The 57,671-nt window shown below is 46.4% G+C and carries 45 protein-coding genes (1 of these 45 running past the window's edge); 16 read left to right on the top strand and 29 right to left on the bottom strand.

The window, feature by feature from the left end:
* A protein-coding gene (locus tag H8K36_RS17195) for a sensor histidine kinase (RefSeq protein WP_186917757.1) crosses the window boundary here: on the top strand, positions 1-2,031 show its 3' portion. Its footprint begins 1,923 nt before the window's first position; the window shows 2,031 of its 3,954 coding nt (coding positions 1,924-3,954); its start codon lies beyond the left edge, outside the window; it ends in the stop codon at positions 2,029-2,031.
* Between the two features lie 51 nt (positions 2,032-2,082).
* On the opposite strand, the gene H8K36_RS17190 is transcribed toward H8K36_RS17195, so the two are convergent.
* From H8K36_RS17190 to H8K36_RS17160, 7 genes are all read right to left on the bottom strand, one after another.
* Positions 2,083-3,960, bottom strand: a complete 1,878-nt coding sequence (locus tag H8K36_RS17190; protein ID WP_186917756.1) for a M56 family metallopeptidase — start codon at positions 3,958-3,960, stop codon at positions 2,083-2,085.
* The gene (locus tag H8K36_RS17185) at positions 3,957-4,355 is read right to left on the bottom strand and encodes a BlaI/MecI/CopY family transcriptional regulator (protein ID WP_186917755.1); all 399 of its coding nucleotides are present in this window, start codon (positions 4,353-4,355) and stop codon (positions 3,957-3,959) included. The genes H8K36_RS17190 and H8K36_RS17185 overlap by 4 nt, the downstream gene beginning before the upstream one ends.
* Before the next feature lie 127 nt (positions 4,356-4,482).
* Positions 4,483-4,791 carry a helix-hairpin-helix domain-containing protein gene (locus H8K36_RS17180; RefSeq protein WP_186917754.1) on the bottom strand — a complete coding sequence of 103 codons (309 nt, stop codon included), beginning with the start codon at positions 4,789-4,791 and terminating at the stop codon, positions 4,483-4,485.
* Positions 4,792-4,862: 71 nt separating this feature from the next.
* A complete protein-coding gene (locus H8K36_RS17175) occupies positions 4,863-6,557 on the bottom strand; it encodes a M28 family peptidase (RefSeq protein ID WP_186917753.1) in 1,695 nt (564 codons plus the stop codon).
* A gap of 137 nt (positions 6,558-6,694) precedes the next feature.
* Positions 6,695-10,057, bottom strand: coding sequence for a ligand-binding sensor domain-containing diguanylate cyclase (locus H8K36_RS17170; protein WP_186917752.1), 3,363 nt, complete (start codon positions 10,055-10,057; stop codon positions 6,695-6,697).
* 24 nt (positions 10,058-10,081) lie between these two features.
* Positions 10,082-11,590, bottom strand: coding sequence for a bifunctional serine/threonine-protein kinase/universal stress protein (locus tag H8K36_RS17165; RefSeq protein ID WP_186917751.1), 1,509 nt, complete (start codon positions 11,588-11,590; stop codon positions 10,082-10,084).
* Between the two features lie 5 nt (positions 11,591-11,595).
* Positions 11,596-12,339: a metallophosphoesterase family protein gene (locus H8K36_RS17160; RefSeq protein WP_186917750.1), complete on the bottom strand. Its 744-nt coding sequence runs from the start codon at positions 12,337-12,339 to the stop codon at positions 11,596-11,598.
* Between the two features lie 212 nt (positions 12,340-12,551).
* Here H8K36_RS17160 and H8K36_RS17155 point away from each other — a divergent pair, with 212 nt between their 5' ends.
* From H8K36_RS17155 to H8K36_RS17140, 4 genes are all read left to right on the top strand, one after another.
* Positions 12,552-13,310, top strand: coding sequence for a substrate-binding periplasmic protein (locus tag H8K36_RS17155; protein WP_186917749.1), 759 nt, complete (start codon positions 12,552-12,554; stop codon positions 13,308-13,310).
* Positions 13,311-13,483: 173 nt separating this feature from the next.
* Positions 13,484-14,770 (top strand): HD-GYP domain-containing protein, encoded by a 1,287-nt coding sequence (locus tag H8K36_RS17150; RefSeq protein WP_186917748.1) that lies wholly within the window; start codon positions 13,484-13,486, stop codon positions 14,768-14,770.
* Complete coding sequence (locus H8K36_RS17145) at positions 14,770-17,196, top strand: sensor domain-containing protein (RefSeq protein WP_186917747.1); 2,427 nt, start codon at positions 14,770-14,772, stop codon at positions 17,194-17,196. Before H8K36_RS17150 ends, H8K36_RS17145 begins: the two co-directional genes overlap by 1 nt.
* A gap of 170 nt (positions 17,197-17,366) precedes the next feature.
* A complete protein-coding gene (locus H8K36_RS17140; protein ID WP_186917746.1) occupies positions 17,367-18,875 on the top strand; it encodes a YdgA family protein in 1,509 nt (502 codons plus the stop codon).
* A 131-nt stretch (positions 18,876-19,006) separates the two neighbouring features.
* Here the strand turns inward: H8K36_RS17140 and H8K36_RS17135 are convergent, their stop codons facing one another.
* The 5 genes from H8K36_RS17135 to H8K36_RS17115 all read right to left on the bottom strand — a co-directional run bounded on the left by H8K36_RS17135 (position 19,007) and on the right by H8K36_RS17115 (position 26,128).
* Positions 19,007-20,515 carry a peptide MFS transporter gene (locus tag H8K36_RS17135; RefSeq protein WP_186917745.1) on the bottom strand — a complete coding sequence of 503 codons (1,509 nt, stop codon included), beginning with the start codon at positions 20,513-20,515 and terminating at the stop codon, positions 19,007-19,009.
* A 290-nt stretch (positions 20,516-20,805) separates the two neighbouring features.
* Positions 20,806-21,561: a LytR/AlgR family response regulator transcription factor gene (locus H8K36_RS17130; protein WP_222611259.1), complete on the bottom strand. Its 756-nt coding sequence runs from the start codon at positions 21,559-21,561 to the stop codon at positions 20,806-20,808.
* A gap of 35 nt (positions 21,562-21,596) precedes the next feature.
* On the bottom strand, positions 21,597-22,940 hold the full coding sequence (locus H8K36_RS17125; RefSeq protein ID WP_186917744.1) for a sensor histidine kinase: 1,344 nt from the start codon (positions 22,938-22,940) through the stop codon (positions 21,597-21,599).
* A 119-nt stretch (positions 22,941-23,059) separates the two neighbouring features.
* A complete protein-coding gene (locus tag H8K36_RS17120; RefSeq protein WP_230404777.1) occupies positions 23,060-23,590 on the bottom strand; it encodes a response regulator in 531 nt (176 codons plus the stop codon).
* Between the two features lie 105 nt (positions 23,591-23,695).
* Entirely contained in the window at positions 23,696-26,128 is a 2,433-nt protein-coding gene (locus tag H8K36_RS17115) for an alpha/beta hydrolase family protein (RefSeq protein ID WP_186917743.1), read from the bottom strand.
* 317 nt (positions 26,129-26,445) lie between these two features.
* Between H8K36_RS17115 and H8K36_RS17110 the strand changes: the two genes are divergently transcribed.
* From H8K36_RS17110 to H8K36_RS17095, 4 genes are read left to right on the top strand one after another with little or no spacing between them, the layout of a single operon-like run.
* On the top strand, positions 26,446-28,068 hold the full coding sequence (locus H8K36_RS17110; protein ID WP_186917742.1) for an HD family phosphohydrolase: 1,623 nt from the start codon (positions 26,446-26,448) through the stop codon (positions 28,066-28,068).
* 15 nt (positions 28,069-28,083) lie between these two features.
* Positions 28,084-29,925 carry a CHASE2 domain-containing protein gene (locus H8K36_RS17105; protein ID WP_186917741.1) on the top strand — a complete coding sequence of 614 codons (1,842 nt, stop codon included), beginning with the start codon at positions 28,084-28,086 and terminating at the stop codon, positions 29,923-29,925.
* Positions 29,922-30,434 carry an SH3 domain-containing protein gene (locus tag H8K36_RS17100; RefSeq protein ID WP_186917740.1) on the top strand — a complete coding sequence of 171 codons (513 nt, stop codon included), beginning with the start codon at positions 29,922-29,924 and terminating at the stop codon, positions 30,432-30,434. The genes H8K36_RS17105 and H8K36_RS17100 overlap by 4 nt, the downstream gene beginning before the upstream one ends.
* Positions 30,434-31,315, top strand: a complete 882-nt coding sequence (locus H8K36_RS17095; RefSeq protein WP_186917739.1) for a M48 family metalloprotease — start codon at positions 30,434-30,436, stop codon at positions 31,313-31,315. The genes H8K36_RS17100 and H8K36_RS17095 overlap by 1 nt, the downstream gene beginning before the upstream one ends.
* 62 nt (positions 31,316-31,377) lie before the next feature.
* Here the strand turns inward: H8K36_RS17095 and H8K36_RS17090 are convergent, their stop codons facing one another.
* From H8K36_RS17090 to H8K36_RS17075, 4 genes are all read right to left on the bottom strand, one after another.
* Positions 31,378-32,556: an acetyl-CoA C-acetyltransferase gene (locus H8K36_RS17090; RefSeq protein ID WP_186917738.1), complete on the bottom strand. Its 1,179-nt coding sequence runs from the start codon at positions 32,554-32,556 to the stop codon at positions 31,378-31,380.
* 196 nt (positions 32,557-32,752) lie between these two features.
* Positions 32,753-33,313 carry a phasin family protein gene (locus tag H8K36_RS17085; protein ID WP_186917737.1) on the bottom strand — a complete coding sequence of 187 codons (561 nt, stop codon included), beginning with the start codon at positions 33,311-33,313 and terminating at the stop codon, positions 32,753-32,755.
* A 210-nt stretch (positions 33,314-33,523) separates the two neighbouring features.
* Positions 33,524-34,018, bottom strand: a complete 495-nt coding sequence (locus tag H8K36_RS17080; RefSeq protein WP_186917736.1) for a methylated-DNA--[protein]-cysteine S-methyltransferase — start codon at positions 34,016-34,018, stop codon at positions 33,524-33,526.
* A 27-nt stretch (positions 34,019-34,045) separates the two neighbouring features.
* A complete protein-coding gene (locus H8K36_RS17075; RefSeq protein ID WP_186917735.1) occupies positions 34,046-35,497 on the bottom strand; it encodes a DNA-3-methyladenine glycosylase 2 in 1,452 nt (483 codons plus the stop codon).
* A 178-nt stretch (positions 35,498-35,675) separates the two neighbouring features.
* On the opposite strand from H8K36_RS17075, the gene H8K36_RS17070 reads away from it, so the two are divergent.
* Complete coding sequence (locus H8K36_RS17070) at positions 35,676-38,567, top strand: ATP-binding protein (RefSeq protein ID WP_186917734.1); 2,892 nt, start codon at positions 35,676-35,678, stop codon at positions 38,565-38,567.
* A 118-nt stretch (positions 38,568-38,685) separates the two neighbouring features.
* Here the strand turns inward: H8K36_RS17070 and H8K36_RS17065 are convergent, their stop codons facing one another.
* The 3 genes from H8K36_RS17065 to H8K36_RS17055 are packed head-to-tail and all read right to left on the bottom strand — an operon-like array spanning position 38,686 to position 41,406.
* Positions 38,686-40,257, bottom strand: coding sequence for an ammonium transporter (locus tag H8K36_RS17065; protein ID WP_186917809.1), 1,572 nt, complete (start codon positions 40,255-40,257; stop codon positions 38,686-38,688).
* Between the two features lie 22 nt (positions 40,258-40,279).
* On the bottom strand, positions 40,280-40,618 hold the full coding sequence (locus H8K36_RS17060; protein WP_186917733.1) for a P-II family nitrogen regulator: 339 nt from the start codon (positions 40,616-40,618) through the stop codon (positions 40,280-40,282).
* A 26-nt stretch (positions 40,619-40,644) separates the two neighbouring features.
* Positions 40,645-41,406 (bottom strand): TorF family putative porin, encoded by a 762-nt coding sequence (locus H8K36_RS17055; protein WP_186917732.1) that lies wholly within the window; start codon positions 41,404-41,406, stop codon positions 40,645-40,647.
* A 396-nt stretch (positions 41,407-41,802) separates the two neighbouring features.
* Between H8K36_RS17055 and H8K36_RS17050 the strand changes: the two genes are divergently transcribed.
* From H8K36_RS17050 to H8K36_RS19650, 3 genes are all read left to right on the top strand, one after another.
* Positions 41,803-42,045, top strand: a complete 243-nt coding sequence (locus tag H8K36_RS17050; protein ID WP_186917731.1) for an accessory factor UbiK family protein — start codon at positions 41,803-41,805, stop codon at positions 42,043-42,045.
* A complete protein-coding gene (locus H8K36_RS17045; RefSeq protein WP_186917730.1) occupies positions 42,045-43,583 on the top strand; it encodes a YifB family Mg chelatase-like AAA ATPase in 1,539 nt (512 codons plus the stop codon). The genes H8K36_RS17050 and H8K36_RS17045 overlap by 1 nt, the downstream gene beginning before the upstream one ends.
* Positions 43,584-43,808: 225 nt before the next feature.
* Positions 43,809-45,461 carry a methyl-accepting chemotaxis protein gene (locus tag H8K36_RS19650; protein ID WP_186917729.1) on the top strand — a complete coding sequence of 551 codons (1,653 nt, stop codon included), beginning with the start codon at positions 43,809-43,811 and terminating at the stop codon, positions 45,459-45,461.
* Positions 45,462-45,605: 144 nt separating this feature from the next.
* Here the strand turns inward: H8K36_RS19650 and H8K36_RS17035 are convergent, their stop codons facing one another.
* The 10 genes from H8K36_RS17035 to H8K36_RS16995 form a co-directional block, all read right to left on the bottom strand.
* Positions 45,606-46,796, bottom strand: a complete 1,191-nt coding sequence (locus H8K36_RS17035) for a M20 aminoacylase family protein (RefSeq protein ID WP_186917728.1) — start codon at positions 46,794-46,796, stop codon at positions 45,606-45,608.
* A gap of 561 nt (positions 46,797-47,357) precedes the next feature.
* Entirely contained in the window at positions 47,358-47,615 is a 258-nt protein-coding gene (locus H8K36_RS17030; RefSeq protein WP_186917727.1) for a BTH_I0359 family protein, read from the bottom strand.
* Between the two features lie 207 nt (positions 47,616-47,822).
* Positions 47,823-48,209: a GTPase gene (locus H8K36_RS19170; RefSeq protein WP_186917726.1), complete on the bottom strand. Its 387-nt coding sequence runs from the start codon at positions 48,207-48,209 to the stop codon at positions 47,823-47,825.
* Positions 48,190-48,912, bottom strand: a complete 723-nt coding sequence (locus H8K36_RS17025; protein WP_186917725.1) for a response regulator — start codon at positions 48,910-48,912, stop codon at positions 48,190-48,192. Before H8K36_RS17025 ends, H8K36_RS19170 begins: the two co-directional genes overlap by 20 nt.
* Before the next feature lie 87 nt (positions 48,913-48,999).
* Complete coding sequence (locus H8K36_RS17020) at positions 49,000-51,354, bottom strand: sensor histidine kinase (RefSeq protein WP_186917724.1); 2,355 nt, start codon at positions 51,352-51,354, stop codon at positions 49,000-49,002.
* Complete coding sequence (locus H8K36_RS17015) at positions 51,351-51,974, bottom strand: DUF4390 domain-containing protein (protein WP_186917723.1); 624 nt, start codon at positions 51,972-51,974, stop codon at positions 51,351-51,353. Before H8K36_RS17015 ends, H8K36_RS17020 begins: the two co-directional genes overlap by 4 nt.
* A gap of 60 nt (positions 51,975-52,034) precedes the next feature.
* Positions 52,035-53,486: a 16S rRNA (cytosine(967)-C(5))-methyltransferase RsmB gene (gene rsmB / locus H8K36_RS17010; protein WP_186917722.1), complete on the bottom strand. Its 1,452-nt coding sequence runs from the start codon at positions 53,484-53,486 to the stop codon at positions 52,035-52,037.
* A 9-nt stretch (positions 53,487-53,495) separates the two neighbouring features.
* Positions 53,496-54,368 (bottom strand): alpha/beta hydrolase, encoded by an 873-nt coding sequence (locus H8K36_RS17005; RefSeq protein ID WP_186917721.1) that lies wholly within the window; start codon positions 54,366-54,368, stop codon positions 53,496-53,498.
* 3 nt (positions 54,369-54,371) lie between these two features.
* Entirely contained in the window at positions 54,372-54,701 is a 330-nt protein-coding gene (locus H8K36_RS17000) for a DUF1840 domain-containing protein (RefSeq protein WP_186917720.1), read from the bottom strand.
* Positions 54,702-54,752: 51 nt separating this feature from the next.
* Positions 54,753-55,289 (bottom strand): hypothetical protein, encoded by a 537-nt coding sequence (locus tag H8K36_RS16995; RefSeq protein ID WP_186917719.1) that lies wholly within the window; start codon positions 55,287-55,289, stop codon positions 54,753-54,755.
* A gap of 220 nt (positions 55,290-55,509) precedes the next feature.
* Between H8K36_RS16995 and H8K36_RS16990 the strand changes: the two genes are divergently transcribed.
* The 3 genes from H8K36_RS16990 to H8K36_RS16980 form a co-directional block, all read left to right on the top strand.
* Positions 55,510-55,953 (top strand): hypothetical protein, encoded by a 444-nt coding sequence (locus H8K36_RS16990; RefSeq protein WP_186917718.1) that lies wholly within the window; start codon positions 55,510-55,512, stop codon positions 55,951-55,953.
* Entirely contained in the window at positions 55,889-56,827 is a 939-nt protein-coding gene (locus H8K36_RS16985; protein WP_230404775.1) for a sensor histidine kinase, read from the top strand. The genes H8K36_RS16990 and H8K36_RS16985 overlap by 65 nt, the downstream gene beginning before the upstream one ends.
* 40 nt (positions 56,828-56,867) lie before the next feature.
* Positions 56,868-57,671 (top strand): LytR/AlgR family response regulator transcription factor (locus H8K36_RS16980; protein WP_255423144.1); only part of this gene is annotated, 804 nt, incomplete at its 3' end.

Here is a 57,671-nt window from a genome sequence, read left to right as displayed (position 1 = left end):
TACACCTCGCGCGATGGGATGATTGAGGGCTCATATCTGATCGGTGCTACCTTGATGAGTGACAATGGTGTAATGAATTTCGGCGGATGGAATGGTTTAACCAGCTTCCGACCTGAAGAAATTCGCGATAATCCTATCCCTCCACCAGTGGTCATTACTGATTTCTTAATATCAAACCGTAGTATTACTCAGCTACACAATGATAAGCAGACTGGAAAAGGCATCGCAATCAGCGAGCTCAAAGAGCTAACACTCGATCATACAGAGTCGATATTTTCTATCGAATTCGCAGCACTTCACTATGCTGATCCGAGCGCTAATCGTTACAGCTATAAGCTCGAAGGATTCGATGATAAATGGGTCGAAACAAGCGCTGATAAACGCTTTGCCACCTTCACTAACTTAGATCCTGGCACCTACACTTTCCGCGTAAAAGCCAGCAACAAAAACGGTGTATGGAACGAATCACCGACTACGCTCAAAATTATCATCACGCCACCGTATTGGAAGACATGGTGGTTCAGGTTAAGTATGTTCTTGTTGTTAGCGGGTCTCACCTATAGTTTCTTTTTGTACCGAGTACGCCAACTCTTGCAACAACGTATGCAACTCGCGAATCAAGTCAAAGCCCGAACTTTGGAGCTCGAAGAACAAAAAGCCTCAATTCAGCAACAGAAAGAAATCCTTGAACACGCGCACAAAAACATCTCTCTGTTAAGTGAGATCGGCAAAGAGATCACCGCGACACTCGATACCGAAGCGATTATCGAACTACTGTATCGCAACGTAAATATGCTGATGGATGCCACTGTGTTTGGAGTCGGCTTCTATGATCGACAAAAACAATTGATCGATTTCCCATTTGTGACCGAGGCAGGAAAGCGCTACGAACACTACACACGCGATTTTCGCGAAAAAAATCAATTGCCTGTTTGGTGTATCGAACATCAGAAAGAAATTTTCATCAACGATCTCGAGCACGAATATAGCCAGTACATCGCCAGTTTGGCGCTGACGGAGAATCCAGAGGAATGGGGCGCAGTACTCAAAGATGGTTCGAGTTCAGTTACGCCGCAATCGGTGCTATATGTTCCGATTTTCGTCAAAGCTGAAATCCGCGGTGTGGTCGGTGTACAAAGCTTTAAGAAATTTGCTTATGCGACTACCGACCTCGACATTCTGCGTACGCTTGCCTCGTATGTAGGTATTGCTATCGACAATGCGGATGCCTATGAACAATTGAAAGAGACTCAAAATCAGTTGGTTGAAAGAGAAAAGCTTGCGGCCTTAGGTTCTTTGGTTGCGGGCGTCTCACACGAGCTTAATACCCCTTTGGGCAATAGCCTTTTGATCGCCAGTTCAATTGAAGACAACATCAACCGGATTAGTGAAGTGATTGAGTCTGGCCCCGTAAAACGTTCGGACTTTAAACAGTTTGCCGAACGCTGCAAAGAAGCCTGCGTGTTGTTGTTGCGTAGCCTTCGTACGAGTGCGAACTTAGTGAGTAGCTTCAAACAAGTTGCGGTTGATCAGGCAAGCGCTCAGGCTCGCGTCTTTAATCTGCAGCAGACTGCGAACGAAGTCGTGGCAACGATGATGAATCAAGTACGCCAAGCGGGCCATACTTTGCAGATTGAAATTCCTTCCGGCATACAACTCAATAGCTATCCCGGCCCCTTCGGTCAAGTCTTGATTAATCTACTTCAGAACGCCATGCTGCACGCGTTTGAGGGTCGACAAAACGGTTTAATGCGGTTGACCGCAAGTATGGTCGGTGAGGATCATGTCCGTGTTTGTTTCGAGGACGACGGAGTGGGTATTCCAGAAGAAAATTTAGGTCGCATCTTTGAACCGTTCTTCACCACTAAATTAGGTCATGGTGGTTCAGGTCTCGGTATGCATATCACCTACAACATTGTCACATCTATTCTCGAAGGCACGATCAAAGTCGAATCAGTGCATGGCCATGGAACCTTGATCACCATGGAATTTCCAACACATCTCGTCATCACACCGGCAGCAAGGACGTAAAAAATGGCTCTCTAGTTTAAGGAGAGCCAATTCTTCTTAAAGGCTTAGAACTTAGCCTTTCGTTGCCGGTGCGACCAGTCCCTCTTTCTTTGCTGACTGAATAATTTCCTTCACTTTTTTCTGCGCTTGCGCTGTTGCGAGCTCCATTTCCGTGCCTAACGCCTCCATTTTCTTACCCAATGCTTCCATTGGTTTTCCTGCTTCTTCCATCTTGGCACTCAGAGCTTGTAATGGTTCTAAAGCCTTAGCTAAAGCCTCACCGTCAACCTTGATTTTTTCCGATTTGACTTGTATCTGTTTAGCAGCGACTTCCATCGAGGCTTGTACTTCGTTCAGATGTTTCTGTGCTTTATCGCGCTCTGCTTTGTCTTTCGCTCTAACCATTTTTTCGGCAGCGGCCTCCATTTTTTTCTCAAAGACTTCCATCTTCTTTTCCAAGGCTTGCATCTGCACTTCAACAGCACGATCAATTTTAGCCTCATCGATATGGATGGCTTCCATTTCTTTGCCGATCGCTTCCATCACTTCACCCTGTGCCTCCATTTTCTTGCCCTGTTCTTCCATCTCAGCACTTAGCTGATTCACGGGCTTGAAGGCTTCATGTACTTGTTGCAAAGTCTTACTATCTTGGATTACGTAAGACTTACCCTCTTCTTTAAACCATAAAAATTCACCTGCTCGTTCTTGCTTGAGTCGCTCGATTTCTTTATGGTCTTTTGAGCTACCGCTCATGTAATAGTGACCGTCCTTATTTCCACTCACTAAGGCCATCGGCATTTCAACGGCCGCTTCACGTAGCTGCTTGCGTGCCGCCTTGTCTGGTGCTGGAGCGCTAAAGGCAACGGGTATAGCAGCGGGTGCTGCAAGGCTGACTGCTGCCGGTGTACTTGGAGTGACATTTATTGCGGTCGCTTGCGCAACCAAAACTGCGCAAGCACTTGAGATCCCTAATAAAGGTAAGGTGAGTTTCCAAGAAAAAGCTTTCGCGGGAAGCTCAGGACGAACTAATCGTTTGATGCGTGACATAAGATTTCCTCCATGTGCCGAAAGGGCCGGTTGGGGGTGGGAGAACTGGAATTGTTCCAGCTCGGACAATGCAAGCGCCAGGCGCCGCGGTTCGCCTAACAATCCTGCGGCTAAATCATCTGCAATTTGTTCGCGCTCCATGCGTATCTGTTTAGATATCCACCAGACAGCAGGGTGATAGAAGAGAGCGATCTCAATTGCGCTTTGAAACAAGTTCACTACGTAATCCATACGTTTGACGTGCGCCACTTCATGAGCCAGTAAAGCTTCTATGAGTTCGGCTGGCATCCCAGTCAATAATGAGCTCGGCAAAATCACGATAGGCTTCCACCAACCGGCCGTCATCGGCGATTCGAGTTGGTACGAAAGGCCAAGGCGCAAGTTTTCTTGCATACCGAGACGTCTTGCAAAATCGTTGACCTTGGCCTGCCACATCGGATGAACATGCTGTTCAGCATGCGCGATTTGTTGACGCACCCACAGCATGCCCAGAGCCATGCGTAGAGCCAAAACCAAGACTCCTATGGCCCAAATAATTACAAGTAAAGGCATCTGCTGTTTCAGAAAACTTTCGGTTGTACTGCTAATCTGCGACCACAAACTAAGGTCGCTAGATAAGTTCGCGGTGGGTACAGGAGCAAGCTCAGCCACTTCAACGGTGGTCGCGCTGGCACTTAGATCGGTAATTACAACAGAATCGCTGTGTTGAATAACATAGGAGATTGGAAAAGCGGCACATAAGATCAAAGCGCTACATGCCAAAAGATATCGCCACTGAGCAGACTTTCTGCGTAAAGCAAACAGGCCTAATGCCGTGATTGAAGCGAGTAGAGCCCCCTGCCAGACGAAGTGTAAAAGCGCCCAACCCAAGGTGCTCAAGCTATTGGCGAAGTCGAGATTCATTTTTTATCTCCATGCAGAAATTCTTGAATTTCTTGACGATCTTTATCACTCACATGCTCTTTGAGAGCGGCCATAATCAACTCCTTACCGGAGCCCGAAAAAGCTTTCTGAATAAAATCTTTGAGCAGATTGGTTTGTAGTTTTTCTTGCGGCTGTGCGGCCGCGTAAACGTGAGAGCGCGCACTTTCGTCGCGTGTCAATAATCCATCGCTGTGCATGATCTGCAATTGGCGGAGGACGGTGGCTTGATTAATTTCAGGGCGCTCGAGCTGCACCAATTCAAACACGCGCTTAGCTGTTGCTGGCCCGTGCTGCCAAAGGGCACGTAACAGGGCGAGCTCAGCTTGAGTTGGCTTACGAATTTGACTTGGTTTTACGTTGGATGTGGATGTCATTGCTCAATACTCCGTTGATATGGAATACAGCATATAACATCTAGAACAAAATTTCTAGAACTTTTTTTCTATATTTATTTTGTGTCTGCGGGAACTTTTATTTGGCTCACGCAACGTGCCTGCAACTTTATGTATTGGCTTCTTTGACGACAACTGCGTAACGCTGCTTACGCTCTTCCGTATAGTCCCACCAAACCGCTGGAGCTTCACCCGCCATAAAACGCGTGACCGACATGAAGACGTCAATCATACAAGGGTCATGGCGCACACCGGTGCGTACGCAGAGCTCTTGATACATTTGAAAAGGATCGGCACCAACCAAGTCTTGTGGTGTTTGATAGCCCAAGAGCATGAGATCGCCAGCAGATGCTTTGCCGATATTGGGGAGATCGGTCAATTTTTGTAATTTGTCGCGCGATACTTTGGTCGGGTGCATGTTGAATCTCCATAAAAAAAGCGAAGCCAATTTTTCTCGACTTCGCTTTTTTGAATGCTAATCACATCACATTATTTTGCACTCGCACGTGCCTTGCCAAACGCATCGCCCGCCTTCCAAGCCGGCATTTTCGCCGCATTCGCTACAGCCTGACCCAAGTTCAGTGTGAATTGTGCTTGTTGCACCATGCCAGATAAATCCCAGCTTGGATCAAATTCATCCGTCACTTGGTGATAACGTGCCCCATAGGCTTTGGCTTTTTCTGTCGATGCCGCTTGGTCTTTCAAGAACTCACGACCACCTTCGATCGAGAATGCAGGTACACCATTTTTTGCGAAATTGAAATGATCGCTACGGAAGTAGCCACCAGCCAAATCTGGTTCGGCTTTTGCGATTTCCATACTCATCGACTTCGCCACTTTCGCCGCAATCGCACCTAACTCGGTACGCTCACTTCCTTGAGTGCCAATGTCACGTGTTGGACCAACAAAGTTCAAACTATCGAGGTTCAAGTTAGCCGCCGTTTTATTCAAGGGCCATAAAGGCTGCGCGCCATACAAAGCACTACCGAGCAAACCTTGCTCTTCGGCCGCTACCCACAAGAACATTTGACTACGCTTTGCTGGATGCGCTACGGCTTCCTTCGCCATCGCTAACAAAGCAGCAGTGCCAGAACCATTGTCAACCGCACCGTTATAGATCGTGTCTGCACCCGTACCTTGCTTACCTAAGTGATCCCAATGCGCACTGTAAATAACGATCTCATCTTTCAGCTTAGGATCGGTTCCAGGAACAATGCCTGCGACGTTAAATTGCTCAACGCGACGAATCGCTGCCTTGGTTTCACCAACCAATTTCGCTGACAAAGCGACGGCTTGGAAGTCTTTCTTCTCAGCTGCTGCGCGCAATTTGTCTAAGTCTTGACCTGCACTGGCGAACAATTGACGCGCCGTGTCTTCTGTCATCCACCCTTGCAAACCCGTACCTGGTGCCGCACCATCCAACTGGAAGCGTTCATTCAACCAGCTGTTTTGCACTACAGACCAGCCATAGCTCGCACTTGGTGTCGTGTGGATCAATAACACCCCAGCCGCACCTTGGCGTTTAGCTTCTTCAAACTTGTAAGTCCAACGACCGTAATAGGTGAGAGCTTTGCCTGCAAAGCGATTTGCTTCTTCTGCCGTCGGCTGTGGATCATTCACCATCATGATGACGATCTTATTTTTGACATCGACGTTTTTGAAGTCATTCCATTTTTCTTCTGGCGCGGTAATACCGTAACCAACGAAAACCAAGTCATGATCAAACTTGTGCTCGGCCACCGCATCGCCGGGTGCCCACACCCAGTCTTTACCAAAACTAATGTCGAGCGCTTTGCCGCCAGCGATCAATTGCGCAGAGCTTTGCTCTGGCAAAGATTTGACGCCAGCGATTTTGACCAATTGACGATAAGAGTTACCGTTTGCAGGTTTCAAACCGACGACTTGAGATTGGCTTTCCAAGTACTGTACAGTTAAGTCACCACCGCGCTGGCCCGTACCACGACCTTCAAAGAGATCGGAGGAGAGCAAAGCTAAATGCGCGCGTAAAGCCGATTCTTGAACCACTCCGCCCCAATAATTGGCTGGTCGCAGATCGCTGCAGGCAGTCACTGCCTTGGTTTCTTTTTTTGATTTCGCGACGACGTCGTTGCAAGCGGCATGTGCATTAGAAAATGCAGCCACCAAGCTCAACGCCAAAGCTGACCGTAATAATCCTTGTTTCATAGTGCTCCTGATTTTTATTGTAGAAAGTAAATGTGCCCACCGAGGGAGATGGGTGTGATTTTCAATTCGCGATGATTATAAAGCTCTTACTCAGTTTGCCAAGAGAAAACCTCAGTGCCGACTCGACTTTTCTGAGTTCACTTCTCCCAGCCTTGGATCCAGCTTAATTCACTGGTATCGGCCAATGAACTGCGGACTTTGACCGCACCGTGTTCAATAAGTTGCTCAATCTCGAGTGCAAGATCGCCGCTCGGTGCTTGAACAACAGCATTGTCTAACAGATAGAGTCCAACCCAGGCATTGCGCCCTGCACGTTTAGCGGCGTATAAGCATTTATCGGCAATACCAACTACCTGCTCCCAACTATAAGCTTCGATTGCTTTCGGCATGAAGGGATAGGTCGCTAAACCAATCGAACAACTACGTTGTAGGGTCTTGCCATCAGAGAGTCTAAAATGATGCTCAGCGATGCGGCTGCGAATACGTTCAGCAAGTAACTCTGCTTCAGCAAAATGCGTGTGACGAACAACGATTAAAAATTCCTCGCCACCCCAGCGAATGATAGTGTCGCTATCTCGTACAGACTCACGCAATATACTGGTCGTTTGATTGAGGACTTGATCGCCCGCCGCATGTCCGTATTGATCATTGACCGATTTGAAGTGATCGATATCGACCATCATAAAAATCAGATTACGATTCGCCTCGCCTTTATTTTCGGCTTGCAGGCTATAGCTGCGCTGGACTTCTGCAATATCATCTGCAATACACAGATTGAGATAGCGGCGATTACGCAAACCCGTTAAGGGATCGGTCAAACTCTGTTGTTCCAAGGCGCGACGTGAAACCTCAAGCTCACGGGTGCGTTCTTGTATTAGTAGTTCCAAATTACGGTTCTTATTTCGCAAAGCCCACAGGCGCCAGCGTAACAATGAGTAAACCAAAGCACTAAACAGCGCCAAATACAGCAGGTAAGCCCACCAAGTTTGGAACCATGCCGGCATAACTCTGACATTGAGCATCAAATCAGGCTCGCTCCACACTCCATTACGATTCGTTCCACGTAAATGCAAACGGTAATCTCCTGGTGGCAAGTTGGTATAAGCAGCAAGCCGACGTGTGTAATCGGTTTCTATCCAATTCTTGTCATAACCTTCTAAGCGATAGGCGTAACGATTATGCTCCGCAGCGGAATAATCCAGAGCGGCAAATTCGACGACCATGCTGTTGGCATCGGCTTGAATGACGAGTTTCTCCGCGTTATCACCAACGAATCTTGCATGATTAACCGCCAAAGTTTTACCGCCGAGTTGAATACTCGTGACGACCAGCGGAGGGCGATATTCATAGGGTTTAAGTAAGGATGGACGCACCACAGTCATGCCACCCACGCCACCGAAAATCAGATTACCGTCGCGCGTCTTGGCGCCTGAAGTCGACCAGTAGCCCATGATCGCTACACCGTCGGGTTCAGCCAAAGGCTGCACCTCAAGCGTTTTCGGATCGATTTTTGCTAAGCCTTCATCGGTACTAACCCAAATCTGACCAGTATGGTCTTCCAGTACTTTATTCACTAAGTCGTTGGGCAACTTTTCGGCTTTACCTATGTGCTGAAAGTCAAACTGCCCCGCCTGTTTTCCTGGTCGCAGAATATCCAATCCGCCGCCTTGCATACCAACCCACAACCAACCACGACTATCGAATAACATCGACGACACGTTGCGATGCGTAAGACTGCTTTTACTTTTTGGGTCAGGTTTGATATTTGAGAGCTGTTGGCTAATCGGATCATAACGATACAGGCCGTCTTGTAAGGTTGCTACCCAAATTGCACCATCTGGGGCACGCTTTAATTCCGTAATGAACTTGGTTCCCAGCGATTTAGCCCAATCCGTCTGCATGACAGTATCTTGATTCGGCTTGCTTAGATCTTTTTCCCAGAGTCCTTCTGGGCCACCAATATACAAGCGCTGCTCGACATGCAACAAAGCAGCCACTCGCAGCACCGGATTACGTGGTGTGAGATTCAGACGACGCACACTGTTTCCACGCCTATCGGTCAGATACAAACCCTTATCGGTGCCAACATAAACATCATTCGCACCAACGGGATAAATCGTGAAAACCGCACTTTGAGGCAATGCGGATTGTGGGTTCGCATCGTCACCTTTTAGCGCACGAAATGTTTGGCTATTGGGGTCAAGAATGCTAATTCCTTGATGCTGAGATCCGACCCAAACACTGCCATCGTCAAAACCATGGGCTGCAAAAAAATCGATCCCTTGTAAGCCATTAGCGCGATTATCGCCACCAAACAAACTCAAGATCGCTTTTGAAGAAGGGTCATGAATACTGATACCGCGTTGGCTGCCAACCCAGATCAAACCTGAACGATCACGGATAATCGACCACACTGAATTATCCGCCAAACTACTCGGCCGATTCGTCTCATGCACCAAGCGTTTGGTTTCTAGAGTTTTGGTATTGACCACCAGAATCCCGCGGCCATAGGTACCCAGCCACACCTCATCGTCTGCGGTCTTTTGAATGAAGTACACATTTTCGTTGATGGTTTCAGCTACTTTGCTGTTCGGTTTTTGCACCAACAACCGTTTAGGCTCAGGGTCATCGGGTGTAATGTAAAACGCCCCTGAATCAAAGGTGCCTATCCACACTTTGCCATCAGAACTGGCGCATACGGCCACGACACGCTGGGCTTTTCCTGCGGCAATCGGCAAAGGTACTCGCTTTAATTGCTCGGTGCGTGCATCAAATTTAGCTAAACCTTCACTGGTACCGACCCAAATATTGCCTTGTCCGTCACGAGCGACGGTACGAACGAGATCTGAAGGCAAGCCGTCATCACTGACATGGAACTGGCGAACTTTTCCTGTTTGCGGATCATAGAAATTCAAGCCGGCTCGGGTTGCCAACCACAAATTACCTTTCTCGTCACTGGTGATTGAACTCACCGTGACATGACTAATCCCACCTGGGCCAGTCGGCACTCGCACAAAGCGATCGAGCGACTTGTCGTACATGGCTAAACCGCCGCCATTTGTACCTACCCATAGCCGTCCTTTGCTGTCTTGATGTAATGACATGACATAGTTGTCGGGCAAACTATGTGGGTCATTTGCTTGTGGCAGATAATTACGAAAGCGATAACCATCCCAACGCGCTAAACCACCTTGCGTGCCAACCCAAATGAAGCCGTCGCTATCTTGCGCCAAAGAAGTCGCACTATATTGCGGCAAACCCTGCTGCATCGAAAGGTGACGAAATACGGTATCAGCCAGCTTGTCCCAAGCTTCTGGGTTTGCTTGCGTCGCGCTAGTCGTTACATGAGATGGATTTGCGAATGCTGAGGAAAGACTCACACATGCAAAAGCGATTCCCAGCAGGCCGGCGTTGATTGTCAGGCGAGAGGTTTGTGCGAAATTGGAAGACAGGTCGTGCTTAATTGCTCGCAGTCGTACGCCAACCAATGTCAGGTTCATGCCTTCGCTTCCTATGAGGTGGATTTATTCACGCCTTTGTTTCACCACCGTCACTGTACATTCTGCTTCTGCCACAACTTGCGAAGAGACACTGCCTAGGTAGCGACGTAAGGTCGAGCTACCACGAGAACCAATGATGATCTGATCAACGTTGTTATTATGCGCGTACTCGATGATGGCTGCCGCTGTATCGTGCGCTTCAAGCACGTGAAAGGTGATCTTGTCGTTGCGCACCTGCAACGATCGTGCCCAGTGTTTTAATTCTACTAACTGTTTAACGTGCATATTCTGCCCGTCTTGAACCATGCCGTCGTCAAGACCAATGCGGCTGGTCTTTCGTATTGTCACACATGCCAAGCGCGCACCTGGTTCGGTTTGCAGCATACGACGTGTGATCATCCTGATTTCATCGGTCAGATCGGTATTGCTCTCGCTCAAATGCAAGGCAACCATAATGATAGGCGATTGAGATAGATGATCCGACATACTATGGCGCGCAAACGGCTCAACACCAGCCGCTTGGAAACGCCTTTTGAGCACAGACATCAAACCATCTTGGCCTTGTTTTTCTGCTCTTGCTGTCAGCGGAATTTCTTGCGGATTCTGCAGCATAAAGGCGAGCTGGCCCGCGGTATCAAAACGTGCTTTCGGGTCTACTTCCAGACAACGCAAGATCACTTCCTGCAGCCAGTTTGGAATCGCAGGATTATGCGTACGCGGTGGGATAGGATCACGATATAAACGCTTTTTCAAGCCCGATACCGAGGTTGGATGCCCATATGGGCGTTCACCTGTCGCCAAGTGATAGAGCAAGACACCCAATGAAAATTGATCACTACGCGGTTCGTTGCGTATCCCCAAAACCTGTTCTGGTGCGATATAAGGTCCCGTCCCCATAGGCAAACGAAACTCCTCCCCCAGCAAGTCCGGTAGCTTGTCGTGACGTGACAAACCATAATCGATTAAGACTGCATCACCCTCGGGACGGAACATAATATTCGAGGGTTTCAAATCTAGGTGGATCACGCTTTGACGATGTAGATCTTGCAAAGCCGTCGCTACCCGAATGCCAACATTGACCACCTCATCAATGGGCAAGGGAGAATCATCGAAGCGGCTACGCAAAGAAGTGCCACTAATATGCTCCATCACGATGAAGGGCTGGGTGTCGAAATCACCGGACCCAAAATAACGCGGAACATGTTTGCCCTTGAGCTTAGGCATAATCATTTGTTCGACTTCAAAGGCCACGATAGCAGTCGGATCATCGATGGAATACATCAACGGCACTTTCATGATCAAGGCTGGATCATGCCCTTCAGTGGAACGATAGCGCCCTAAAGTATCGGTAATGCGCCAAAGTGCCGCCATCCCGCCAACATGCATCTTTTCTTCCAACTGAAAGCCATCAACCACCATACCGACCTGCAAACGACGGGGGGTTTTGATTTTAACTTCAACAGGAATCGCTGGCGTGGCGGTGTTTGAGTCCGCATCAGGTGGGACCGGTGAAACTGAAAGCGGATCTGACATAGTCGCTAACCTCCATGAAGTAGTCGCTGAGCCAAACTTGGCGGCAAACCGGCAGCCAACACCTTCTGTGAAGCGGCCTCAGCATCATAGGGTATGCGATAAAAAGTGAGCTCTTGTTGAAGCGAATCAAAGATTGCGTAACAAGCGGCAGGATTGCCATCACGAGGTTGTCCCACAGATCCGGGCTGGACCAACCAGCGGCGTAGCTTACTCAGCGGAACACTGACATCGGGAACAGGGGTAAATTCGCCGACCTTGCCCGCTTGATTCATGTGGTAAAGACTCGGTGTGTGGACATGTCCACAAAATGTAATCGGCGCGGTTGTGGCATTCATACTACGTGCCGCTTCCATCACGCCGTCAACATATTCCCATTTTTCCGGCGCCCAAGCGTTCGCATGAACAAATAGGCATCCTTCTAATTGAAAGCTCATCGGCAAATCACGAATGAAATCACGATGGAAGTCACTTAAGTTGTTGCGAGTCCACTCCACAACATAGCGCGCCGTCGTATTCATTTCTTTGCGATCTTCTTGTAAGACGCCGATGTCATGATTTCCCATGAGCACATGGGCCCCCTTAGCAACATAAGAAATAATTGTATCGAGTACCCAAGCCGGATCTGCACCATACCCAATCAAGTCACCCAGAAATGCATACTGTTCCGCGCCATTTTCTTTAGCGTGAGCCAAGCAAGCTTCTAGTGCTTCTCGATTTGCATGCACATCAGTGAGTACGGCCAGTCGCATAGGGTAGAGCCTTTAATGATAAAACCCGAAATTTTGATTGTAAGTGAAAGCATGAGCCAACAGAAGAATTTCAGGTTCAAAGATGTCGCAATTTGTCTCCTTGTTCATGGGAGTTACTGCAGTTTGAGCGTTTTAAGCCGATAAGCAGAGTATTCTTGTCGGGCTAGCCTTGCTCACGGTTAGAATGAAGTCCTTTTAAGCCACAAAATTTAATGCGCCAGCGTTTTTTAGCCTTCATCCTTTTGATCTTGCTTTCGACCTCATGCATGGCCGCTGACGGCTTACGCGCCTGCGGTGGGGATAGTAGTTGGCCCCCGATGTCCTACGTCAGTAGTAAAGACAACTCCGTTCAGGGCTTATCGGTCGAGGTCTTAAAGGCGGCCTTGAGTCCGCAGCCCATCGTTCGCTTGCGACCTTGGGCCCGATGCTTGGCAGAAGCGGAAAATGTGCAAGGAAGCGATATCGTCATGTCGAGCTTTAAAACCGCGGAACGTGAACAAAAATTCTACTTTTCTCGCCCTTATTTCAGCCTCACGCCATCCTATTTTTTTGCAAAGAAAACCTTCGCGACGGCGCCGATCAGCGAGCTAAAAGATCTCAGCCGCTATAAAGTCTGCTCACTGCATGGCGCATCAACCGCTTACACAGGGCTTCGCAATACGGAGATCGAAAGTGGCGCCACCAATTACGTCAGCTTGATACGAAAGATCGATCGTGGTCATTGCGATATCGTGGTGGATATGGAAGAAGTGTTTTACGGCTTTGCACATTTGGGCCTCGTTCCCTTTTCCGCTAATGAATACCAAATTTTGCCTCTCCCTGGAACAGAGCGTTATCCCTTGCACTTTGCTGTCAGCAAAACTCACCCACAAGCCAAGCAAATCATTGATCAAATTGACAAGGGCATCATCCAACTGCAGAAAAATGGAAAACTCAAGCAATTGCACGAACACTTCCAAACCCAGCGCTAAGTTTTCCTGTGGGCATACGCTAAGTTCATGAATATTCGTATTTTTTCTGCAAAAAATCTAAAGTTTTTCTAAAAAGAAAGACCGTTTCTTATCAATGTGGCTTATACTAAAAGAATTGACAGGAAGAAACATTTTCTGGGCGTAGTGACCACCTCTCCTCAATTGCCAGCGCTATGACGGAAGCACAAACGCACTATCTTGAACCATCGCAACTGCGAATTGGCTTGTACATCTATCTCGATATGGGATGGATGGATCACCCTTTTCCCGTCAGCAGTTTCGAAATCCGCACGGAAGAGCAGCTGTATAAACTTCGCTCACTCGGCTTAAGCAAAATTCGCTATTCACCCGAAAAGAGTCAGGCCGAAAGCAAGCCCGTCGCGCCACCCAAACCGGTGGTGGTGGAGATTACAGAATCATCCGAAGCCAGGGCCGCGAAACAACGCAAGGCACTTTTAGCGAATCAGCAAGCGAGCCTGATGGTATGCGAACGCCAATTCGGTCAAGCCACGCAAGACTTTAAACATCTCAGCGAAATAGTTCATGCACAACCCAAGGTCGCGCAAGAAACAGCGGTCAAGTTGGTACAAGGCATGCTCGATGGCATTTTGCAAGAGGAAGAAACTGCCATACGTTTGCTCGCTGAAAAAGCTGGTGAAAAAACGGCACTACATTCAGTGAACGTCACGATCATTTCTTTATTGCTCGGCAAGGCCTTAGACCTTCCCAAAGACGACATGCTAGAGCTTGGCATCGGTGCACTATTGCACGACGTCGGCAAGATGGAATTACCAGATCGCTTACGTTGGCTCGATGACCTAAGCAATATGGCAGAGCGCCAGTTATACCAAAGCCATGTAGCGCATGGTGTCAATATGGCGCGCAAAATGCAGCTCTCGCCAAGCGCTACTTTATTGATCGCACAACACCATGAGTTTGCCGACGGTAGTGGCTATCCTAGCCAAATCTCCGGTGACAAAATGACGTCGCTCAGTCGCATTATTTCTTTGGTCAATCGGTTCGACAACCTGTGTAACCCCAGCAATGTATCGATGGCTGTCACACCGCATGAAGCCTTATCGCAACTATTCACGAAAAACAAATCGCAATCCGACACCCACACGCTGACCGCATTCATAAAGATGATGGGCATTTACCCACCAGGATCGGTGGTGCAATTAAGTGATGAGCGCTATGCGATGGTGGTATCCGTCAACTCCGCTCGTCCTATCAAGCCACGTGTGATTATTCACGATCCTCATGTGCCGATTGACGAAGCCTTAATCATTAATCTTGAGCATGAATCAGAAATTGGCATTCGCCGTAGCTTGAAACCTATACAGTTACCGAAAGCCGTTTATGACTATTTGTCTCCTCGTAAGCGTCTATGCTATTTCTTTGAGCGCGCAAGCGATATGCATGGTATCGACTCCAACCCTCAAATGGCGGCGGTACGATAATGACGCAACCTTGGGAAGCCTTGATCGAAGGCATGCTAGAAGCGGTTTTATTAGTTGAACCTGTTCAACTAACTGTGGTTGCAGCAAACCGTGCAGCACATAAATTATTAGGCGTTCCCTCACACACACTTCCTGGTCGCTCGGTCATTGATTTAGCGGCAGCACCTGAAGATATGTTCTTCTGGGAAGACGTCGCAGCAGGGCTATCCAATAATATTTATTCCGAGACTTTATTACGACGAGCAGACGGGCAAGCGATTCACGTTATGCGCAGAGTGACCTTGGCACGACTCGATGTTTCGACATCGATGTATGTTGTCGCGATTCGCGATCATACCGATCAACGTCAAGTTGAAACCGAACTCGAAAAGCTCATTTCAGAATTGCGTGCGACTCTCGAATCAACAGCAGACGGCATCTTAGTGACCGATCTTGATGGCAGCATTCGTAGTTACAACCACCTTTTCGCCAAACTCTGGGGTTTGCCGGAAGAGCTCCTCACCAGTCGCAATGATGTTGGCGTCTATGCGTGGATGGATAATTGCATGGTCGATGCTAGTCATTACAACGAAAGACTCGCAGCTATTCGTCGTTCACCCCTGATGGAAGCAAGTGATGTCTTAGTTCTGCATTCAGGAAAAGTGTTGGAACGTGTGACTCTTCCCCAATATGCGCGCGGACGACCGATAGGTCGGGTATATTCATTTCGCGATATTTCTCAAAAATTGCTCGATCAAGCACGCTTACAATTAGCGTCCAAGGTCTTTGAAGCGAGCACCGATGCGATATTTATTACCGACGAAGAACAACGCATCATCACCACTAACCCTAGCTTTGAGCGCCTTACACAATTTTCCGAAATTGATATGTTGGGCATGAGCATCAGCGACTTTTTCCTCGATCACAGCAATGCCGATATTCTCAAACGCATGCTCGATGAGCTAGCACTCGATGGTTTTTGGGAAGGTGAATTATGGAACCGTCGTAAGGATGGACATGCCTACCTTTGCATGATCTCTTTAGTGCGCGTGCAAAACGAAGAAGGACAGACGATACATACTATCGGCTTCTTTAAAGACCGTACGGAAAACTATAACGCCAAGCAAAAAATTGAAGAACTCGCTTTCACCGATGCATTGACGGGCTTACCGAATCGCATGCTGTTGGAAGAGCGGATCTCACAGTCCATCACCCACGCCAGTCGAGACCATGGGCAATTCGCCTTACTGTTTCTTGATCTCGACAATTTCAAACAGATCAATGATTCGCTTGGGCATCCATTTGGCGACCGCGTCTTAGTTGAAGTCACAGATCGCTTGAAAAAATGCTTAAGACAAGTCGACACTGCAGCACGTCTTGGTGGCGATGAGTTTGTTTTACTTTTACATCAAGCGGATGCGGGTGGCGCAGAGATTTGCGCACGGCGTGTGTTGGCAGATTTGAGCGCACCGTTCAACCTCGATGGCATCGAGTTCACCGTCACCTGCAGCATAGGTATTGCCCTGTACCCAGATGATGGTACGCAAATGCAAGATCTCATTAAAAATGCTGATAGCGCGATGTACTACGTCAAAGAACGCGGGCGCTCCGACTTCCGCTTTTATCAGCGAAAAATGAACATCGGTCTTCTCTCGCGGATGAAGATTGATCACGCCATGCGTCAAGCCTTGGAGCATCAAGAATTCCGCTTGCATTTCCAACCGCTATACTGCCTTGGTTCCCATCAGATTTTTGGCGCCGAAGCCTTGATTCGTTGGCACGACAAAGAGCTAGGAGAAATCAGCCCAGCAAAGTTTATCCCCATTGCAGAAGAAACCGGCTTAATTATTGCAATCGGAAATTGGGTCATGCAGACTGCCATTGCACAAGCAGCCGCATGGAACAAAAACGGCCGACGTATTCTGATTTCGATTAACGTCTCTGCGCTGCAATTCCAACAAGCAAATTTTGTCGAATCCTTGTCGAACGCCTTATGTGATGCGCATCTTGACCCAAGTTGCATCGAACTCGAGTTGACTGAATCGATCCTGATACGAGACGCACAAGAGACACTTAAAAAGCTAGATGCAATCGCCCGCCTTGGAGTAAAGATGGCGATTGATGACTTCGGAACGGGTTATTCAAGCTTAAGTTACTTAAAACGCTTCCCCATCAATAAACTCAAGATAGACCATTCTTTTGTGATGAATTTGCCAAAGGATGAAAGTGATGTGGCCATTGTCACCGCTATTATCAGTCTGGCGCACGCCCTAAAACTGCAGGTGATTGCAGAAGGGGTCGAAACACAAGAGCAAAAAGATTTGTTGAATTCACTAGATTGCGATCAAATTCAAGGTTACTTAATTGCGAAGGCAATGGATCCTCATGAATTTGAAGCGAGCTTTCTGAGCGGCAATGAAGAGCGCGCTCAATCGCTGGCCAGCTGAATTAGCGTCCTACCAATCGCTAGGCACTCGTCCTCGCAATTCGACCGTTGATCACATGTCTGTGGATTTCATTCCGAAATTTCGCTGCGATGCAGCACAAATGAAGCAAATCCCGTTACACTTCTGGCTACCATTTTTTACTTTTTCAAACTATTCAAAGGATCATTCCCATGAAAAAGAGTTCGATCGCTATCGCCGTCGTTGCCGCACTTGCTGTGGGCTATCCTGCATCTGCCTGGTTCACTGGGCAACGCCTTGAAGCCAAACTAAATAAAGCAGAAAAGAAAGATCCTTTGTTGTCGAACTTCAAAGTCGTCAAACAAACTTATACCCGTGGCATCTTCTCCTCAACACAAGAGCAAACCTATGAGTTGAATTTGGCGGGCGCGATGCCTGGCGTACCTTTGCCTGGCATGGCTGGCTCATTCCAAGAAGGTGCTGAAGCAGAGGCGGAGACGCCTGTCATGACACCTGAGCAGATGAATGAACTCAACAAATTGAGTAAGCCAATTCAAATTCGTGTAATCAATCACATCAAACACGGCCCAGTACCAGGCATTTTCGGTATCGCAGCTGGTAAGGTCGACACAGAATTGGTATTAGATCCGGAAGTGTTGGCAGAAATCAAAAAAGTTTTCGGCGAGAAAAAATTCCTCGAGATCACAACAATTTTGAATTACGGCGGCGGCGGCACTTTGAAATTAAGCAGTCCAGCTTTCACCACGACCACAACTGGCATGTCTCAAACCAAGATTGATTGGAAGGGTGTCAAGATGGAAGTAGGCTTCGACGAAGACTACAACAAACTCAGTGTTGAAATGACTGCACCAGGCTTAGACGGCGCAGACACCAATGGCGCAGCTAACTTCAAAATGGGTGAAATCAAGTTAAAAGGTGATGCGCAACGCGTTATTCCTGGCGGCATGATTTTTGTTGGCAAAACCAAGGCCAATATCGCGGCAATTGATTTCTCTACGAAAGCGGGCGAAGGTTTCAACGTTAAGGATGTCACGCTCGAATCTGACAGCACACACAAAAATGATCTCCTCGAAATGGGCTTGAAATTTGGCGTTGCTAATATCAAGGTCAAGGATGTGGAGTTAAATAACTTCCACTACGACTACTCTGTGAAGAATATCCATGCACCAACTTTGAATAAGTTGGCAATTGAATTTTCTGCGGTTTCTAAATCTGGCGATCCAAGCGCACAACTGATGGCTTTCCAAGGCATTTGGCAGAAATACGCGATGGAATTCTTAAAATATGATCCTAGCATCGCTCTCGATCGTTTGAGTATCAGTGGTAAAGGCGGCGAATTTAAGACTTCTGCCAAGGTAAAATTGCCAGGCGTAACCGAAGCAGACTTCGGCAACATGAACATCTTGATGAACAAAGTGGAAGCCGACATGGATGTCAGCTTGGCAGACCCATTGATCGAAGAAGTGATCAACCTGACACAAAAAGATCCAAACGCACGCAGCATGATGTTGAGTGGCGCAAAAGCGTCAATCGGTGCAATGGAAGGTCAAGGTTATATTCTGCGTAAAGACAAAACATTAAGCTCACAGATCGTTTGGAAGAACGGCAAGTTGACGATCAATGGCAAGCCTTACCCAGCCATGCCGGCCGCAGCTCCTGTGATGCCTGCAGATGAAGTACCACCACCGGTACCAGAATAAGCCTTCTTTGATTAAAGCAAAAAGGATTCTGCTGCCGTCAACGCAGCAGACAATAAAAAAGCGGCCTAGGCCGCTTTTTTATTGCTTGGGCCTACCGACTCGACGTCAGGCAAACCCAATCTAATACCAAATTACTTCACGCCATGCATCAATTTTTGCATCAATGGTGCGATCAAGAATAACACCACACCAGCGCCTAACAAGGAATAGAAGCCAAAGGTGTAACCATTGATTGCAGATGTTACGGTCATCCCTGTTGAGCCGCTTACGTGGCCTGCGAAGATACCGGAAAGGTTATTTCCAATCCCAGTGGAAAGGAACCAACCGCCCATCCCAAAACCAACCAATCGAACTGGTGCTAACTTTGTTACCATCGATAAGCCAATTGGAGATAAACACAGTTCACCTAAAGACTGAATAACATAAACTAGGATCAAAGGCCAAAAAGGGATCATAGACTTATCATCTTGCATGGTCTTCAAAGCAAATACTAAGAAACCGAAAGCAACAGCATTTCCGATCAAACCAAGACCGAATTTTCTTGGGATAGATGGATTCAATTTTCGACGTTCCAGCAAAACCCAGATTGCTGCGATCACAGGGGCGAAAAGAATAATTGCGAGTGAATTCACGCTTTGATACCACGCAATCGGCACCTCGAAACCAAACGCATCGCGGTTCACGATTTTTTCAGTCAAGAATGTGAAAGAGCTTCCTGCTTGCTCAAAGAACATCCAGAACAAAATATTAAATACAAAGATCAGCATCATCGCGATCACTTTGTCTCGCGCTATGTTGCCATTTTTCAATCCTTCTATGAACAAAATAACAGAAAGACCTATAAACAAAACACCAAGAACCCACGCCAAAATCGTACTGCTCATGGACAAGAAAAAGTACATGAGAGGCACTGCACACAGTCCTCCAATAACAACGTAAATGACTCTTGTTGGTCCCTCAGCACCTTCAATCGGAGCGCCAATTCCTTTTAGCATTTTGCGGCCAATGGCAAACCATATTAGACTCAACAGCATACCTATGCCTGCAGCGATAAATACAATCTTGTAAGCGGGAACATTGCCAACGTTAAAAACTTTACGGGCCAAATACTCTGTCAGCATCGGCGCAACCATACCACCGATATTGATCCCCATGTAAAAGATGGTAAAACCAGAGTCACGACGTGAATCTGCAGCACTATAAAGCTTTCCAACCATTGTTGAAATATTTGGTTTAAACAAACCATTGCCGACGATAATGGTCGCTAATCCAAAGTTAAACACATCATGGTTTGGAATAGAGATCATAAAGAGACCTGCCGCCATAAACACGGCGCCTACTAGAATCGAGCGTTGGTACCCGATAACTTTATCAGCAACATAGCCACCAAATAATGCTGCCGCATAAACTAAGGCCAAATAAGAGCCATAAGTAGCACTAGCATCCGCTTGACCAGAAGCATCACCACCGTAAAACTGACTGACGATATACAACACCAATGCCCAACGAATGCCGTAGAACGCAAAGCGTTCCCAGAACTCAGACATAAATAACATCCATAATGGAGCAGGATGCCCCATGATTTGCTTAAACTCTGGAATTGGGGCCTCTTGACCCGGTGTGATTGCAGCACCACTCATGCAATTTCTCCTCTTGTTAATATTTTGATTTGGCTAATACCGGTTTAAATCGCTGAAAATCGAGTTTCCCTGCACCTTAAAAACCTTGATTTTCAGGTAGGGAATTTCAATGACGGTGCATTCTAAACCAGAAAAGCAGGAGATGAGACCAATTTGTGGGTGGAAAACCTGTAGATCGATTGCGCGTTGCGGAAAAGAGGAAAATAGCCCGCCGGCATGTAGGGGAAATTTGTACTTTCTTGAAATCAACACCACCTAGTACCTTAGTCCTAAATGGTGTTGATGCATATTTACATTGGTTTAAAGCGCCAAGCGTAAGCTTGGCTCACCTTTAGAGTCTCTTTGATGCCGCGCAACTCGACACTGACCTTACCTAATTCATCGCGATGCGCCTTTGCAATGGCGTCGGCACGAACTATCGTACCGCGATGGATCTGCCAGAATAGTTCTGGGTCTAGTCCATCAATAATTTCTTTCAGCGGCTTGCGCACATGGGCCTCGTCTTCCGCTGTAACGACCCGTGTGTACTTTTCATCGGAGGTAAAGAACAGCACTTTTTCAATCGGAAACATCTTGATGGTGTCGCCGACACTAGCGCTAATCCAACGAATACGCTCCGCTACAGGAGCCCGCAAGCGCTTATCGAGCTCTTGCATTAACTGACTCAAATCTGTGGGTGCGGCCTTCGTGTTCATACGCTCTTTCAACCGCGCGATGGCATCGTTTAGACGATCTTGCACGATAGGTTTGAGCAAGTAATCGATGGCGCCAGCAGCGAAAGCTTCCAAGGCATGGTTGTCATACGCTGTCGTAAATACGACTTGGCAACGGCCCCTAGTGGCATTCGCCACATCTAAACCTGTCATACCTGGCATGCGAATATCGAGGAAGGCGAAATCTGGTTGATGTTGCTGAATCGCTTCTAAGGCATCCGCACCATGTTCGGCCTCCGCCACAATTTGTAGCTCGGGCCATGCTTGCTCCAACATACGACGCAAGTCTTTACGCGGCAAATCTTCATCATCGGCAATAATCGCTGTCAACATAGTGATTTTTTCTCGTTGAAATAGTTGATATTATCTTAGGTCATTAAGGGTAAAACGATAATCGCAGCAACACCACCCTCGGGTCTAGCTTTCAAAGTCAGACTAGCGCGAGCACCATACATTGATTCTAAACGTTCTCGAATATTAGCTAAACCTATGCCAGAACCCGAAGTCGTGCCACCAAAACCAACACCGTCATCCGCCACACAAACTTCCAATTTTTCTTCGTCATCAGCATCAAAATAACGCGCTGTAATGGTGATCTTTGCAGGTCCGATTTTTGGTTCTATGCCGTGCTTGATTGCATTCTCTACCAGTGAAATCAACATCAGTGGAGGGAACACAGCGTCTTTTACTTCAGATTCAATACTAAAACTCAAACGTGGAATACGAGCCTGCATCAAACTCAAATAGGCACGTGCTGTTTCCAACTGCTTCGCTAAGTGCCCTTGTTCAGTACCACCGTCTCCACGCATTTGCGGGATAGTCGAACGTAAGTAGTCCACTAAATGATCGACGATCGCTGTCGCACGCAGTGGTTCGGTCAATATCGCTGATCGTACACCAGCTAAGGTGTTGAAAAGAAAGTGTGGTTCAACTTGCGCCACCAATACCGACAGTTTCAACTCCGCTTCGCGACGAGCGTTTTGAGCGCGTTCTAATTCTTGCTTACGGAGAGCCTCAGCGAGGCGTTTGCGCTGTCTAAAATAGACCAAGAGATCAAAGAAACTACCCCAATAAAATCCAGCGATCGTCATTGGAAACCAAGCAAGAATCGTAACCACCATATTAAATACAGGCCCGCGTGCTTTATCGCGCTCGGCTCTTGCCGCTTTCAGAATCTTCTCATTCTCTTGAAGAATGCGCTTACGTTCTTCCTCTTTCAAGCTGACAGCATCTTTAGCAACACTACCGTCAGCATTTGCTTTTTCGGAAACCTGAGTAGTTGGGTCACTACGAATGAATTCGGTGGCAAGACCATGGGCACCAACACCGATTGCCATACTCAACAACAAGCCCGCGACCAACGAAGACGTGATCAACATTCCTTCTTTGCGTTCACCATAATTTTTTTGGCGCACCCATACTGCCATACCCTGACCTATCGTGAATAAGCCCGTGCCGAATAAAAAGAAAGGAATCGTCCAACGGAAGAACTCGGCGATGCTATCTTGCGTCATGAAAGTAACGATAGCGATCAATACCAATAGGGCGCCGAGGGTCCCACCAAAAGCAATGGTGCGATGGCGATACCACGTCCGTGAAAACACTGGAAAATTGCGATAACGATTGAGCCAAGTATCGCTTTGGATTGAAACTTCCGACGGCAAAGCCTGTTCAGAAATCGTGGATTCGATTGGGTGAGTGTGAGAACTCATGGCAACTCCTTCATAACATGACGACACTGTACCAAGAACCATGTCAATGATGGAAGCATGCGACCAAATTCAGGGATTGCTGACGAAACAGGGAAAACGGGGGATAAAAACGCAGTGACTTACTCAGAAGGACTTGGGTTCGCGTCTGGTACAGCGTCTTCTGAGATAGTGGGGCTAGCTAGACTGTCAGCTTCGTTAGGTTCGACGGCTTTTTGCTTAGCGCGACTTTGGGTGGCGATACGGAGAATGGTATTGCGAATCGACATCAGCACAGCAACAGCGTTGAATGGTTTAACGATAAAACCAACCACACCACGACTTTGCGCTGCTTGTATAGTCTCGGCATCAATCTTTGCTGACACCAGAAAAATCAATGCTTTCGGTAACTGCGTGCGCAAGCTTTCTAGCAAAGCCAAACCCGCTTGGTCAGGTTCGCCAATATCGACACAGACAATCTGCGGCTGTAACTTAACCATCCTTGCAATATTGGTCGCACTATTATTTCCATCCCCAACAACCTCATGGCCGCCATTAGTCAATACGGTTGCCAATAAATTACGAGCGACCGCTTGATTATCCAGAATATAGGCTCTGAGCATGAGAATGAAGGTAAGTTGGATCAAAACAGCACAATGCTGTCTGACCATCATAAAGTAAAAATATTGTCTTGTGCCAACATAATCAGCGTATTTAACATCGGTTTTGCTTGGCTTGGTCGCTTCTACAACACTTTATAGAGAAATTTGAGACACCCTTTATTTACCCGATACGGGTTTAGCGTTCTTCACATAACGACTCATCCATTGATCTTGTTCCCACAGCATGTGCAAAATCGATTCGCGTGCTCGATAGATATGACTTTCGTTCGGCAGCATCACCAAACGCGTGGGTGTTCCCAAACCCGCTAGGGCTTGATACATGCGTTCGCTTTGCAAAGGGAAAGTCCCTGGATTATTGTCATCTTCCCCATGGATTAGGAGTAAAGGCTCATCAATTTCATCGGCAAAATGAAACGGTGACATATCCAAGTAAGTTTCTTTAGCGCGCCAGTAGGTACGGTCTTCCGATTGAAAGCCAAACGGCGTTAAGGTTCTGTTATAGGCGCCAGAACGAGCAATCCCTGCACGGAACAAATTCGTGTGGGCCAACAAATTTGCGGCCATAAAAGCGCCGTAGCTATGACCACCGATGGCAATTCGCGAACGGTCAGCCACGCCAAGCTTCACCACTTCATCCACTGCAGCCTCGGCATCCATCTTTAGCTGTTCAATAAAGGTATCATTGGGCTCGCGTCGTCCTTCGCCGATAATCGGCATGGTGGGGCCGTCTAAGACGGTGTAGCCACGCGCCAGCATCACCATCGGACCTTGGACATTGATACGATTAAATCGATAAGGTGAACCGCTGACCTGACTCGCCGCTTCGGCAGATTTAAACTCTCGAGGGTAAGCCCATATCAACATCGGACGCGGACCATCACGCTTAGGATCGTAGCCTGGTGGTAAATACAATGTCGCACTCAATTCAACACCATCATCGCGTTGATAACGCAAAGTCCTCTTCTGAACGCCTCGCATTTGCGGTGTGGGATGAGGAAACGCGGTCAACGCGGTAGCTTGCACTGAAGCGGCGGCCGTCAAGTTCCGGATAAACAGGTTGGGGCGCTCTTCCAAAGACTCACGGCTCGTAATAATTTGCGTGCCATTGTCATCAAGAATACCTAAAACTTCTTCATAGTATGGTGCTTTCGAACGCCACAGGCGTGTACTTTTTTCAGTCGCAAGATGGAATTTGTCGAGGAAAGGGCGATCACCTTCAGGGCTGGCGCCTGTTCCCGTCAAAAACATGAACTGGCCATCGGGAGTCGTGCGAATGACGGAGCGCCCAAATTGATTCAAACTCATTACCGGTACGCCTGGATTCGTATATTGGTCTTCGGTTTTACGAATGAAGAACAACTCCGGTTTAATCAATGGTGCACCCGGATGAATACGCCATGTTCGAGTATCACGCGTCTTTGCCCAGGTTTCTGTGACCAACGCCAAGTTGTCATTACCCCATTGCACCGAGCTGAAACGCCAAGGCAATTCAATCAATTTCTGTGGAGCGACATTAAATGGCGAGGCTTGCTGCATCATGACATCGTGCACTTTCGAATGCACTTCAGGATCGCCCCCCTCTTGCGCTTCCAACCAAAACAAAGTGGCGGGTTCGTCATTACGCCAAGCGAAACCGCGTGGGCCCGCTTGCACGGCGTCGACACCATTTGGAATTCGTTCTCGTAATGCTTGCTCTGCGATGGTTTTAACTTTTTTACCTTGCGTAGTCCACACTTCAATCGACTGTGCGAAACGCTCGATCGGCACTTGATACGAATACGGACGGCGTAATTGTGTGGTAAGCACTAATTTGCCGTCAGGTGAGGCGAGGGCGCGGCTTAACACCATGTGAGGACCGAAACGACGTACGCTGCCATTGACATTGACCACCGCTAGCTGCGTTTGTAATTGCCAATCAAACATGTCAGCGTCGCGCGATGTTTTCAACAAATCTTGATAGGTACGGTTTTGACTTAATTTCCCGCCACGTGATTCTTGTGTGGCAGGGCCATCGGGTACACTCAAATTGAATGGCATCGCCTTTTGTGAACGCGGCAAGAGTCGCACTAACAATTCTTCCGAACCGTTAAGCCAAGAAAATCCCGCACCGGTTGTCGCATTGAGGCGCTCGGCGATCAAACGTCTAGCCTGTGCCTCTTCGACATCCAACAACCACAACTCAACACCGTTTCTACCCCATACAGAGAAGGCAACCCAATCTTCATCCTCTGACCAAACGGTATCGGCAATTTTAACTTTCGGTGGCAGCCCCTGCACCTTACGCATTTTGCCAGTGCTTAAGTCTAATAAGCTCAAGCCGTCGCTAAAGTTAACACGACTGGCAGCGCGCATCTTTGGGTTTAAACGCAAACCCGCTAAACGCAGTTCAGGTTGCGAAACTTCGGCGATACTCGGTAGATTCGGCAGGCTTATCAGTAAGGCGGTCTTGTTTTGTGGGCCCAACTTAAATTCGGGTCCCCGCGGTGCATCGACTAAAGCCTGCAACTCAGGAGGCGGAAGTTGATATTTACCTTCGATTGCTTGAACTGATGCACTGAATAAACAAGTGACAGCAACTACTGCTGTCATTGCTATCTTTACGCACACTGAGATTTGCCTATTAGCTGATGTTTGACACATTGTATGATCACTCGCCGGACAAGGACTTCTTATTGGTCAAACCCGACCGCAAAGATCCCGTCATATGAGATAGAAAGACGCGATTGTACGCCAAGGCAATGCCGACAGCACGTGATCTCGCTCAAACCGCTTTTGGTTGCCAAAACAACACGATCAGTCATCGATACTGTGATTTTGTCGTATCTGCGACAGCTGCAAGGCTTTGCAGGAAGGTATATCAGTTAGACTTACATTAATTTTGTCCTAGCTATACACCCCACACTACTATGTCTGAACTAAATCACGAGCAAATCGCCCAACGTCTGCAGCATCTGACCGAGCTCAGTGTGGAACTCAATGGCATCAAGGACATCAACGCCCTGTTAGAGCGTATTTTGCAAACGGCAAAGAGTTTGACTGGTGCCGACGGTGGCACGCTGTATCGACTGAGCGAAGATAAGAAGCATCTAAAGTTTGATATGGCGATTAACGATACGCTGAAAATGCATTTTGGTGGATCGCATCCGCAAGCCAATAATATGCATTCGATTCCCTTGTTCGATGAACATGGCAATCAAAACCTCAATGCTGTCGTTGCTTTTGCCGCGAACCTAAAACAATCCGTCAATATTGAGCACGTATATCAAACGCCTTTGTTTAACTTTTCTGGTATGCGTAAGTTCGATGAAGAAAATAACTATCATTGCCAGTCGCTATTAACGGTTCCTATGCTGGACCATGAGTCTGAGCTCATCGGCGTTCTGCAACTGATCAATAAAATTTCTCCTGATACCAAAGCGATTGAACCGTTCTCCCCGACCGATCAAGGTTTTATCGAGGCACTCGCCTCGCAAGCCGCCATCGCACTCAGCACGCAAGAACTGATCTTCCAATTGGAGCACCTGTTTGAATCCTTGGTGAACTTAATCAATATCGGTATCGACGAAAAGTCGCCAAACACCGGACGCCATTGTCAGCATGTGCCTGAATTAACCATGATGCTGGCAGAAGCAGCGCATCGCCATCAAGATGGTGAACTAAAAACTTTCAGAATGACTGATCGCGATCGCCGTGAACTTTGGCTTGCTGGTCTACTGCACGACTGCGGCAAAATCACGACGCCGGTTCATGTCATCGAGAAGTCGACCAAGCTCGAAACGATTTTTGACCGTATCCATTTGATCGACGCACGCTTTGAAATTTTGCGGCGCGATCTCGAAATCGCCTATTTGAAAGAGGGCGACTTTAGCGCAGAGCGCAAAACGCGCTACGAACAAGATGTTGCTCAACTCGACAGTGAACGCGCCTTTTTGCGTCATTCGAATGTCGGCGGTGAACGCATGAGTGATGATGATCAAGAGCGCGTACGCCGCATTGCGCAACGTACTTGGATCGATAGTCGTGGCAGCGCTCACCATTTACTCAATGCCGAAGAAACCGAAAATCTGACCATCAAAGCGGGAACGCTCACTGGGGAAGAACGCAAGATCATCAATAACCATATTTCGGTCACTATCCGCATGTTAGAAGCCCTGCCTTGGCCTAAACATCTACGTAATGTGCCTGAATACGCAGGCGGTCACCATGAACGTATGGACGGCAAAGGCTATCCACGTGGTTTAACTAAAGAACAAATGTCGGTGCAAGCTCGCATCATGGCGATCGCTGATATTTTCGAAGCTTTATCTGCAAAAGATAGGCCTTACAAAACAGGTAAATCACTGACCGAGTCCTTAAATATCCTCGGTAATTTTAGTTTGAACGGGCATATTGATCCTGAACTTTTCCATGTGTTCGTGAAAGAAAAAGTGTATTTGGAGTATGCAAAAAAATTCATGGACGAGTCGCAAATTGATGCTGTCGATGAAAGTAAGATCCCTGGCTATGTGCAGACCTCAGCAGCGACATAGACACCGATACTAGCGATGAAATCATCACTACGTTTTATTCACGTTTTTACTTTACTCATCGCCCTCGTCGCTGGCTTTGAAATTCTGTGGCCTCGCCATCTACTCAATCTTGATGGCAAATTTTCAGACTGGTTGGTCAAACTTCATGCGGAAAAACAGCTGGTAGACAAAGATATTGTGATTCTCAATATCGATGACCGTAGCTTGATTCAAATGGAGGAAAAAGTAGGGCGTTGGCCTTGGCCACGTTCGGTGTATGGTGAGGTAGTCGAGTCTATCCTGCGTCAACAACCGAAAGCTATCGTATTCGACTTAACTTTCAACGAGCGAGATAAAGACAGGCCGGAAAGCGACCAAGTTTTCAATGATGCAATCAGGGACAAGAAGAATATTTTTTTTCCTTTTGTCATGCGAAAAATCGATCAAGCGGCGCATGTTGGGAAACTGAGTGATCTACAAAGCCGCTTAGCTTTGATCAAGACACCCGCTGCCAACGATTTTGCGCAGGGCGCATTCCTCATACCGATGGCGATTGAACCGGAACAATGGCGCGTCGGCACCGTCAATTTTCTCGAAGACGCTGACGGCGTTGGCCGCCGCTACTCTCTGTATACCAACATCGATGGTTGGTTGGTTCCATCACTCCCCGCACGAGTCGCACAAGACTTAGGCTATCAAGTGCCGCAACAAGCGGACTTGGTATTGAACTGGCGCGGGACGAGAAATCCTTACACGATAGTGTCGTTCGTTGATGTTTATGAAGATTTAGATCGGGAAAAGCCGATACGTTCCTCCCAGGAATTCAAAAATAAAATTATCTTGATTGGTGCTGACGCGTCCTCGCTTCATGATTTACGTGTGACACCTATCGATAGCCAATATTGGGGCTCTAATATGTTGGCAATGGCGATTGATAACCTCAAGAATCAACAGTTTTTATATACCCCACCAGCGTGGCCAATAATGTTAGCGACATTGGCCGCAATTACCGCTATTTATGCTTGTTTCTTATCACGAGTAAATGCGCTTTACCCCGCACTGGCACTGACGATTGCGACGCCTGTCGTGATCACAGCAAGCTACCTCGCACTTCCTTACGGTGTCTTGGTTCACGTCTTGATCCCCATCATTTTTGCGTGGGTTTACTATTTCTCTTTAGCCTTAAGGGAATATTGGATTGTGCACCGCTCCTATCAAGCGACCATCAAGGAATTTGGTCGCTATGTGAATCCGCACGTGGTCAAAGAATGGGTGGCACGTGAAGGTTCGGAGCACGTGGGCGAGAAAGCAGAAAGCCGAGAAATCACCGTGCTTTTTTCGGATATTCGTGGCTTTACTACCTTGTCTGAAAGTCGTACACCTGAGCAAATTGTTGATCTACTTAACCGCTATTTCACCTTGCAGGTGGAGGTTATTTTTCGCTACAACGGTACCATCGACAAATTCATCGGCGATTGCATTATGGCTTTCTGGGGCGCGCCGCTCGATAATCCACAACACGCACTCGATGCTGTGAAAGCAGCGGTAGAAATGTCTGAAGTCTTGGAGAAATTTAAGCAAGAACTAGGCGATCTTTCTGCCGATTTCGATGTCGGGATTGGCCTACACTCTGGACCTGCCGTTGTAGGATCAATCGGCTCATCCGAACGAAAAGAGTTCACAGCTATAGGCGATACCGTCAATTTGGCCAGCCGTATCGAAGGCATGACCAAAGGTGTATCGCGCATCCTAGTATCGAAGGAAACGATGTTGTTATGCGGCGACGCGCTTGACTTTGAAGCCTTTGGCTCCTATAAGGTGAAAGGTCGTGAACAAGAAGTTGAATTATTTGCCCCTAGTCCAAGGAAGCCAACATGAAGTACTTCATAACCCCCATTCTTATCGCTGGCAGTCTGTTGACGTTACAGAATGCAGCAGCGCAAAGCCAAGCAACCGTAGTCCGCAGCACCGAGCTCAAAGCTAAGCCATTTAGCGACTCAGAGACTCTTAAGGCACTGAAAGAAAGCGACAAGCTGAGTGTGTTGTCGCGTAAAGCGAGTTGGACTGAGGTGAAGGCACAGGATGTCTCTGGCTGGGTAAAGATGCTGAGCTTGCGTTTTGACGATCAAGGCACCAAATCCTTCAATGTTGCGGAAACATTAGGTTCAGGAATCAATTTACAAAAGGGTACGAACAGCGGAAGTACGACGACCACTGCAGTCAAAGGTTGGGATAAAAATGACTTTAAGAACCTCAGCCCGAATTCAGAAAGATTACAAAAAATGCAGGCGCTCAGTGTCAGCAAAGCGGATGCGAAAGCTTTCGCAAATCAAGGAAATTTAAACGATCAAGAACAAGCCTATGTCAAGGCTGAGGGAGATAGATAATGAAACCCTTCATTCGATCCGCGTTGGCGCTGTCATTTTCTTTTTCGGTAAGTATAGCGGCCGCGGCGCCTAGCCCTCAGTTCAAACTCGATTTCACTAAAGCAATCAAGACTGCCTCAGATGCAGTTAAGGTTACAAAGGAGTTTTCTGAGGCTGATGAAATCGCGCTGGGACAAGAGGTCGCTTCCAACCTTTTGAGCCTTGGCCCTGTGCTTGAGAATCAAGAAGTACAGAATTACGTGAATAAAGTTGGCCGTTGGGTTAGCAGTCATAGCGAACGCCCAGATCTTCCTTGGACTTTTGTCGTTCTCGACTCTTTAAATACCAATGCTTTTGCTGCTCCAGGCGGTTATATCGTGATCACTCGCGGCCTACTACAAAGCCTCAATAGCGAAGCAGAATTAGCCGGGTTACTTGGGCATGAGATTTCTCACGTGATTCGCAAGCACCATTTGAGTGCTATCAAAAAAGCCGACGCTACATCGTTTACGAAAGGACTCGGCAGTCAACTTCTCGAAAATTCAGGGAAAGCCAATAACACAACAAGATTTGCTGTTGAACTGATCAGTGGGGTCGTGGCTCTGTATGGGAAGGGCTTGGAAAAGGACGATGAATTTGAAGCTGATCGTATGGGCGTCGTATTGGCAACTAGAGCTGGCTATGACCCATTCGGTTTACCTGCAGCCTTACAAACCATACAAAGTACCTCGATGAACAGCAACTACTTGCAGCTATTCTTGGAGACTCACCCAAAACCAGTAGATCGACTAAATCAGCTCGACCGAGTAATGGGATCGAAATTTGATCGCTATGATGGATTACCAAGCTTGGAAGATCGCTTCTTGAAAATCAAGGAGTCTTTGATATCAAGGAAGAAATAGGCAAAAAAAGGCCCGCATACTGTCAGAGGTATGCGGGCCTTTTCAATACTTTTTACGCAAACTTAATCACGTTCAACGGCCAGCGCCACACCCATACCGCCACCAATACACAAACTCGCCAAACCTTTTTTCGCATCACGACGAATCATTTCGTGAATCAAGCTGACCAGGATACGGCAACCTGAGGCGCCAATAGGATGGCCGATCGCAATTGCGCCGCCATTGACGTTGATCTTGTTCGTGTCCCAACCCATTTCACGATTCACACCAATTGCTTGCGCAGCAAAGGCTTCGTTGATTTCCATCAGGTCGACTTCTTCGTGCGTCCAACCTGCTTTTTTCAAGCACAATTGCGATGCTGGAACAGGGCCTAAACCCATGATGGTTGGATCGATACCGGCAGATGCATAGGCTTTAATGCGCGCCAATACCGGCAGACCCAGCTCGGCTGCTTTTTTAGCTGACATCATGATGACCGCTGCAGCACCATCGTTCAAACCAGAGGCATTACCCGCAGTGACCGTACCTGCTTTATCGAAAGCTGGGCGCAGAGCTGCCAAGGATTCCAGTGTTGTGCCATGTTTGATAAATTCATCAGTATCGAACACAGTCGTACCTTTTTTGGTGACGATTTCGTAAGGGATAATTTCGTCAACAAACTTACCTGCTTTTTGCGCGGCTTCTGCTTTATTTTGTGATTCAACAGCGAATTGATCTTGTTCTTCACGCGTAATGCCATGCTTCTTCGCGACGTTTTCCGCAGTAATGCCCATGTGGTAGTTGTTATAGGCATCCCATAAACCATCAACGATCATGGTATCAACCAACTTCGCATCGCCCATACGGAAACCATCACGGGAACCGTTCAAAACATGGGGTGAAGCACTCATGTTTTCTTGGCCACCAGCGATGACGATTTCGGCGTCGCCAGCCATAATCGCTTGAGCAGCCAAATGCGTTGCTTTCAAACCGCTGCCGCAGACTTTGTTGATTGTCATCGCAGGAACTACGTTTGGCAAACCAGAGCGAATCACCGCCTGACGTGCTGGATTTTGACCAGCGCCGGCCGCCAACACTTGGCCCAAAATCACTTCACTCACCGCCGCACCACTCAAACCTGTCTTCGCCAACAAGCCTTTAATCACATGCGCACCCAAATCAGATGCTGGTACTTTTGCCAGGGAACCACCAAACTTGCCAACCGCGGTACGTCCTGCGGCAACGATTACAACTTCTTGCATGTGAAACTCCTCTATAGAGAAAAGGTGAGTGGATGGGATGCGATAGATTACACCAGACTTCGATTAAGTGCTGCAAAAGCCGCCAATTGTTTGTGTTAATCGGACTAACACCCAATTTTTGGACAAAAAAAAGCTCCCGGGGGGAACGGGAGCTTTTTCTACTACTTAGAACAAATTCATTTGAACAAGGTCCAAATTATTTTTTCTTTGCAGTTGTTTTTTCTGCTGCTTGTGTGAATTGCTTAGTCGCGTTAGCGAGGTTTTCTTCCAAAGTTGCAACAGCTTGCTTTGTTGTTTTAGACAATTGTTCGTAACCAGCGTTGATATTGCCAACCACTGTTTTCAATGCTGTAACAGCTTGTTCGGAACCTGCTGGTGCATTTTTAGTTACTTCGTCGATCAAAGAGATCACTTTAGCGTTTGTTTCAGCGATGTGCGCTTCAACTGCTTTAGTGAATTCTTGTTGAGTTGCAGAAGTGATTGTTGCCAAATGACGGCCATATGCCAATGCTTTTTCTGCGTTTGGTTTTGCTTGAGCTGTTGTCAAGTTGAAGAATTCTTGTGCATCTTTAGCGCTAACCAATTGTTGAGCTGCTGCTGTGCTTTCTTCGAATGTTGCTTTAGCAGCGTTAACATTCAAAGATACGAATTGTTCGAAACCTTCGAAAGCTTTTTTGTTCAATGCTGTCAAAGCGGCGAATTGTGCCTCAAAACCGTTTTTAGAAGCGGCGAGGAATTGTTCTGGTGTTGTGTACATGGAATGCTCCGGTAAATGAATTGTGTTCAAAAAGATTTAAGTCAAATTGGCAGTGAATCCTAAAAATTACCTTTGGTGCACCGCAACAAAATCTATTCTACTGACTATTTTTTAGGCGTCAAGCTTTTTTTGTGCATTGCACCAAAATTGTTTGTATCGACCGGAATATCATATCTTTTCGATCACTATTTCCCTCGAATTCATGATCATTTAATCTATTTTTAATGTTCTTTTTTCAAGATCGAGCAAATATTGCTTTTTATCGAGGCCTCCCGCATAGCCATGCAAATCGCCGTTAGCAGCAATCACTCTATGACAAGGCACAATAATGGAAAAAGGGTTGCGGCCATTCGCTGCACCTAAAGCCCGCACTGCTTTAGGCTTACCTATACTTTGTGCAAGTGCACCATAGCTAGTCGTCTGTGCAAACGGTATTTGCACTAATGCAGCCCAAACTTGTTGTTGAAATGCAGTGCCGAGGCCTGGCGCTAATGGAAGATCAAATTGAAATCTTCGTCCCGCAAAGTACTCCGTCAATTGGCTCTGCGTTCGCTGCAAGATAGGATGAGCAAGATCTTGTTGCCAACTGGGGTCAGGCACATGATGGCGATGTTCTTCAAAAAACACACCATGCAGGAAGCAATCGCTACCCAATAGGCTAAGGCGGCCAATTGGACTAGGGTAATGAAGATATTTCAATGACATATATTTGCTCTCAATTTAAAAGTCGATTTATTCAGTTGTCACTGCAAGCGACTGCCACAACAGCAATGCCGCATACGACCGCCATGGCGCCCAACGCTGCGATTTCTGGAGCAACAGTTTCTCATTGCAACGAGCTTCCCCTTCTGAAGTAACTGCTTTTTGCAGGCCCAAATCACCAGCAGGAAAGGCGTTTGGAAAGCGCAGGGCCCGCATCGCTATGTATTGCGCGGTCCATTCTCCTATCCCCGGCAAAGACTTCAAGGTTCGAATAACTTCATCGAGTGGCAAGCCAGGGGCAAAATTGAGCCCTCCATTTACGGTAAAGGCAGCGAAGCTTTGAATTGTCGCTGCACGTTTACCTGGCATACCCAAACCAGCAATTTGATCAACACTTGCATTTGCCAAGATCTGGGGCTTTGGGAAGTGAAAAGACAAACTCGACCAAGGGCTTGTTACGGGCTCACCAAATTCACGCACGAGCCTTCCAGCCACCGTGGTCGCCCCGGCAACGCTAACCTGCTGTCCTAAAATCGCTCTAATTGCAAGCTCAAATGCGTCGAAGGCGCCGGGTACACGCAGGCCAGGGGTTCTATCGAGCTGGTTCGCTAACAATGGATCTTGTTGCAGATGCTGAGAAATCATGGCCGGATTTGCCTCTAAATCAAACTGATTTCGTACACCTTCGATTAAGGGCATTAACACTTTGTGCAGACCAGAGGAAACAGATACCAAAAGCTGCTGGCTTGCTGATAAATGGCTAACGCGAATCCAACCGCTCGCATCGCCGATCTTAACGGTACGCATGTAGCAAGAATGTTCAAGATCAACCTCTTCTAGCCCAAGCATCGCGCGCCCCTTCAAATAACTCAGTAACTCCTGCCATGCATAAGGAGGGCGATAAGCTAAACGTAATACCAGCTCGCCAGAAGATGGTTGTGCAGTGCGCCGAATCGAGGCTGGTGTCATTTGATAACGAGATTCGAACAGAGCATTAAACCGGCGCACGCTACCGAAGCCAGCGACGAATGCAATTTCAGTCATCGATAACGCTGTCTCTTGAATTAATTTCTTCGCAAAAAGCAAACGCTGAGTTTGTGCTAATTCAACTGGACTTACACCAAATTCCTGAACCAAAACTCGACGCAACTGGCGTGATGACAGCCCAATCTGTTGTGCAAATTCTTCAACGCTACTCTCGTTCAATACGCCTGCGGCGATCTTGCGCCAAATCGCGTGAGCCAAATTCTGCTGTAAAGCATACGGTGCTAACTCTGGTCTACATCGTAAGCATGGTCGAAAGCCCGCGGCCTCTGCTGCGGCTTGTGTGCTAAAGAAAAGACAAGATTCTTCTTTTGGTGTCTTCACTCGGCAAATCGGTCGGCAGTAAATGCCCGTTGTTTTAATGCCCGCAAAAAACACACCGTCAAAACGTGCGTCTTTGGCCGTCATCGCTCTATAGTATTCAGAATGTTGATGCATAAAGGTCAAAGTTAAATATCGTCATTTCGCGGTTTTTTACTGCATTCTTACTTCTCGAACCTACGCCAAGAGTAATATATTGCCGTTATACGTGAATGATCCAAAAAGAACTAGCCGTTTTCGGACGAACAATTAGCAGCACATGAAAATACCTGTCTCAAACTAAAGAACCTAGTCTATGAATGAAGCCTTACAACGGATTGAACACTGCGCCAGACGCCATCCTCTATTGGCGAAGGTAATGTTTGAACGTTTAGAGCTTCGGGCACGCAATGCGAACGACATTAAGATTGCTCTGAACGCCCTTGCACGTCGGTTCTTCATTGAGGAGCGGCTAGGGCAAGCTGTACAATTAATTAATCAGCTTGAAGCAAGTCTGCAAGAAGCTGAAGCTCACCATTTACCTTACCAAGCTGGGCGCCTCATGCTATGTATCGGTCGTATACGATACACGCAAGGAATCTATAAAGAGTCGATCCGATATTGGACTCGCTGTATCGATCTCTGCAAGATCACGCACGATGCTGAGGTCCATATCGAAGCTCGCATCGGACTTGGTCAAATTTACGATGCGCTGGGTGATTGGGAGACTGGTGCGCGATTCCATTTGGATGCAGGAAAATTACTCGAGAAATTCGATAGGCCTTATCTCAAGAGTAAGCAAGCGATCAACCTCGGTGTGAACAGTTTAAATATTGGGCAAATTGAACTCGCAAAAACGCTATTTGAACAAGCCCGCACTCAAGCACAACGCGGCAATATCAAAGAATACATCGCCGAGGCCCAGTGGCATTTAGGGATCATCGCTCATAAACAAGGGCGGACAGAACTTGCGTTAGCAGAAATTGAGCAGGCAATTCGACTTGCCAAGACTTGTGGCTATGAATGGCTGCTTGGGATGGCAGCCAATTCTATCGGCGAGATCTATACCGAACAAAACAAATATCAAGAGGCGATCAAAGTTTTTTCCGATGCGCTGGCCCATGCAGAGTATATCGAGTCACGTCATCAGAAAGCACACTGTTGTGATGCACTTTCTCGTCTCCACGAAAAAATTGACGAACCGCACAAAGCGCTGCACTACGCCAGACTACACCACCAATTTAATGCTGAAATCGCTGAGCTTACTGTCGTCGACAAATTTCGCGAATTACGTGAGTATGATTTGTCGCGAAAGCCACCGGTCGAACTTCTGCTCGACTTGTCTTCAGATAGCCAACTTGAAGAGAAAAGTATTGAAGATGCGCTGTCCCATATTGCTTTGTCGGCGCGCGCCATTTTACAAGTCGATATTGTCGTGCTTTGGCTAAAAGAAAGCGAAGGCCAACGCTTAAAGTGTGTAGCCACTGCGGCGGAGATCTCGCTTTCAATTAAGGTTGGTGCTGCCATTGAACAGAGTCAGTACTTGAAATACTTTCAGGTCGTACAGTCGCTACAAACACCAAATGCGGCGCATGATATTCGCCTCCATCCTGCAGCCACTGAATTAAGTGAGATTTATACGGGATGTGAACTTTCTTCCATCCTTGAGGTTTCAGTTCGCATACACGGTGAACAAATTGGTGTCATTAGTTTTGCAAACTGCAAGCAACCACGTAGCTGGTCCCGTGAGGACGTACTGTTTGGCAGTCATATCGCTAACTTGATTCAGCAAGTAATGAGTCATGACGAATACAAACAAGCACAAAACAAACTAGAAAACCGCGTTACCGAACGAACTAAAGAATTACAACAACAAACTGAGCTACTTCGGACCGCGCACAATAATATTTTCATTCTCAGTGAATTGGGTCGCGAGATCACGTCGCAGTTGAATCGTGAAAGTATTATGTCCACGCTTTATCATCATGTGATTCGTTTGATGCCGGCAGAAGCATTTTCTATCGGCATTTATAAGCCTGAACATGACAGTATCGATTTCCCCTGCAATATCGTGCATGGAAATAAGCAGCTTCCCTATCATCGCGATATGCACGACCCCGATCTACTCTCTGTTTGGTGCATCAAACATCGTAGAGAGATCTATATCAACGATATACGCGAAGACTATATTCACTACATCGGCCTAGAAGGGCTAGATAAGCTCACCTCAAGCGAAGCTTATCGCGAGAATGAAGAACGCTTTCATCCACTATCGTTCATCTACGCTCCTCTCATCATTAAGGGTCGAATTCTTGGTTTGATTTCAGTGCAAAGTTCAGGCGTACATGCCTTTGAGCGAATGCATGTCGATATGCTCACGACACTAGCCGCTTACACCGCGGTCGCGTTTGATAATGCTGATACCTATCAACAACTGTCATCGGCGCAGCAATTGCTAATGTCGAAAGAAAAATTAGCCGCGCTCGGCGCTTTGGTGGCGGGTATTGCCCACGAGATCAATACCCCCTTAGGAAACTGCTTACTCACATCAACGACCTTGAAGGAACAAACGTCTCGCTTTCTAACTCAACTCGAAGCAGGGACCTTGAAGCGCTCCGGTTTAAATCATTTCACCAGTGCCTTAAGTGAGGCGAATGATATGCTCACGCGTAATCTACTGACGGCTAGTGAATTGGTTAGCAGCTTTAAACAAGTTTCGGTCGACCAAACAAGTCAGCAGCGACGCGAGTTTAATTTGCAAAAAACAAGTCAAGAGATTATTCGCACCATGCAGGGAAGGATCAATAAGCAAGGACATACGCTGGATATCGACATTCCGGATGAAATCATGATCGACAGCTACCCTGGGCCATATGGACAGGTGATCACTAATTTCATTAACAATGCCTTAGTACATGGCTTTGAGGGCATTGAGCATGGTCGCATGCGATTGTCTGCAGAAGTTATCAATGCTGACTATATACGGATTCAATTCACCGACAATGGACTTGGCATCAAAGGAGAGCACTTACGTCGCATATTTGATCCCTTCTTCACCACAAAATTGGGGCAGGGCGGAAGTGGCTTAGGTATGAACATCGTCCACAATATTGTGAATGATCTGTTAGCCGGCACAATAGAAGTAGAAAGTGAAGTGGGACATGGTACCCGCATTACTTTAGTTTTACCGACTCATCCAGACGAGTAATCGCGGGCCATAAGCCTGCGGTATTTTATGCTCATCCAACTATGGTAAAAAAAACGCCTCTCAAGAAATCTGAGAGGCGTAAATCCCACCAAGAAACTTTTACTAATCTGCTTACATCTTATGAGTGATAGGCAGATTCACCGTGGCTAGTAATATCCAAGCCTTCGCGTTCTTCATCTTCTGGTACGCGCAGACCAATGACGATATCAACCAGTTTGTAGGCAATGATAGACACCACTGCTGACCACAAAATCGTAACGCCGACCGCTGTTGCTTGTGTTGTTACTTGACCGACGATGGAGTAAGGATCAGCTGAACCTTTGTTAGTGACGTAGTCGAAAATACCCACGCCGCCCAAGGATGGTGACGCGAAGACACCCGTCAACAAAGCACCTAAGATACCGCCAACGCCATGCACACCGAATACGTCGAGAGAATCATCGGCGCCAAGCAAACGTTTCAAACCGTTCACACCCCACAAACAAACCACACCAGCGAGCAAGCCGATAACCAAGGCACCAGTTGGACCTACGTAACCACATGCTGGAGTAATCGCGACCAAACCGGCTACCGCACCAGACGCGCCACCCAACATCGATGGTTTGCCTTTAGTGATCCATTCACCGAAAACCCAAGATACGGTCGCTGCGGCTGTCGCTAATAAAGTGTTGATAAAGGCTAAAGCGGCTGTGTCATTTGCTTCGTATGCAGAACCTGCATTGAAACCGAACCAACCTACCCACAACATCGAAGCACCGATCATAGTCATCGTCAAAGAGTGTGGCGCCATCGCTTCGCGACCATAACCAACCCGTTTGCCAATCATGAAGGCACCAACCAAACCTGCAACCGCAGCATTGATATGCACCACGGTACCGCCGGCGAAGTCAAGCGCACCCATTTGGAACAGGTAACCTGCTTTTGCTGTTTCCGTTGCCAATGTCGCTGCATCTTTAATCGCATCTGGACCTGTCCAGAACCAAACCATGTGTGCGATAGGCAAATAGCTGAATGTGAACCACAACACGATGAACAACAACACCGCTTTGAACTTCGCACGCTCAGCGAATGCACCAATGATCAGTCCGCATGTAATCGCCGCGAAAGTCGCTTGGAATGCCGCAAATACAAACTCAGGAATTACCACACCCTTGCTGAAAGTAGCTGCTGTCGTGAATGTTGCTTTCATTGGGTCAAATATGCCTGCCAACATGACGCGGTCAAATTTACCAATGAAGCGACCACCTTCTGTGAATGCCAATGAATAACCATAGATGCACCACAAAACAATAATCACAGCGAAGATCATGAAGACTTGCAACAAGATCGACAACATGTTCTTAGAGCGAACCAAACCGCCGTAGAACAATGCCAAGCCAGGAATCGCCATCATAATGACCAATAGCGTTGCTACCATCATCCATGCTGTATCACCTTTATTTGGTGTTGGCGCTGGAGCTGCCGCTGCGTCCGCTGCTGGAGCCGATGCCGCAGCCTCAGGTGCAGCTGGTGCAGAGGCTGGCGCGGCAACAGCTGTCGAAGCTGGTGCTGATGCGACAACCGCCGCCACTGCGGGTGCCGAAGCGGCCGCAGATGCTGAGGCACTAGCGTCATCCGCCCATGCCAAACTTGCTTGACTCATCGTTACCGTTAAGGCGATGGCCGCAAGAGATTTCAAAAACGTTTTCATCATTTTCTCTCTCTTCATTCTCTTAAAGGGCTTCATTGCCGGTTTCACCGGTACGAATACGGACAACCTGATCTAAGGAATACACAAAGATCTTACCGTCACCAATCTTGCCAGTACGTGCAGAGGTTTCGATAGCTTCAATCGCGCGCTCTACAATACTGTCTTCAACTGCAGCTTCGATCTTCGTTTTTGGTAAGAAGTCCACGACATACTCTGCACCACGATACAGTTCTGTGTGACCCTTTTGACGACCAAAGCCTTTGACTTCGGTCACCGTGATACCTTGCACGCCAATTTCAGAAAGAGCTTCACGCACTTCGTCTAGCTTGAAAGGTTTAATAATTGCTGTAATTAATTTCATGATGGTCTCAATGAATTTTTCAAGTATTAGAAAGCTTTTACTGCAGACAAAACTAAGCCTGTCTTTCCAGTAAATTTGCCCGCTGGTGTGTAATAAAGTTTGTCGTCTGCATTCGTGCCGATTACTGCCAATGCAAAGTTGACGCCACCGAACTCTTTTGTCACACCAATCTTCCAATCGTTGTAGGCATAGGCACTATTGTTTTTAAGTGTTTGACGACCCGCATGCAAATTCAGAGTGTAACCATCAGCCATTTCGATGTTGGCACCGATATCGAGGTAGCCACTACCTTTACTGTCGACAAATGCGAAAGTGTTAGTCACTGAGTGTGAGTACTTGATGTACACAGGACCATTACTTAACTGACCGTAAAATTCAGTTGTATTGGCATCGACAAAACCCGCTACTTTATCTAAGCCGTTAGATGGATAAACATAGGACAGAACACCGACGTCGTAATTAACGCCGCTTGCAATTTCACCACGTTTGCCGGCATACAGATCAACTTCAACACTGCCGCTACCACCTGCATCTTTTGTCCATTTAATGGTGGACAACCACGTACCGGCATACAGTCCGTTCACGTTATTAGTGTAGTCTGCACCGCCTTGTAAGGCTGGTTTGAGACCAGATTGTGAGATACCGCGGTAACGGTAATCGGTGATAGCACCGATATTGAAACTCACTTCATGTTCTGGTTTGGCTTCGGCCGGTTTGGCGTCTTGCGCAAAAGCAACACTTCCCATGAAAGTACTTGCAACCGCTGCACAGAGTAGAAATTTTTTCATTTCGTTTCCTTCTTTTATTTAAAAGTAAATCAATGCTGGTTAATAAATACTTAGCTTTGCTGCTATTTCTTTGTTGCTTACACCGGTATTAGCAGAACTCGTGCCAGTTTTCGTTTTTCAGGTACAACAACCGCATTTTCAAAAAAGTGGTATCGTGTTTGTGCAGTGCACACCTATGAAAATGCAGTTTTTTCGATTTAAACTTGGTTTTCATTGATTTCACCAAATTTTCTTCAAAACAGTAATAATTTATTATCAGAATGAGGTAAGCTGCAAATCAACGCACCAAAATGGCGCTTATTTGATTTGCACAAACTTTATAATGCACCGTTACAGTACCTGCTAAGTTCCTGTAACGGCAGGAGTTAAATAAGTTTCAATCAAAGAGAGGTCGACATGGATGCCAATAATTTTCTGAACGACATGCAAGCAAAGATTCATCAAGCTTTTGAAAATTCGCCTGCAAAAGATATTGAAAAAAACGTAAAGGCAATGATGACTCAGGGTTTCGCCAAACTTGATTTGGTCACTCGTGAGGAATTTGATATTCAGGCTCAGGTACTAGCGAAAACACGGGCGAAGCTCGAAGCATTAGAAGCACGTGTCGCTGCACTGGAGGCCCAACTCAAGGACGAATAATGGGACTAGCGGTGCTGAAAAGTCGAGCTCTAAGCGGAATGTCAGCGCCGGAAGTCACCGTTGAAGTGCATCTAGCTAATGGCTTGCCGGCCTTTACTATAGTCGGATTGCCAGAAACCGAAGTAAAAGAGTCTAAAGACCGTGTGAGAGCAGCGATTCAAAATGCCCGTTTTGATTTCCCTGCTCAACGTATCACGGTCAATTTGGCCCCTGCAGATCTGCCGAAGGAATCGGGCCGTTTTGACTTACCCATCGCGTTAGGAATCTTGGCTGCCTCTGGACAAATTCCTAGCGATACACTTGACCAATACGAATTTGCAGGAGAACTCTCGCTCTCAGGAGAGCTGAGGCCTATACGTGGAGCCTTGGCGATGACCTTTGCGATCTCTCGCTCAACGGTTCAAAACAGTCAACTTGATCGCAGTGCGGTTCCGGCCTTCATTCTTCCTTTTGCGAATGCAGAGGAAGCAGCACTCGTCAAAGATGCACATATCTTTCCCGCGCACTCATTGCTGCAGGTGTGCGCACACTTCGCTGCTAGGTCTCAAGATCAAAGACTTTTGCAGTTCCGAGCGACTGGGGAAAGTGTACGTCCGCGCTACCCAGACTTCAGTGAAGTGAAAGGGCAACAACAAGCAAAACGAGCCTTGGAAGTCGCAGCTGCAGGACAGCATCGTGCACTCATGATCGGGCCACCCGGTACAGGAAAATCGATGTTAGCAGCTCGATTCCCTGGGATTTTGCCTACAATGACTGACGTTGAAGCACTTGAATCTGCGGCAGTACAATCTTTGACCAATGGCTTCAATCTTCAGAAATGGAAGCAGAGACCCTATCGTTCACCGCATCACACGGCGTCAGCGGTAGCCTTGGTTGGCGGTGGAGGTAACCCGCGCCCTGGCGAAATTTCACTCGCCCATCGCGGTGTTTTGTTCCTCGATGAATTGCCAGAATTTGACCGAAAGGTACTAGAGGTATTACGAGAGCCATTGGAATCCGGGCACATTAGTATTTCCCGCGCAGCGAAACAAGCTGAATTTCCTGCGCGTTTTCAGCTCATCGCAGCGATGAATCCATGCCCTTGTGGCTATTTTGGTCACTTTAATGGCAAATGCCGTTGTACGCCTGATGCCGGAGCTCGTTATCAGGGAAGGCTTTCAGGTCCTTTGCTCGATCGCATTGATATGCAAATACCCGTCAATGCCTTACCTCATGCTGACTTGCTAAAACAAGCAGACGGCGAAAGTAGCGAGAGAATTCAAGCTAGGGTTGAACAAGCCTTTTCAACACAAATCCAACGCCAAGGAAAGTCTAATCATTTGCTCTCAACGAAAGAGATCGACGAATTCTGCGTGGCAGACCAGGCTGCACAACTGCTTTTACAAAATGCCATGGCTAAACTTAACTGGTCTGCTAGGGCCTATCATAGGGTCTTAAAAGTAGCTCGCACCATCGCAGACTTGGCAAACAGCTCACAAATCAACACGCCACATGTGGCAGAAGCGATACAGTATCGTCGTGCTCTACGAGAACATTAATTTGTAGCAATAAGTTTTTCGCATTTTTCATGGCTTTGGCTTACACTGTTACTTAATAGTAAGAACTTTGTACTTCAACAAAGCGTGTCTCATTTTCAAAAGTAATTCACTGACGTTAACCAAAAACGGGTTTGTGTTTCTCTTCTTACGGCGCAGCATGTTGCTTAAGTAGGAAAGATCAAACGCCTCCCGCTTTTTTCATACAACAAAAGTCGAGGTTTTTTGATGAGCATCAAACGCAGAATCTGGGCTCTGCCCATAGTCGCCACCGTTATTTTCGGTATCGGTATCGCAGCCAGCGTATATTTCGCGACGACCGCGATCAATTCTATTAAGACCACAGAGACGAGAGACTATCCAGTCTTAGACAAGGCGAAGAATATTCAAGCCGACGTCCAAGGGATCGTGGACGCCTTAAAACAAGCGGTCGGTGAAGACGACAAAAAAGGTATCGATGCGGTCGGAGAACGGGCGAAAAAGGTCAAAGAGAAATTCAAAGCCCTTGGTGCATTGCCTGGACAACAAGCTCTTGGTGACCGCTTAGGTAAAGAGTTTGATGCTTATTACGGTCCAGCTGTATCGGTCGCAAAAATTATGCTGGGTATGGATCAAGGTGACCCACAGGCAGCTATCGGACAAATGCAATCTTCGTTGAAGGTCTTAGAAACCGACCTTGCAAAAACGGTCGAAGCGGCACAAACACAATTCACTGCTGGCGTTGATAACAGTAACGATAATGTGCGACGTGTATTGTTCACTGTTATCGCATCCGGATTGTTTGTCGTATTAATTTTGGGTATAGTGTCCTTCTTTATTATCCGTACCATTTGGCAACAGCTCGGTGGTGAACCTGAATACGCACAAGAAATTGCCTCTGCTGTGGCGTCCGGTGATTTGACCATGCGCATCGACGTTGAACCAGGTGATTCATCGAGCCTATTGGCGGCTTTAAGCGAGATGCAAACACGCCTTCAGAACATGGTTTCGGAGATTAAGACTTCAGCTGAAACGATTAAAGTAGCGAGTGCAGAAATTGCATCCGGCAATACAGATCTCTCGTCCCGTACTGAGTCTCAAGCGAGTAGCTTAGAAGAGACTTCGTCGTCGATGGAGACCATGACAGAGACAGTAAAACAGAATGCCGACAATGCCAGACAAGCGAATAAGATGGTGGAAACGGCATCTGAGGTTGCGGTTAAAGGCGGTGCAGTGGTCAGCCAAGTCGTCACTACAATGGATGACATTAATCAGTCGTCGAAGAAAATCGTCGACATCATTAGTGTGATCGATGGTATCGCTTTCCAAACCAATATTCTCGCATTGAACGCGGCTGTCGAAGCGGCTCGAGCTGGTGAGCAAGGGCGTGGTTTCGCAGTGGTCGCATCGGAAGTTCGTAGTTTGGCGCAACGCAGTGCGGCAGCAGCGAAAGAGATCAAGACTTTGATCGGCGATTCCGTCGACAAAGTAACCGCAGGTTCTGCACTGGTTGATCAAGCTGGTCAAACAATGGATGAAATCGTTGCGTCCGTGCGCCGTGTAAGTGACATCATGGCCGAAATTACTGCAGCAAGCCAAGAGCAAAGTTCGGGCATTCAAGAGATAGGTTCAGCGATCAATCAAATGGATGAAATGACTCAACAAAATGCGGCATTAGTGGAAGAAGCGGCGGCCGCTGCTGAGTCGCTGGAAGAGCAAGCGGATTTACTGACAAAAGCGCTAGACGTTTTCAAACTCAATAATCTGCAAACTTCTCATATGAATGTCAATCGTGCTCCTGCCGCGCGACAATCAACACCACGTTCAAGTGCGCCTCGAATTGCAGCGAAGCCAGCAACAAAGCCAAGTAATGATGATTCAGGCGATTGGGATGAATTTTAGTTTGTCGTAGGGAAGAATACTTTCAAATACTCTTCCCAAAAAGTGACAAAAAAAGGACAAACATACATGTTTGTCCTTTTTCATTTTGGGCCCTATGAGTATTCAAATGAGGATGAATAAATTCTAAAACGGACACATTGCCTGTCAAGCTGGTAGGTAACGTTGAACCAGTTGTACCCAAAAGCTAGCGCCAATGGGCAGCAGATCATCGTTAAAATCGTAGCTGGGATTATGCAAGTTGCATGGACCTAAGCCATGCCCCGCACTACGGTGATCGCCATCGCCATTTCCAAGAAAGACATAACAACCAGGTTTGCTTTGCAACATATACGCGAAATCCTCGGCGCCCATCGTTGCTTCGACCGTGGTGTTGACGTTTTCTGAACCAACGACATCTTTCATGACTTCAATCGCAAACTGGGTTTCTTTCGCATGGTTGATAAGTGGGGGATAATTTCGCTTGAACTGAAAGTTAACTTCGGCATCGAAAGCTTGAGCAGTATGTTCAGCGATAGCTTTCATTCGGGTCTCAATTAAATCGAGCGTCGCGTTGCTAAATGTGCGAACCGTTCCTATCATTTGGGCGTCGTCTGGAATGACGTTCGTGGCACTGCCTGAGTGAATTTGCGTCAACGATAAAACAGCAGGGTCCAGAGGATTTACGTTGCGGCTAACGATGGTTTGCCAGCTTTGGGCGATTTGCACCGCTACCATCACAGGGTCAATCCCTTTTTGCGGCTGAGCCGCATGAGCGCCTTTTCCGCGCACGGTAACGTGAAATTCATTTGACGATGCCATGAGCGCACCTTCACGCACGCCAAAACTACCTGCTGGCAATCCTGGCCAATTATGGAGTCCGTAAACAGCATCCATAGGACATTTTTCAAACAAGCCTTCAGCAATCATGCGACGCGCACCACCACCACCTTCCTCAGCTGGCTGGAAAATCAAATACACCGTGCCGTCGAAATCCGAATGATGAGCCAAGTAGAAAGCCGCTCCCAATAAAATTGCTGTGTGACCATCGTGACCACAAGCATGCATTTTTCCAGGATTAGTCGATTTATGCGGAAATTCGTTGATCTCTTGCATCGGCAGTGCATCCATGTCTGCGCGCAAGCCAATTGATTTATCGCTGCTTCCTTTTTTAATAATGCCGACGACACCTGTCTCGGCCAAACCTTCAAGAGTTGGAATACCCCATTCTTTCAATTTTCGTGAAACGACTTGAGAAGTACGGTATTCAGCAAAACAAAGCTCTGGATGGGCATGAATATCTCGGCGGATATTCACGAGCTCTTCTTGAAAGCCAATGATGGGATCAAACAAATTCATACCAGTCTCCGAACAGCTTTTTAATAGTTCTAGGGCGAATTTACACTCATATCAAAGAGTAACTACCGGTGTCTCAAACAATAATGACTCCATAGGCCAATGCGAGACACGGTATGACTATTACTCATCAAATAGAAGTATTCAAAAAGACTAGTGTAATCCATTTTCTGTAGGGCTATTTTCATCAGGCTTAAACATTGGATCCAAAGCCAGATTGAGGAATTTAAAAAATCATCAACTTAATTGAAATTAGCAGTGGTTTAGAGTTCATTACCTAATTTTGACGTTTTTTAGGCTTTCCCTAGGGAGAAATCGATATTTCTAGAAGATATTCGGTTTTTTTATGACAGATATATGAAAAAGCAGCGAGACATATTTGCTGCACTGCGATAAAGTTCGAACTGTCTCCTCCAACACCTCCTAAAGGTTTGGACTTAACCCGCAGCCTAGGCTAGCGGGTTTTTTTTTGCCAATTCAAAACCTTGAAGATACAGCAGAAGGAAGAGTAGGGAATACTAGAGGAGAGTTTCGCAACAACGACTTTTCAGACAACGTGCAAAGTTAATGCAATAAAACACTTTGTCCCATATACGAATCGAACTTTGCTAGAAATTCATCAATTTCCTCGATGCTTGGTTCATTCGAAATCAATTGTTGTACATCATGACGAAATGTTTCGGCCTGCAAACCGCCAATAAAACATTCACGACGTACAGCCTTGTCAGTGATCTCATAACCACCAAAACGTAAGGCTTCGTGATCGGTTTCAGCACCAAACTCAACGACACTATATTGGTCGCTATTATAAATGATGTTCATTTTAATCATCCTTTCTCGTCATTGAGAATAAATACGCAAAAACAAACATGAATCAAACGGTGCTTATGTTGTTTATGTATGAAACGACAAGAGTGCGGTTGCAGTCCCTGCGTTAATAGTTACGGCAGGGCAAGGTATGAACTTTAGAGGTGTGAAGACAAGAATTTGCTTCAAATGAGGGGGAGCGTTCGATCTCAACAGCAAGACTTACAAAATCACTTCGCGCTCAAACGTGAATAAATCGATATAGGGTTCTGATTCCAAGAAATTTTTCAAACTGCCGAGATGCTCTTGGTTATTCATTGCTAGGTATAAACGCTCAGGCTTTTGCCTTAGCATTCGATTCAAGGTAACCCGCAGCACCAAATTTCCTATACAGCAAAAACAACCTGGCGCTATACGTTCCACGATCAAGGAGGGATGTGATTGAAGAGGCATTATTCCAGAGGGAAGCCCCTCCAAAATAATGCCTGCTATGACGACTGATTGCTCGCGACTCGTGCTTAATTCAGCGTTTATCCAGGACTCGCGTTCTTGGTAATTTCCACCGGCAAGCAATATAAGATAGGTTGGCTTACTCGCCGCGTTTGCCATACTTTACGGATTCAACTCCTAGTTGCTTGAGTTTGCGATAAAGATGCGTACGCTCTAGACCGGTCTTCTCAGCAACACGAGTCATACTGCCACCCTCGCGGTGCAAATGGTATTCAAAATAAATCCGTTCAAATGCATCGCGAGCTTCACGTAAAGGCAAATCAAACGAAAGATTCCCAAAGTTGTGCTGATTATTCGGCATTAATTGATTTCCAAGCGAAAAATCTCGGTTCTCAAATGATGCTGGTGATTGATTGAATTGGGCAACAGGTGCTGGTGTAGATGGAGTATCCATCACACTCATACGGCTAATCGGTGCTACTGGTCGCGGCGGTTCAATATTGCGGGTCAAACCTTGCTGAACAGCTTTCAATAATTTTTGCAAAGCGATTGGTTTCTCGAGGAAATTTAGCGCACCAATTCGAGTTGCCTCCACTGCGGTGTCAATCGTCGCATGACCCGACATCATGATCACTGGCATGGTTAATAGACCATCGCGCTGCCACTCCTTCAACAGGGTTACGCCGTCCGTATCTGGCATCCAAATATCCAGCAATACCAAGTCGGGGCGAGCTTGCGCTCTGGCTTCGCGCGCTTGTTGCGCGTTTTCTGCTAATTGAACAACGTGTCCCTCGTCGCCCAAAATTTCCGAGAGTAATTCTCGGATTCCCATTTCGTCATCGACTACCAATATGTTTGCCATAAATGTACCCTAAACCCTACCACGATAATTTTAATTTGCTGTTCTTCTCTAAGGAAGCTTTCAGCATTCACAGCACACATTAAATACTTAGGTATTTAATTCCGGTGCTAACTTTAACAGCAAAATCGATACTTTGGCACCGTTTGTATCAGTACGGTTTTGAATATCAATTTTACCCCCATGCTCATCTACAATTTTCTTCACCATCGCTAGACCTAAACCAGTTCCTTTTGGCTTCGATGTCGCATATGGTTCAAAGGCTCGAGCCAAAATTTTGCTAGAAAATCCTGGCCCGTTATCAATCACAGATAGCCGAATCGCTACCCGTTCAGATTTGTCGGCGCTGACATAATGCACAATTTCAGTCACAACATCAATCCGTGGCACTTGTCCCGGTTTTGCATTCTCTGTTACAGCATCCTGCGCGTTTTGCAACAAATTATGAATGACCTGACGGATCTGAGTCGCATCCCCCATGATGGCGGGTAAATCTGGTACTAACTTCAAATGAATAATGTCGCGCCCATCGCCTGATAAATACAAATGTAAAACATCGTCAATCAGAGCGGAAATATTGATACGCGATAGCACCGCCTGCGGAATTTTCGCGTAATCACGGAAGTCATCAACCATACGTTTCATTGAACTCACCTGATTAACGATGGTCGTGGTGCTCTTACTTAAGAATTGTGCGTCGACTTCATTCAATTTATCTAGCAATTTCATTTGCAAACGCTCTGCCGATAATTGTATCGGTGTTAGAGGGTTTTTAATCTCATGTGCCAAACGTCTCGCTACCTCGCCCCAAGCGATAGAACGCTGAGCCGAAATAATATTGGTAATATCATCGAACACCACCACGTAACCGGTACCAGACGCAACAGGAAGATGAGAGCCCCGCGCCAGCAAAGTCAAACCTTTCTCAACTTCAGCACCAGAACCCGATTGCGTTTGATCTGCTTGGCTTTCAAAACTCAATTTAGGTAACTCAATTTGTTGCTGCCAGTGTTCTAGTTGCTCGCCACCGACCGATTGCGCGTGTTGTTCTGAGAAGGCTTTATCGACCGCGTCGGCAAATACCTTCATCCCTTCAATTTGCGCTAGTGGCTTACCTATTTCATTATCAAACTGGCGGCTCAAAATCCTCTCTACCGAATGATTACAAGTAACGAGGCAAGAGTTCTGGTCCAGTACCATCACACCAGCTGACATATTTCCCAAAACAGATTCAAGATAGGCTTTTGCATTCTCCAGCTCGGTTCGATTCTTTTCAACTGCTTGGCGTGCATCGAACAATTGCCGTGTCATGGTATTAAACGACTGCGTTAGGCTTCCTAGTTCGTCTGATGTTGTGGTGATTGGCCGGGGTGACAAGTTGCCCTCCGCGACAGCCTTAGTCCCTTCTGCTAGAAGTAGCAGGGGTCGCGCGAGCTGACTCGAAATCAAAAAGGCTGCGGTAATCGCGCCAAAGATAGCCAGTAATAACAACAAGGTAAGCGTCACTAAATACATTGTTTTCAAGCCATCTCGGCTAGAAGAGCGCTCTTTGTATTCAGAAATAGCCGTGGTAAACACCTTCGCTTGGGAATCGAGTAATTCAGGTATTGGTTGGATCACCTGCAGGTAATTCGTTTCGTTCTGAAAAAAAGTATTCATGCCCATTGACGGTAACGCAATAATCACCCTCAGGAATTCTTGATTATTTGTTTCACCACCAGCTTTGTTGTGTGCCTCAGTAAACAGGTTTTTGCTCGGGTCCTCCCCTGTATGATCACTATGACTACCAATCTGCGCGAAACGCCCCTCTAGCTGCACGGCTCTGAGCATACTTATTGAGGGCATTTCAGGGACAAAGCTCCCACGTTTCGCGTTTGCGGTAGCGACGAGTTTACCTTTCGAGGTCACAATCGTCGCTTCTTGAATTTGCATTTGCTCACGAATACGAGACAACTTAATTGGTAGTGGCAGCAAGCTTGAATCAGACGGATCTGCTAGCTGATTTGACATACTACGTGCCTTCGATTCGAGATCCTTGAGGGTGTAGTGCAGCGCAGTTTGGCCTAAGTCCATACCGGAATCTAGCAATGGTGAAAGCTTCACACTGAACCATGAATCAATCGAATGTGTCACGAATTGCACGGACACAAGATAGATTAAAGAACCCGGCAGAATGCCTGAAAGTGCGAAAAGAATCACTAGTCGTGTCATGATTCGGGAGCCAAATTCGCGTTGACGATACCGACGAATCAATTGCCACAACAAAGTCGTAACCATGCCCAACAGACCCAATGCAACGACGGCATTGGCCAACAACAGCCACGTAAAATTATTATTGGAGGCGAGGAAACGACTAGAGTTCTCGGTGGCCGTGATTAGGAAAAAAAACAAGACACTCATCAACACGCCACCAACGATGAGGCCATACTTAAGAAACTTTGTCACTTCTCTTCCACCTTGAATGTAAACCGCTTCCAATCAGATGAAAGGCGCCAGCCACTGTTACTCAACGAAGTGATCAACATGGGCTTTGATAATTGACTGCTATCGAGCTTAAGACGTACAGCGACGTTGTAGGTTGAACCAAAACTTAAAGCATTTTTTTCTGCGACCAACCAACGACGCGGTTGCTTAACTAATTTGATGATCTCATCAAGCGTAGCAAAATTCTGTTTCAATCCGCCATTAACGGCGGCCGTGTATTGACGGCGCCAAAGGTCGTATTGAATCTTAATGGTTTGCGTTGAACGTATACTTTTCTCGTCAAACCAATACCAACGTGGGCGATTAATTTCGACCTCGGCAATAAATGAAACGGGTATCCCTTCATTTATCGCGTTTTTCACGTCATTTCCAAGCTCAAAAGAAAAACCGACAAAGACGCGATACCCATCGTCCGCTGACTCTAGCTTCGCTGTAGTTACTTCAACACCTTCTGCATAGGCTAATTGCAATGAACTCAATGAACAGAAAAAAACGACGAGCAAAGTCAACAACAGACCTTTAAAGGTCTGAAGTCGTTTTGTTGCAAACAAAAATGGCAGCAAAGCTTTGATCATCAACATGACATCAATGGCAATTTCGAAGGTTTTGTATCACTATGACATGATAACTTGAAACAAGTTTCAAGCCTCCGGTTTTTGGAAGAGGGCGTAGAACAAACCATCATGTTCGTTGTTGGGATCAGACGTTGGCAATAATTGGCCTGGTGCGTCCAAACGAACTGCTGAATGACGCTCGGCAAACGATTGCGCCTGTTTCTCAGATTCGATAGGCCAAATTGAACAAGTAACCAATAATAGCTTGCCACCAGGTTTCAACATTTTCCAAAGATTATCGAGGATACGATTTGACGTCACCGCTAGTTGCGCAGCATCGGTTTTGCGACGTAACCAACGAATATCAGGATGACGACGCACGACACCTGAAGCAGTGCAAGGAACGTCAGCTAAGATACGATCAAACCCTTGCGTATCCCACCAGTTCATGCGACTTGCATCACCTTGCTTTATTGTGGCGAACAACTGTAATCGTGCTAAATTTTCATGAATCCGTTCAATTCGTTTAGCATCTGTTTCGATTGCTAATAATTCGACGTCTGCTATCTCCAAGATATGTCCTGTTTTGCCACCTGGGGCTGCACAAGCGTCTAATACTCGCATACCCTCGTGAACATCGAGTAAAGGCGCTGCAAGCTGTGCTGCGGCATCTTGTACAGAAACCATACCTTGTTCAAAGCCTGGTATTTGTTGCACAGGCAATGCTTTTTGTAAGCGTATTGCGTAGGGGCCAATCTGTTTAGCATCTATGCCTTCTTCCGCTAAGAGGCTTAAATATGCTGCAACAGATGTTCGACGTTGATTGACACGCAAGGTCATTGGTGGAGGGGTATTACCAGACTTAAGAATACTTTGCCACTGTTCAGGATATGCCGCCTTTGCCTGATCAACCCACCATTGAGGATAATTCCACATTGCCGCTGGTTGTTTTAGCACCATCGGCAATAAAGTCTCTTTTTCCCGCAAGAAGCGTCTTAAAACCGCATTTACCATGCCTTTTGCGAAAACCATATGACTATTCGAAGCGGCAGCATTTACTGCTTGATCAACGACGACAAACTCTCCATAGGGTGGAGTTTCTTCTTTTTCAATAGCCAGAAGACTCAAAGCACAGCACATCAAACTGTACAGAAGTGGTGGTTCTACTGGTTTATTGGTCATTAGAGTGATCAAAGCATCGACGCGTCCAACTTGGCGCATCGTTCTATACGCTATATCTTGAATCGCTCCACGGGCTTGTGGTGTGGCATTAGTTTGAATAAAGACTCTTGATAGCGCTTGTGGAAGGGCTGTTCCTTCCAATACATAAGCCACTGCTTGGGCTGCACCAGCTAAACTAAAGGCGAGTGAATCTGATTTCACTTCCAGCAGATCAGGTTCAACAATTTTAGTTTGTGATTCAGACCTATCTGAAGACTTAAAGTCTGACTTGGTAGCACGAGTTGTATCCTTAGCGTTTTTCGCTTTCGGTTTGCTTAGTGTGGGTCGAGTTAAGGTTTTTCGCGTGGGTTCTTGCATAAAAATTTCTCAAAGATTGAGTGGCATTAGATTTTTTTCTTCAAGCCAAATTCGAACATCGTCAAATGCTTTAATTGAATCTAACTCATTAAAAATTTCGTGATAAAAATTAGGGTAGACAATGGTCTTCACACTGGATGCCGTTAGTCGATGATCCAATTGTTGTGAAAATAATTGGCTTCCCTCTGGATCAACAACTTGATCAGCACCTGCAATTAATAACAGTAAAGGTAGCTTCATTTGCGCTGTATGTGCTTTTACATAATCCATTGAATGCAACATACTTTGAAATAAGCTTGCACTAATTCGTGAATGCACTAATGGATCATTTTGATAGGCATACACAACTTCATTGTCATGTGAAAGATATCGACCGTTCGTACCATGTGTCACACCAATATGAGGAATTACTCGACTCGCAAATGCAAATAAATATCGTTGAAACGCGCTTACTTTTACACTCAAAGCTGGTGAAGCTAAAATCAAACCCGATAATTTCGACAGTGATGCCAGTGCAAAATGGCATGCAAACAAACCACCCATACTATGAGCAAAGAGAATCGGTGGCGCATCTAATTGCTGTGTAAATTCGTCGACCACCAACCGTAGGTCTTCTAGACTTGTCGAAGAGTTAGGTACGTCGCCTCTGCGTCCATCTGATTGTCCATGACCACGCTGATCAAAACTACGCACGGTAAAACCTAGTGTTTGAAAAAAACGAGCAATGTGAATATAGCGACCACAATGTTCACCTAGTCCATGCAGAATGACTATGCCATGTTTTGCAGAATGATGACTACCCGGCCAATCTCGTACAAACAAAGACGTGCCGTCTTGCGTTTGCAAAAAGAATTCATCCGTGTTCTCAACATGTGCAGTCATTTTTTACACACCCCAGATAATTTCCTTCTGTTTTTTATTTGCTGCTTTTAACATTTCATAAAGAGGAAATAGTCGAGCTGAAATACTAACAAAGTCTTTACGTTGTTTCTTTTCAGTATCATCTAATTCGTCCTCGTCAATATCATCTATCTGCGCTCGCTGTTGACGATCTTCTTCCATTATCTTTTCAAAGGTAGAAATGAAATGAGGTAATTCAACTACAGTAATTACACCTCTTTTTACATCTTTTCCTAATGACTCAAGAATAGGGCCGATGTGTGATTCATACATCGTGATATCGGCGTCTGCGGTCGACTGAAACGTGACTAACATAGGAATAATTTCTCTTTTCTGATTGAACGAAAAAATTTGAGGCGGATTGCTTCAACGATTCCATTTAAATGAATCAAAAAACATGTCCGCGATTTCTGAATTAAACGCCTTTTCTTCTCCAAGCATAATGACCTGGATGAGATAAGCATCCTTTTTTTCAAATCTCGCGATCATTTTCAGTTTTTGACCATTTGAACGCTGTCCAATCGCTAACAAAGTATTCTTAGGTAAAGTCACTGAACTATCACTTTTCCATTGTCCCTGAATATTATTCAGCATGCCTGTTTTCATTGCCTCGAAAGCGGTTTCTTGTTGTTTTTTGCTTGTTTCTTGATCTTGTCCATCTTCATCTAGCTTTACATAGGCAACTGAAAAACTGATGTTTTGAACATCAGTCGCCGTCATATACATGGTTGCCTTTACACCATTTAAATTGATATCACGATTAGCGCTCGCAGTTTTACCTGGCATCAGCACTTGGAAAGAATTGTCTTCATTTCTTACTTCACGCCAGTCAAATTTTGGTGAGCACGCACACAGCGCTACTAGAACAAATAAGGCAAAGTTTTTACTCAATGATTTCAACATATCGCTGGATAACAGATGCAAGAGACAAGAAAGGCATCATTGTAGGTCAATCTGCGAGGTCCTTATGCTCAATTTCCTGTTTTTTTCCATCTATCTCTCAAATTCGCCTTTGAACCCTAGCTTTTTGCTCTTAGTCGCATAGAGATGGAAGCTAGTCAAACGAATTGCTATCGTGCAGCCATGGGTAGAGCAAATTGTTTTAAACCAAAAGGAGAACATCATGAAATTCGATTCATCAAATGACGATCATTCAAACAACAAAGTTGAACCTCAATTAGAAGCCGAACAAGTCTTACATGAAAGTTCATCTGAAGCATCAAAAGCCGAAGAAACAAAGAATTTTTCTGAACAAGAAAGCACTTCAAATTCAAAGGAGAAAACTATGAATAACGATACACATAACCCTGTTTTGCAGTTTGTGAAAAATGTTGGTGAGACAGCGCAATACGTTTGGGATCATTATTTTGAGTGGGTGATCCATGTTAGCTGGGGAAAAATGTTTTTGACTTGTTTGTTAGTTTTGATCGGCGGTTCAATTCTATGTTTGCATTCAATCGCCAATTGGTTTGTATTCGGATCTTTATTATTGAAATGTTTTGTTGGAAAAGAAGATCAGATTAACAAAGCTAAAGAGACAGAAAATATTCATACCGAAGGTCGTTAACATGAACTCCGATAAACCAAATCAGTTATTACCTTTGATTTTGCAAGCTATAGATACGTCAAAAATTCTGTGGTGGAAATTTTTTGATTGGTTAGCAGTGATTTCATGGTCCTATTTGGTTTTCATTTCTTTTGTTGTACTCATCATAGCGGCTACTTTAGGGCTCGGTAGTTGGGTTCCGTTTTGTGTCTTTTCGTCGATCTTGATCAAAAGCTTAGCTGGCGGAAAGAGAAGAGCAGATATCGCAGCAAATGCTGCTGCAGTACGCGCCAATATGGAAGCCCTTGAACGACGAGCACTGGAAGCTGAAATGGCGAGCTTACAGGCACAAATAGAACCACATTTTTTGTTTAATACATTGGCCCTAATCGGACAATTAATTGAAACAGATCCAGAACAGGCTTCTGTAGTGCACGCTCATTTAATCAAATACTTACGAGCTGCCTTGCCGCAGATTCGCGAACAAGGTGGAGGCAAATTAGGTCAGCAAATGGATCTGTGTCGTGCTTATCTCAACATTATGCAAGCACGTATGCAAGAAAGGTTAAGTTATGACATTGATTATCCAGCAGAGCTTCAACAACTGCCTTTTCCTTCGATGATGATACAAACTTTGGTTGAAAACGCCATTAAGCATGGTCTTGAACCGAAGACTGACGGGGGGCATATCCAAATATCTGCTCGTAAAGGTGAATCTGAAATTATTGTCGAAGTCTGTGACAACGGTATGGGTATTGATCTACAAGCAGAAGAAGGAATTGGTTTAAAGAATATTCGTGAGCGACTGAAAGTTTTATATGGCTTTCGTGCCAGCTTGAATATTGAAGTACCAAAGCTTGGCGGTGCCCAAATGAGCTTACATATTCCTGTCTAAAATAAAAAAAATCTTAATGAATGACCGGGAGAATTACTAAATGACTAGGCTCTCTTATACGGCACTTATTGTCGACGATGAAGCACCTATGCGTGATCATTTAAAACGGAGATTAGCGCAAGTGTGGCCAGAACTAAGAATAATCGGTGAAGCCTTTAATGCGATGAATGCACTTCAAATTTCAGAAAAATTGCAACCTCAAATCATTTTTCTCGACATTCGTATGCCTGGTCAAAGTGGCTTAGAAATCGCCAATAAACTATCCTCAAATGCTCTCATTGTTTTCGTTACTGCTTACGATGAATATGCAGTAAAGGCTTTCGAAGAAGGCGCTATTGATTATGTTCTTAAGCCTATTGATTATGAAAGTCTTCATCGTAGCTGTTTGCGAATTCAAGATCGTTTAGCTTTAAATCAAATTGATTACTCTAAACATAACGCAATTCGAATGGAGCAATTATTAACTTACCTTGTTCATCAACAACAAATGAACAATAAAAAGTACTTACGTTGGATTCAAGCGAGCGTTGGAACTGGTTTGCGTTTAATTAGTACCGAAGAAATTTTATTTTTTAGAGCAGAGAATAAATACACTAGCGTCCAAACTTATAACAACGAATTTTTAATTCTTGACATCCTCCCTGCCCTCAGCCTGCGGCTGCCGCTAGCGCGGAAAGGACGGGGATTCCTACGGCGCTGCGCGATGATTTTGCGCAGGCGCTTCGGTGGGTTCCTGTTGCTGACGGCATTACCGCACCGTTCACTTCGCAGGCTATCCGGGCTGCACTCTCGTGCCAAGCGGAAGCATCCGCCTTGTCCTGCCCTTTGTCTCGCAGTATTTGCA

The sequence above is a fragment of the Affinundibacterium nitidum genome, from assembly GCF_014284155.1.
GTDB lineage: Bacteria > Pseudomonadota > Gammaproteobacteria > Burkholderiales > Burkholderiaceae_D > Undibacterium > Undibacterium nitidum.
This window is presented reverse-complemented; position numbering and strand designations above follow the sequence as displayed.

What these genes read in the sequence shown, in the direction of transcription:
- H8K36_RS17190 (WP_186917756.1), bottom strand. Translation starts at nt 3,960, where the DNA reads ATGAATCTCGACTTCGCCAATAGCTTGAGCACCTTGGGTTGGGCGCTT.
- H8K36_RS17185 (WP_186917755.1), bottom strand. Translation starts at nt 4,355, where the DNA reads ATGACATCCACATCCAACGTAAAACCAAGTCAAATTCGTAAGCCAACT.
- H8K36_RS17180 (WP_186917754.1), bottom strand. Translation starts at nt 4,791, where the DNA reads ATGCACCCGACCAAAGTATCGCGCGACAAATTACAAAAATTGACCGAT.
- H8K36_RS17175 (WP_186917753.1), bottom strand. Translation starts at nt 6,557, where the DNA reads ATGAAACAAGGATTATTACGGTCAGCTTTGGCGTTGAGCTTGGTGGCT.
- H8K36_RS17170 (WP_186917752.1), bottom strand. Translation starts at nt 10,057, where the DNA reads ATGAACCTGACATTGGTTGGCGTACGACTGCGAGCAATTAAGCACGAC.
- H8K36_RS17165 (WP_186917751.1), bottom strand. Translation starts at nt 11,590, where the DNA reads ATGTCAGATCCGCTTTCAGTTTCACCGGTCCCACCTGATGCGGACTCA.
- H8K36_RS17160 (WP_186917750.1), bottom strand. Translation starts at nt 12,339, where the DNA reads ATGCGACTGGCCGTACTCACTGATGTGCATGCAAATCGAGAAGCACTA.
- H8K36_RS17155 (WP_186917749.1), top strand. Translation starts at nt 12,552, where the DNA reads ATGCGCCAGCGTTTTTTAGCCTTCATCCTTTTGATCTTGCTTTCGACC.
- H8K36_RS17150 (WP_186917748.1), top strand. Translation starts at nt 13,484, where the DNA reads ATGACGGAAGCACAAACGCACTATCTTGAACCATCGCAACTGCGAATT.
- H8K36_RS17145 (WP_186917747.1), top strand. Translation starts at nt 14,770, where the DNA reads ATGACGCAACCTTGGGAAGCCTTGATCGAAGGCATGCTAGAAGCGGTT.
- H8K36_RS17140 (WP_186917746.1), top strand. Translation starts at nt 17,367, where the DNA reads ATGAAAAAGAGTTCGATCGCTATCGCCGTCGTTGCCGCACTTGCTGTG.
- H8K36_RS17135 (WP_186917745.1), bottom strand. Translation starts at nt 20,515, where the DNA reads ATGAGTGGTGCTGCAATCACACCGGGTCAAGAGGCCCCAATTCCAGAG.
- H8K36_RS17130 (WP_222611259.1), bottom strand. Translation starts at nt 21,561, where the DNA reads ATGTTGACAGCGATTATTGCCGATGATGAAGATTTGCCGCGTAAAGAC.
- H8K36_RS17125 (WP_186917744.1), bottom strand. Translation starts at nt 22,940, where the DNA reads ATGAGTTCTCACACTCACCCAATCGAATCCACGATTTCTGAACAGGCT.
- H8K36_RS17120 (WP_230404777.1), bottom strand. Translation starts at nt 23,590, where the DNA reads ATGATGGTCAGACAGCATTGTGCTGTTTTGATCCAACTTACCTTCATT.
- H8K36_RS17115 (WP_186917743.1), bottom strand. Translation starts at nt 26,128, where the DNA reads ATGACAGCAGTAGTTGCTGTCACTTGTTTATTCAGTGCATCAGTTCAA.
- H8K36_RS17110 (WP_186917742.1), top strand. Translation starts at nt 26,446, where the DNA reads ATGTCTGAACTAAATCACGAGCAAATCGCCCAACGTCTGCAGCATCTG.
- H8K36_RS17105 (WP_186917741.1), top strand. Translation starts at nt 28,084, where the DNA reads ATGAAATCATCACTACGTTTTATTCACGTTTTTACTTTACTCATCGCC.
- H8K36_RS17100 (WP_186917740.1), top strand. Translation starts at nt 29,922, where the DNA reads ATGAAGTACTTCATAACCCCCATTCTTATCGCTGGCAGTCTGTTGACG.
- H8K36_RS17095 (WP_186917739.1), top strand. Translation starts at nt 30,434, where the DNA reads ATGAAACCCTTCATTCGATCCGCGTTGGCGCTGTCATTTTCTTTTTCG.
- H8K36_RS17090 (WP_186917738.1), bottom strand. Translation starts at nt 32,556, where the DNA reads ATGCAAGAAGTTGTAATCGTTGCCGCAGGACGTACCGCGGTTGGCAAG.
- H8K36_RS17085 (WP_186917737.1), bottom strand. Translation starts at nt 33,313, where the DNA reads ATGTACACAACACCAGAACAATTCCTCGCCGCTTCTAAAAACGGTTTT.
- H8K36_RS17080 (WP_186917736.1), bottom strand. Translation starts at nt 34,018, where the DNA reads ATGTCATTGAAATATCTTCATTACCCTAGTCCAATTGGCCGCCTTAGC.
- H8K36_RS17075 (WP_186917735.1), bottom strand. Translation starts at nt 35,497, where the DNA reads ATGCATCAACATTCTGAATACTATAGAGCGATGACGGCCAAAGACGCA.
- H8K36_RS17070 (WP_186917734.1), top strand. Translation starts at nt 35,676, where the DNA reads ATGAATGAAGCCTTACAACGGATTGAACACTGCGCCAGACGCCATCCT.
- H8K36_RS17065 (WP_186917809.1), bottom strand. Translation starts at nt 40,257, where the DNA reads ATGAAAACGTTTTTGAAATCTCTTGCGGCCATCGCCTTAACGGTAACG.
- H8K36_RS17060 (WP_186917733.1), bottom strand. Translation starts at nt 40,618, where the DNA reads ATGAAATTAATTACAGCAATTATTAAACCTTTCAAGCTAGACGAAGTG.
- H8K36_RS17055 (WP_186917732.1), bottom strand. Translation starts at nt 41,406, where the DNA reads ATGAAAAAATTTCTACTCTGTGCAGCGGTTGCAAGTACTTTCATGGGA.
- H8K36_RS17050 (WP_186917731.1), top strand. Translation starts at nt 41,803, where the DNA reads ATGGATGCCAATAATTTTCTGAACGACATGCAAGCAAAGATTCATCAA.
- H8K36_RS17045 (WP_186917730.1), top strand. Translation starts at nt 42,045, where the DNA reads ATGGGACTAGCGGTGCTGAAAAGTCGAGCTCTAAGCGGAATGTCAGCG.
- H8K36_RS19650 (WP_186917729.1), top strand. Translation starts at nt 43,809, where the DNA reads ATGAGCATCAAACGCAGAATCTGGGCTCTGCCCATAGTCGCCACCGTT.
- H8K36_RS17035 (WP_186917728.1), bottom strand. Translation starts at nt 46,796, where the DNA reads ATGAATTTGTTTGATCCCATCATTGGCTTTCAAGAAGAGCTCGTGAAT.
- H8K36_RS17030 (WP_186917727.1), bottom strand. Translation starts at nt 47,615, where the DNA reads ATGAACATCATTTATAATAGCGACCAATATAGTGTCGTTGAGTTTGGT.
- H8K36_RS19170 (WP_186917726.1), bottom strand. Translation starts at nt 48,209, where the DNA reads ATGGCAAACGCGGCGAGTAAGCCAACCTATCTTATATTGCTTGCCGGT.
- H8K36_RS17025 (WP_186917725.1), bottom strand. Translation starts at nt 48,912, where the DNA reads ATGGCAAACATATTGGTAGTCGATGACGAAATGGGAATCCGAGAATTA.
- H8K36_RS17015 (WP_186917723.1), bottom strand. Translation starts at nt 51,974, where the DNA reads ATGTTGATGATCAAAGCTTTGCTGCCATTTTTGTTTGCAACAAAACGA.
- rsmB (WP_186917722.1), bottom strand. Translation starts at nt 53,486, where the DNA reads ATGCAAGAACCCACGCGAAAAACCTTAACTCGACCCACACTAAGCAAA.
- H8K36_RS17005 (WP_186917721.1), bottom strand. Translation starts at nt 54,368, where the DNA reads ATGACTGCACATGTTGAGAACACGGATGAATTCTTTTTGCAAACGCAA.
- H8K36_RS17000 (WP_186917720.1), bottom strand. Translation starts at nt 54,701, where the DNA reads ATGTTAGTCACGTTTCAGTCGACCGCAGACGCCGATATCACGATGTAT.
- H8K36_RS16995 (WP_186917719.1), bottom strand. Translation starts at nt 55,289, where the DNA reads ATGTTGAAATCATTGAGTAAAAACTTTGCCTTATTTGTTCTAGTAGCG.
- H8K36_RS16990 (WP_186917718.1), top strand. Translation starts at nt 55,510, where the DNA reads ATGAAATTCGATTCATCAAATGACGATCATTCAAACAACAAAGTTGAA.